At 63.0% G+C, this 57671-nt stretch carries 49 protein-coding genes and 2 pseudogenes (2 of these 51 only partly in view); 26 read left to right on the top strand and 25 right to left on the bottom strand.

Features of this window, described 5'->3' with window-relative positions:
- Both V1283_RS43760 and V1283_RS43755 read right to left on the bottom strand, forming a co-directional pair.
- On the bottom strand, window positions 1-771 hold the 5' portion of the coding sequence (locus V1283_RS43760) for a GNAT family N-acetyltransferase (RefSeq protein WP_334392770.1). 417 nt of this gene lie to the left of the window's left edge; the window shows 771 of its 1188 coding nt (coding positions 1-771); its start codon is at window positions 769-771; its stop codon lies beyond the left edge, outside the window.
- Between the two features lie 12 nt (window positions 772-783).
- The gene (locus V1283_RS43755; protein WP_334392769.1) at window positions 784-1716 is read right to left on the bottom strand and encodes a cupin-like domain-containing protein; all 933 of its coding nucleotides are present in this window, start codon (window positions 1714-1716) and stop codon (window positions 784-786) included.
- Window positions 1717-2001: 285 nt separating this feature from the next.
- Between V1283_RS43755 and V1283_RS43750 the strand changes: the two genes are divergently transcribed.
- Window positions 2002-3174 (top strand): hypothetical protein, encoded by a 1173-nt coding sequence (locus V1283_RS43750; protein ID WP_334392768.1) that lies wholly within the window; start codon window positions 2002-2004, stop codon window positions 3172-3174.
- Here V1283_RS43750 and V1283_RS43745 read toward each other — a convergent pair.
- The 3 genes from V1283_RS43745 to V1283_RS43735 all read right to left on the bottom strand — a co-directional run bounded on the left by V1283_RS43745 (window position 3171) and on the right by V1283_RS43735 (window position 6727).
- On the bottom strand, window positions 3171-4484 hold the full coding sequence (locus tag V1283_RS43745) for an O-antigen ligase family protein (RefSeq protein ID WP_334392767.1): 1314 nt from the start codon (window positions 4482-4484) through the stop codon (window positions 3171-3173). The two genes, V1283_RS43750 and V1283_RS43745, sit on opposite strands and share 4 nt — an antisense overlap.
- Entirely contained in the window at window positions 4481-5482 is a 1002-nt protein-coding gene (locus V1283_RS43740; protein ID WP_442895923.1) for a glycosyltransferase family 2 protein, read from the bottom strand. The genes V1283_RS43745 and V1283_RS43740 overlap by 4 nt, the downstream gene beginning before the upstream one ends.
- A 258-nt stretch (window positions 5483-5740) precedes the next feature.
- Window positions 5741-6727 carry a glycoside hydrolase family 26 protein gene (locus V1283_RS43735; protein WP_334392765.1) on the bottom strand — a complete coding sequence of 329 codons (987 nt, stop codon included), beginning with the start codon at window positions 6725-6727 and terminating at the stop codon, window positions 5741-5743.
- A 485-nt stretch (window positions 6728-7212) separates the two neighbouring features.
- Here V1283_RS43735 and V1283_RS43730 point away from each other — a divergent pair, with 485 nt between their 5' ends.
- The 7 genes from V1283_RS43730 (at window position 7213) to galE (ending at window position 15760) form a co-directional block, all read left to right on the top strand.
- The gene (locus V1283_RS43730) at window positions 7213-8688 is read left to right on the top strand and encodes a lipopolysaccharide biosynthesis protein (protein ID WP_334392764.1); all 1476 of its coding nucleotides are present in this window, start codon (window positions 7213-7215) and stop codon (window positions 8686-8688) included.
- Window positions 8688-9899, top strand: coding sequence for a hypothetical protein (locus V1283_RS43725; protein ID WP_334392763.1), 1212 nt, complete (start codon window positions 8688-8690; stop codon window positions 9897-9899). Before V1283_RS43730 ends, V1283_RS43725 begins: the two co-directional genes overlap by 1 nt.
- A gap of 1 nt (window position 9900) precedes the next feature.
- Window positions 9901-10725 (top strand): class I SAM-dependent methyltransferase, encoded by an 825-nt coding sequence (locus V1283_RS43720; protein WP_334392762.1) that lies wholly within the window; start codon window positions 9901-9903, stop codon window positions 10723-10725.
- A 13-nt stretch (window positions 10726-10738) separates the two neighbouring features.
- On the top strand, window positions 10739-11482 hold the full coding sequence (locus tag V1283_RS43715) for a polysaccharide deacetylase family protein (protein WP_334392760.1): 744 nt from the start codon (window positions 10739-10741) through the stop codon (window positions 11480-11482).
- Between the two features lie 156 nt (window positions 11483-11638).
- Complete coding sequence (locus V1283_RS43710) at window positions 11639-13930, top strand: exopolysaccharide transport family protein (protein WP_334392759.1); 2292 nt, start codon at window positions 11639-11641, stop codon at window positions 13928-13930.
- A complete protein-coding gene (locus tag V1283_RS43705) occupies window positions 13923-14747 on the top strand; it encodes a WecB/TagA/CpsF family glycosyltransferase (protein WP_334392758.1) in 825 nt (274 codons plus the stop codon). The genes V1283_RS43710 and V1283_RS43705 overlap by 8 nt, the downstream gene beginning before the upstream one ends.
- Window positions 14744-15760 (top strand): UDP-glucose 4-epimerase GalE, encoded by a 1017-nt coding sequence (gene galE, locus V1283_RS43700; RefSeq protein WP_334392757.1) that lies wholly within the window; start codon window positions 14744-14746, stop codon window positions 15758-15760. Before V1283_RS43705 ends, galE begins: the two co-directional genes overlap by 4 nt.
- Before the next feature lie 124 nt (window positions 15761-15884).
- Here galE and V1283_RS43695 read toward each other — a convergent pair whose 3' ends face one another.
- Complete coding sequence (locus tag V1283_RS43695) at window positions 15885-16490, bottom strand: 3-keto-disaccharide hydrolase (protein ID WP_334392756.1); 606 nt, start codon at window positions 16488-16490, stop codon at window positions 15885-15887.
- A 227-nt stretch (window positions 16491-16717) separates the two neighbouring features.
- On the opposite strand from V1283_RS43695, the gene V1283_RS43690 reads away from it, so the two are divergent.
- From V1283_RS43690 to V1283_RS43675, 4 genes and pseudogenes are all read left to right on the top strand, one after another.
- Window positions 16718-17185 (top strand): cupin domain-containing protein, encoded by a 468-nt coding sequence (locus tag V1283_RS43690; RefSeq protein ID WP_334392755.1) that lies wholly within the window; start codon window positions 16718-16720, stop codon window positions 17183-17185.
- A gap of 47 nt (window positions 17186-17232) precedes the next feature.
- Window positions 17233-18297: pseudogene (locus V1283_RS43685) on the top strand (amidohydrolase family protein); the annotation flags it as partial.
- Between the two features lie 97 nt (window positions 18298-18394).
- Complete coding sequence (locus V1283_RS43680; RefSeq protein ID WP_334392754.1) at window positions 18395-18634, top strand: DUF2171 domain-containing protein; 240 nt, start codon at window positions 18395-18397, stop codon at window positions 18632-18634.
- Between the two features lie 60 nt (window positions 18635-18694).
- Window positions 18695-19036, top strand: a complete 342-nt coding sequence (locus V1283_RS43675; RefSeq protein ID WP_334393393.1) for a hypothetical protein — start codon at window positions 18695-18697, stop codon at window positions 19034-19036.
- On the opposite strand, the gene V1283_RS43670 is transcribed toward V1283_RS43675, so the two are convergent.
- Window positions 19010-23098 (bottom strand): sensor domain-containing phosphodiesterase, encoded by a 4089-nt coding sequence (locus tag V1283_RS43670; RefSeq protein ID WP_334392753.1) that lies wholly within the window; start codon window positions 23096-23098, stop codon window positions 19010-19012. The genes V1283_RS43675 and V1283_RS43670 overlap by 27 nt on opposite strands.
- Before the next feature lie 372 nt (window positions 23099-23470).
- Here V1283_RS43670 and V1283_RS43665 point away from each other — a divergent pair, with 372 nt between their 5' ends.
- The 4 genes from V1283_RS43665 (at window position 23471) to iaaH (ending at window position 28324) form a co-directional block, all read left to right on the top strand.
- Window positions 23471-24523 (top strand): Ldh family oxidoreductase, encoded by a 1053-nt coding sequence (locus V1283_RS43665; RefSeq protein WP_334392752.1) that lies wholly within the window; start codon window positions 23471-23473, stop codon window positions 24521-24523.
- A 31-nt stretch (window positions 24524-24554) separates the two neighbouring features.
- Window positions 24555-25922, top strand: coding sequence for an LLM class flavin-dependent oxidoreductase (locus V1283_RS43660; RefSeq protein WP_334392751.1), 1368 nt, complete (start codon window positions 24555-24557; stop codon window positions 25920-25922).
- A gap of 20 nt (window positions 25923-25942) precedes the next feature.
- A complete protein-coding gene (locus V1283_RS43655; protein ID WP_334392750.1) occupies window positions 25943-26728 on the top strand; it encodes a fumarylacetoacetate hydrolase family protein in 786 nt (261 codons plus the stop codon).
- Between the two features lie 168 nt (window positions 26729-26896).
- The gene (gene iaaH / locus V1283_RS43650; RefSeq protein WP_334393392.1) at window positions 26897-28324 is read left to right on the top strand and encodes an indoleacetamide hydrolase; all 1428 of its coding nucleotides are present in this window, start codon (window positions 26897-26899) and stop codon (window positions 28322-28324) included.
- A 64-nt stretch (window positions 28325-28388) separates the two neighbouring features.
- On the opposite strand, the gene V1283_RS43645 is transcribed toward iaaH, so the two are convergent.
- The 5 genes from V1283_RS43645 to V1283_RS43625 all read right to left on the bottom strand — a co-directional run bounded on the left by V1283_RS43645 (window position 28389) and on the right by V1283_RS43625 (window position 33718).
- Entirely contained in the window at window positions 28389-29123 is a 735-nt protein-coding gene (locus V1283_RS43645) for a helix-turn-helix transcriptional regulator (RefSeq protein ID WP_334392749.1), read from the bottom strand.
- Window positions 29124-29173: 50 nt separating this feature from the next.
- The gene (locus V1283_RS43640) at window positions 29174-30142 is read right to left on the bottom strand and encodes a tripartite tricarboxylate transporter substrate binding protein (RefSeq protein WP_334392748.1); all 969 of its coding nucleotides are present in this window, start codon (window positions 30140-30142) and stop codon (window positions 29174-29176) included.
- Window positions 30143-30234: 92 nt separating this feature from the next.
- Entirely contained in the window at window positions 30235-31422 is a 1188-nt protein-coding gene (locus tag V1283_RS43635) for an acyltransferase (RefSeq protein WP_334392747.1), read from the bottom strand.
- Window positions 31423-31447: 25 nt separating this feature from the next.
- On the bottom strand, window positions 31448-32725 hold the full coding sequence (locus tag V1283_RS43630; RefSeq protein ID WP_334392746.1) for a serine hydrolase domain-containing protein: 1278 nt from the start codon (window positions 32723-32725) through the stop codon (window positions 31448-31450).
- A gap of 81 nt (window positions 32726-32806) precedes the next feature.
- Entirely contained in the window at window positions 32807-33718 is a 912-nt protein-coding gene (locus V1283_RS43625) for a LysR family transcriptional regulator (protein WP_334392745.1), read from the bottom strand.
- A 141-nt stretch (window positions 33719-33859) separates the two neighbouring features.
- Between V1283_RS43625 and V1283_RS43620 the strand changes: the two genes are divergently transcribed.
- The 4 genes from V1283_RS43620 to V1283_RS43605 all read left to right on the top strand — a co-directional run bounded on the left by V1283_RS43620 (window position 33860) and on the right by V1283_RS43605 (window position 37778).
- Window positions 33860-35095 carry an HlyD family secretion protein gene (locus V1283_RS43620; protein WP_334392744.1) on the top strand — a complete coding sequence of 412 codons (1236 nt, stop codon included), beginning with the start codon at window positions 33860-33862 and terminating at the stop codon, window positions 35093-35095.
- Window positions 35096-35132: 37 nt separating this feature from the next.
- Window positions 35133-36749 carry an MDR family MFS transporter gene (locus tag V1283_RS43615; protein ID WP_334392743.1) on the top strand — a complete coding sequence of 539 codons (1617 nt, stop codon included), beginning with the start codon at window positions 35133-35135 and terminating at the stop codon, window positions 36747-36749.
- 135 nt (window positions 36750-36884) lie between these two features.
- Window positions 36885-37346: a carboxymuconolactone decarboxylase family protein gene (locus tag V1283_RS43610; RefSeq protein WP_334392742.1), complete on the top strand. Its 462-nt coding sequence runs from the start codon at window positions 36885-36887 to the stop codon at window positions 37344-37346.
- 18 nt (window positions 37347-37364) lie between these two features.
- The gene (locus V1283_RS43605; protein WP_334392741.1) at window positions 37365-37778 is read left to right on the top strand and encodes a cupin domain-containing protein; all 414 of its coding nucleotides are present in this window, start codon (window positions 37365-37367) and stop codon (window positions 37776-37778) included.
- A 257-nt stretch (window positions 37779-38035) separates the two neighbouring features.
- Here V1283_RS43605 and V1283_RS43600 read toward each other — a convergent pair whose 3' ends face one another.
- The 7 genes from V1283_RS43600 to V1283_RS43570 all read right to left on the bottom strand — a co-directional run bounded on the left by V1283_RS43600 (window position 38036) and on the right by V1283_RS43570 (window position 43714).
- Window positions 38036-38893 carry a D-amino-acid transaminase gene (locus V1283_RS43600; protein WP_334392740.1) on the bottom strand — a complete coding sequence of 286 codons (858 nt, stop codon included), beginning with the start codon at window positions 38891-38893 and terminating at the stop codon, window positions 38036-38038.
- 165 nt (window positions 38894-39058) lie between these two features.
- Window positions 39059-39790 (bottom strand): amino acid ABC transporter ATP-binding protein, encoded by a 732-nt coding sequence (locus V1283_RS43595; RefSeq protein WP_334392739.1) that lies wholly within the window; start codon window positions 39788-39790, stop codon window positions 39059-39061.
- Between the two features lie 9 nt (window positions 39791-39799).
- Window positions 39800-40492, bottom strand: coding sequence for an amino acid ABC transporter permease (locus V1283_RS43590; RefSeq protein ID WP_334392738.1), 693 nt, complete (start codon window positions 40490-40492; stop codon window positions 39800-39802).
- A gap of 2 nt (window positions 40493-40494) precedes the next feature.
- Window positions 40495-41226: an amino acid ABC transporter permease gene (locus tag V1283_RS43585; RefSeq protein ID WP_334392737.1), complete on the bottom strand. Its 732-nt coding sequence runs from the start codon at window positions 41224-41226 to the stop codon at window positions 40495-40497.
- A gap of 78 nt (window positions 41227-41304) precedes the next feature.
- Window positions 41305-42216: an amino acid ABC transporter substrate-binding protein gene (locus tag V1283_RS43580; protein ID WP_334392736.1), complete on the bottom strand. Its 912-nt coding sequence runs from the start codon at window positions 42214-42216 to the stop codon at window positions 41305-41307.
- A gap of 206 nt (window positions 42217-42422) precedes the next feature.
- On the bottom strand, window positions 42423-43301 hold the full coding sequence (locus V1283_RS43575) for an alpha/beta fold hydrolase (protein WP_334392735.1): 879 nt from the start codon (window positions 43299-43301) through the stop codon (window positions 42423-42425).
- Window positions 43298-43714 (bottom strand): hypothetical protein, encoded by a 417-nt coding sequence (locus V1283_RS43570; protein WP_334392734.1) that lies wholly within the window; start codon window positions 43712-43714, stop codon window positions 43298-43300. The genes V1283_RS43575 and V1283_RS43570 overlap by 4 nt, the downstream gene beginning before the upstream one ends.
- Window positions 43715-44058: 344 nt before the next feature.
- Here V1283_RS43570 and V1283_RS43565 point away from each other — a divergent pair, with 344 nt between their 5' ends.
- The 3 genes from V1283_RS43565 (at window position 44059) to V1283_RS43555 (ending at window position 47220) form a co-directional block, all read left to right on the top strand.
- Entirely contained in the window at window positions 44059-45030 is a 972-nt protein-coding gene (locus V1283_RS43565; protein ID WP_334392733.1) for a Bug family tripartite tricarboxylate transporter substrate binding protein, read from the top strand.
- Between the two features lie 188 nt (window positions 45031-45218).
- Entirely contained in the window at window positions 45219-45704 is a 486-nt protein-coding gene (locus V1283_RS43560; protein ID WP_334392732.1) for a tripartite tricarboxylate transporter TctB family protein, read from the top strand.
- Between the two features lie 7 nt (window positions 45705-45711).
- Window positions 45712-47220, top strand: coding sequence for a tripartite tricarboxylate transporter permease (locus tag V1283_RS43555; protein ID WP_334392731.1), 1509 nt, complete (start codon window positions 45712-45714; stop codon window positions 47218-47220).
- A 96-nt stretch (window positions 47221-47316) separates the two neighbouring features.
- On the opposite strand, the gene V1283_RS43550 is transcribed toward V1283_RS43555, so the two are convergent.
- A complete protein-coding gene (locus V1283_RS43550; RefSeq protein ID WP_334392730.1) occupies window positions 47317-48702 on the bottom strand; it encodes a M20 family metallopeptidase in 1386 nt (461 codons plus the stop codon).
- 186 nt (window positions 48703-48888) lie between these two features.
- On the opposite strand from V1283_RS43550, the gene V1283_RS43545 reads away from it, so the two are divergent.
- Window positions 48889-50277 (top strand): LLM class flavin-dependent oxidoreductase, encoded by a 1389-nt coding sequence (locus V1283_RS43545; RefSeq protein WP_334392729.1) that lies wholly within the window; start codon window positions 48889-48891, stop codon window positions 50275-50277.
- Window positions 50278-50409: 132 nt separating this feature from the next.
- Here V1283_RS43545 and V1283_RS43540 read toward each other — a convergent pair whose 3' ends face one another.
- The 4 genes and pseudogenes from V1283_RS43540 to V1283_RS43525 form a co-directional block, all read right to left on the bottom strand.
- The gene (locus V1283_RS43540) at window positions 50410-51543 is read right to left on the bottom strand and encodes a mandelate racemase/muconate lactonizing enzyme family protein (RefSeq protein ID WP_334392728.1); all 1134 of its coding nucleotides are present in this window, start codon (window positions 51541-51543) and stop codon (window positions 50410-50412) included.
- Between the two features lie 185 nt (window positions 51544-51728).
- A pseudogene (locus V1283_RS43535) lies at window positions 51729-53394 on the bottom strand (thiamine pyrophosphate-binding protein).
- An 82-nt stretch (window positions 53395-53476) separates the two neighbouring features.
- Window positions 53477-54010, bottom strand: coding sequence for a GFA family protein (locus tag V1283_RS43530; RefSeq protein ID WP_334393391.1), 534 nt, complete (start codon window positions 54008-54010; stop codon window positions 53477-53479).
- 96 nt (window positions 54011-54106) lie between these two features.
- A complete protein-coding gene (locus V1283_RS43525; RefSeq protein ID WP_334392727.1) occupies window positions 54107-55231 on the bottom strand; it encodes an alkene reductase in 1125 nt (374 codons plus the stop codon).
- 106 nt (window positions 55232-55337) lie between these two features.
- Here V1283_RS43525 and V1283_RS43520 point away from each other — a divergent pair, with 106 nt between their 5' ends.
- Window positions 55338-55721: a winged helix-turn-helix domain-containing protein gene (locus tag V1283_RS43520; protein ID WP_334392726.1), complete on the top strand. Its 384-nt coding sequence runs from the start codon at window positions 55338-55340 to the stop codon at window positions 55719-55721.
- Between the two features lie 68 nt (window positions 55722-55789).
- On the opposite strand, the gene V1283_RS43515 is transcribed toward V1283_RS43520, so the two are convergent.
- Window positions 55790-57286 (bottom strand): aldehyde dehydrogenase family protein, encoded by a 1497-nt coding sequence (locus V1283_RS43515; RefSeq protein ID WP_334392725.1) that lies wholly within the window; start codon window positions 57284-57286, stop codon window positions 55790-55792.
- Window positions 57287-57480: 194 nt separating this feature from the next.
- On the opposite strand from V1283_RS43515, the gene V1283_RS43510 reads away from it, so the two are divergent.
- Window positions 57481-57671, top strand: the 5' portion of a protein-coding gene (locus V1283_RS43510; RefSeq protein WP_334392724.1) for an SDR family NAD(P)-dependent oxidoreductase. 661 nt of this gene lie beyond the right edge of the window; only the first 191 of its 852 coding nucleotides appear in the window; its start codon is at window positions 57481-57483; its stop codon lies beyond the right edge, outside the window.

The following is a 57671-nucleotide window of genomic DNA, read 5'->3' as shown; positions in this document are numbered from 1 at the left end:
CAGGTTGCGGTAGAACGCGGCGCAGGTCTCGTCATTGAGGATGTAGTTCATCCCGAGGCTTTGCATCCGCGTGCCCTGCTGAGCCTCGGTGGTCGAGAGAATCCGCAACGCTTCACTGGTGTCGGTGATGATCGCGAACGACGCGGCCGGATCGCGCGTGAACACGCGCCAGCTCCGCTCCAGCTCCTTCCGCACGGTCTTTTCCAACGTGTAGCGCCAGCCGTCGTAATCCTCGCCTGTCGTGACGAGATTGCCGTTCAGCGAGCATGGGCCGCCGGCGCCGAGCAGGGCAATGGGATTTGGCTTGCCATCGAGATCGACGGGAATTTTGCGCAGACGAATGAGATCGGCCTTCTCGGGCATCCGGCGCAACGCCGACAGCAGGCTGCGCCACAGCGCGCGCGCCGCCTTGGCATCGCGTGGCGCCGCGCATCCAACAATTGGCGCGTTGTAGTCAGTCAGATCGAGATCGGCGAATTCGACGGTTGCGATATTGTTCTGCCGTCGGCGGATCAACGGCAGCAGCACCACCGGCTCGCCGGTCGATGCATCCGTGACGACGGCGATCAGCGGCGCGATGCCCTCGGCATCGGCGAAGGCGCGGTACCAGGCGTCGTACCATTGCGGATGCTGGAACGGCGTCGACGGGCTGATGTCATGCCAGCGCGTGACGGCCTGCTGCCAATCGCGCAACAGCTCGACGCGGAATCCAGCCGTACGGCTTGTCGGCCGCGCCGCCAATTGCTCCGCACTGGTCGTCAGCACCGTCATCGGCGTTGCGACTTATGCCGCCTTCGGCAGATCGACGATCTTGCCGGGCTCGGCGGCGTCGAGGCGGAAATCGATCGCACGGCGGGCGCTGCGCTCGCGCTTGACCCACTTGCCGTCGCGCACGAGCTTCTGCAGCGCCTTCTTGGCGAAGAAGGACGGCCCGCGCAGATTGCTGGTCTTCGGCGTGTAACCGAAGCGATGGCGCAGCAGGCCGTTGGCGAGGTGGACGATCTGGGCGCGCCGGATCTCGTCGTTGCCATAGGATACCGTCATCGAGATGTTGACGGTGCCGAGATTCTCGACGCGGTGCGGTGCGTTCAGCGGCCAGTTCAACATCTGGCCGGGTTCGAGGTCGAACACCTGCGCGTGCCCGTCGTACCAGGGCGCGTAAGGCAGATCGACCTCGACGTCGAACAGCGCGATGTCCTCGAGGTGTTGCGGCTTGATGAACGGCGCGGTGTTTGGATAGACATAGACCCGCTTGCGGCCGGCGATCTGGATCAGGCCCTGCCCCGGCAGATCGGCATGATAATAGACCTGCGCGTCCGGCGACGAGATCAGGATGCCGGCCTGGTGGTTCGGCACCACGAAATCAGGAACCTTGGCCGCGATCTCGGCGAACATCCGGTTGATCAGCTTGCGGTAGCGGCTATCGACCGAGCCGACGTCGCGCAAGTTGAGCCAGAGGCCGCCCCGGGAAATCGCTTCGATGACCTGCCGGCCGGAGAGGTTGCCGATATCGCCCTCGCGCCACACGCGGCTGGATCCCCTGGCGCCCGTCTTGACCAGGTTGTAGTGCTCGCGTGGATAGCTCTCGATCAGTTGCGCGAGCTCGTCGATCGAGAACACCGGCGATTTGTGCATCGCATGTTCGAGACGGATCGGCTGGTGACTCCAAAGCTCGGAATGCGTCTCATCCCATGTGCTGAAGATCTTGCCCGTCATCGCCCGCGCTCCTGCTTCCCGTTGGCTGGGTCGACGCCTATTCCGGCTGTCCCGAAATCGCGGCCTTCCGCCATTGCCGTGACCGCCCGATGTCCCGTTATGAGACGGCCGGACGATCTTCATGGTCGGATTGGCAAGAACGGTGCCGGGCAGACACTGCCGCTTACCGGAAGCTAATGTCTGGGATGTATGGCTAACGCCGGTATCCATTTCAGCGCGTTTTCTAAACGCGAAGTGGAATCCACTTCGCTTGAAAACGCTTTTAGAAAAGCTCGTCGCCGCACGATGACTGGAGAAACCCGATATCGGGCGCTGTTTCTCGGCGCGGGGCCGCAGATGCATTGCGGCGTCGGCCAGTTCACCCGCCTGTTGCAGGAGACGATCGAAAAGCTCGAGCCTGGAACCAGCGCGACATTAACGCTAACGCGTGGAGAAGGATCGCTCGCCGAGATCTGGCGCGCGGTCGGCACGGCGCAAAGCGTAGTCTGCAACTTCCCGATCGTCGCCTGGAAACGCGTGATGTTCGCACCACTCGTGGCAATGGCGATCGCCCGGCTGCGGCGGCGCAAGGTCGTTTTGATTCAGCACGAATGGAACGGGCTGCATTGGCTGCGCCGCATCACCTACATGCCGGCGTTGCTGCTGGCCGATACCATCATCATGTTCTCGCCGCTGGTGCGGCGCGAGCTGGAAGATGATCCGCTGCTCGGCTGGACCGCGAAAAAATGCGTGCTTGCACCGCTGCCGCCGAACATCGAAGCGCCGGCAGGCATCGAGGATTCGAAGTTGCGGCCTCGCCTCGCCGCGGCGAAAGGCGACGGGCGGCTGGTGATCGGTCATTTCGGATCGATCTATCCAGGCAAGCAACCCAATGCGCTGCTCGAAATCGGCGCCATGCTGAAGCAGCGTGGACTCAAGCCGCTGATCGTCTATATCGGCTCCTTCATCCGCGGCGTGGACAGGGTCGAGGAAGAATTCCGCGCCCGCGCCAACGAACTCGGCATCGCCGACGATTTGATTGTCTCCGGCTTCGTCGCCTCCGACTACGAAGTCTTCGGCCTGTTCAGCGAGATCGACGCATTCTGCTATCCGCTCGATGAAGGGCTTACCGCGCGGCGCTCCAGTATTCTCGCCTGCGTGCAGTCCGGCCGTCCGCTGATCGTTGCCGGGCCCGAGCTGCCGGAGGAGTTCGACCATCATCCGCGCTTTAAGGAATTGATCGCCCGCGGCGCCATCGTGCTGGTCGCGCGCGGCTCGGACAACGAAGCCTATGCCGACCGGATCGCCGCGGTGGTCAAACGGCCGCCGGTACACTTGCCGTTCGATTTCGACGGCTGGTGGAAGGATGTTGCTGAGGCGGTCTTAGCCGTCATTCCGGGATGGCCCGAAGGGCCAGACCCGGAATCTCGAGATTCCGGGTTCGATGCTTCGCATCGCCCCGGAATGACGGGCCGCTAGTCTGCCGCCCGGAACCGCGCGAGATAGTGCAGGCCGAATACCGCCATCAGGAACGTGAACCACAGTGGATCGGAGCGGTCGAGGAAGAAGCTTTCCATCGCCGACAGATAGAGCCCGAACAACCAGATCCGCAGCAGCATCATGGCAAGCGGACCGTTGTTGCCGCCCTCGTCCGCCTTTTGAAAATTCCTCAACGGCACGATCACCAGCACCAGAATGAGCAAGGCAAGTCCGGGAAGGCCCATGCCCAGCGCGGTGTCGAGATAGCCATTGTGGCTGTGCGCGGCGAAGCCGGCCCACTCCTTGCCCTCGGGAAGATTTTGAATGGCGCTAGAGCCCCAGAAGGATGCAAAGCCGTAGCCGGTCAGCAATCGCGCGTGGAGCGACTGCAGCGCAAACGCCCAGATGTCGGTACGGCCGGTGAACGTTGAGTCGAACGGCAACAGTCTGGAAATTCCCGCGAGGCCCTCAAACATCACCGTGCCGACGCTGAGCAGGTTCAGCAACACCAGCGGCGTCAGCAATATGATCGCGCGAAGCCAGAACGGGCGGATGACTGACGTTACCGACGTCAGCAACAGCACCGCAAAGCACAGGGTCAGCGAGCTCTTTCCGGCCGAGTACAGCAGGAACAGCGAGGCGAGCACGATGATCGCGGCGCCGCATATCCACAGGCCGGAGCGGATGATGTAGACGCCGAGAAACAGCACCATCACCATGATGGCCGCGGCCTGGTTCTTGTGGCCGAACGCGCCGCGCCAGTTGCCGGCCAATCCAGGCTCCTGCGGATCGGTCGCCAGATGAATCGAAAGATCGGGCGCCAGCAATATTCCGAGATAGCAGATTGCCAGCAATGTGAGCGCGGCGATCGTGAACCAATGCATCAGTTCCTGCTGCGATCTCGGCAACAGCATCAGGGCGGCGGTGACCGCGACAACGCAGATCGTGAGCGAAAGACGCTTGATCGACGTGCCCGGATCGAACGACAACACCACCGTCGCCAGCAGCCACGCGCCGAACAGGACCAATGCCGGCGACAGCAACGTCGCCAGTCCCCGCGCGTCATTTCGCATGGCGAGCGCAACCGTCAGCACGCTCAGGCCACCGAACACCGCATAAGTCGCCAGCTCGTTTCCTGTGCCGACGTCGCCGATCTGCAGATCGCCGAGGCTTTCAAACGGGTGCAGCGATATCCATCCGAGCAGCAGCGTTCCGACAAAGGTCGCGCCGCGAACGACATCCATCACCTGCTGGCGCTCGATCCCGGCGGCCAGGCTGCGGATCTCGGATGTGTCGAGGAGCTCGCTCATGAGACGATCTTCGAGGCCTTGTAGGGTTGCGGTTCGAGGCCGAACGCGGCCAGCGCGCTGCCGATCGCAACCGTTACCGGATGCATGGCAATGGTCCACTTACGTTCGGTCAGGATAGCGCGCACGGCATAGACAAGCGAAAGCGGCAAGGCAGCCAGCAATTTGATCGTCAATTTCGTCCGCAACCAGGCCGTCGGCGTCGCCTTGCGCTGGACGTGATAATTGATCGCGCCGATCCGCAAGCCCCGCATCACCAGCCATTTCAGGCTCGTGCGGCCTTGCGGCACGGTCTCGCTGATCGCGGCTTCGTTTACCCAATGAAACCGCATGCCGAGCCTTCGGCAACGGTAGAAGAAATCGGTATCACCGCCACCCAGAAAATTGAAACGCAGGTCAAACGCCGGCATGCCCAACCGGGAAAACACCGAGCGCCGGATCAGGCAATTGCCGCAGCCATAGATCACCGGCACCGGTCCCGAGGCGTCGTAGGCCGGCGCAAACGCCGGGTGGCGCCGCAACCCGCGTTTCCGTTCGTCATCGAATTCGGGGAACACAGGCCCGCCAACAATGTCGGCGCCGGTCGCACTGGCAGTCCTGACCATCTGCTCCAGCCAGTCCGGCGACGCGATTTCATCATCGTCGATCATCAGCAAGCTGCTCGCCGCCGGGAACATCTGCAACGCCGTCTCGAAGGCGGCATTGATCGCGTGGCAATTGCCCTGCCGCGGCTCGATCACGCACAACCCCGCGAGTTTCCGCGACGCGAGGTACTCGGCGGCAACCAGGACGCTCTCGCACTTCGACACATCATTCTCCACCATGACGACGGCGAAGCGGCGGCTGGTGCGCTGAGCGGCTAGCGACTCCAGCGTCCGGCGCAGGTGCTGAGGCCGGCGAAAACACGGAATGCAAACGACGATTTCTGTCGCGGGATCGAACGCCGGCGAAATCGCCGCCAGCGCGCGCAGAGCCCTGACCGACGGATCAGGCCCGCCCATCCGGAGATCGCTGGTCGAAATCTGTGCCATGACGCTCAGGTCGTTCACGAATATGTCTCGTCGTCCCGAAACGGGATGGCCGGCGTTAATCCCGGGACATTTCCGTCTCGATACGGTCGTCCGCTCCGGATCGATCCGGCCGCGACGAACGTTACGCGCGCAGTGGTGCAATATTCGATCCGACGGGGAAACGTGAAGCGCCGAACTCCGGCGACGGTTAATGGATGGGGTTAATCCGCGCTGAACATTGGCCGCGGATCAGCGGCTGAACAGTTTGCGGAACAGACGCTGCGCGTTTGGAAACTGGCCGTTGTCGATCTGGGTGGGCCAGGCTCCGTCGACGTCGAAATAGGCGGCGTAGGCAATGCTGCCTTCGTTCTTCATGAACCAGTCGTGCATCTGCTGGATGAAGAACGGATTATCCCCGAAATTGCCGACGCCCCATTCGGGGTAGCTCATCCGCTTGCCGTGCAGACGCGCAAACTCGCGCTGCCATTCCAGGCCGAACGGAGCCTTGACGTAGAAGGTGTTCCAGCGCTCCTCAACCGTACCTTCGTGCTTGAAGTCGTAGATGTCGAGACCGATGTAGTCGACGACGTCGTCGCCGGGATAGCTGAGATCTGCCGGCATGTCCTGCGGCCCCCACCCCGGACACCAGTCGAACTTGAAGCCTGTGGAGTGACGCCTGAATATTTCCACGACGCGCCGGAACGCCTTGATGTAATCGGCTTCGTGCCCCTTGGCGAACCACGCCATCTCAGCCAGATTCATCTCCCAGCCGAGCCGAATGATCGCCTGCGGATGCGCCTCCGAAATCGCACGCGCCGCCGCTTCGAATTCGGCATCGCGAAGCCCATCGGCAATTTCGGCGAGCGGCGTTCCTTTCATCGTCAATGGAATCGACCAGACCACGTTGCGCGCAGGGTTGAGCTTCTTCCAGACGCCCGGCACCCAGTTCAGCCTGGAGAAATCCTCCCAGGTCGTTTGACCATAGAAGTCGACGCCCAATACCGAGGACGGCTCCTGCTTCAGCCATTTCTCCCACGCCTGCAGCGTATGCTCGCGACCTATCGGCCCCCAATTGACGAAGGCGCCCGCGAACTTCGCTTGAGTCGAAACGGCGCGCGAGGCGGCGTTGCTGTCGACATGCGCCAGCAGCAGCACGGTCAGCACAAAGGCCACCAGAAACAGCACCAGCCGCCGCAGGCCGTGCTTTTTGCGCCGCTTCGGATCAGTGCGAAACATCGCCTGTCCTCGCATGCTTCGCCGTCACAAAAGGATACAGGCCGGACAGGTCAGCTGTATCAAAAAGAACAGGAGGCCCGCAGCGCGTTTCTTCCGAAAAGAGCTTTTGTCGAAAATGTACAGTCATCGGCAATCCATTCGCCGACGAGGTCGACGATTACGGCGATCGGCTTTGCAATATCGAGTCCATCATGGGCGCGGGCTCGAACAGCGCCTTCCACAATGGTTACCGCAGCGGCTGGAGCGGCATCGGCGTGTCGCAAATGCGGACAGAGAGACGACAGCGACCCAGCGATTAACCACGCCGACGCGCCGCAAGATGTGTTGCGCCGGTTCGGCACTGATCTTGCTCAATGGGTACCGCGGGAGAATTGCGCCTGATAACGGCCGGCCTCCGGCAGATCATTGAGATGAATTGCAACGTGTCGTTAACCCTGAACCCAATGCCGAAGCGAAGTTCCGCGCTTCAAAGGCCGAAAGTCTAAATGCTCAGCCAGACGTTCCATTATTCGATCGCGAGCGTCGCATCGGCCGCGATCGGCTTGCTGAGCGCGGTCGTGTTCACGCGGCTGCTCTCGCCCGAGGAATATGGCGTCTACGTCGTCGGTCTGAGCACGGCGGGCATCGTTTCGGCGCTGCTGTTCACCTGGGTTCGCGTATCTGCCCTTCGTTTTCAGTCGGAAGGCGGCGCAGTCGATGTCAGGACGACCATCTTCGTCGCCTATCTCATCTCCGCCCTCGCCGCGCCCGTCGCGCTCCTTGTTGCCACGCTGACGACGTCGGTATCGCTGGAGCGAAATCTCGCCGCCATCTTTTTCGCGCTGGGGCTCGGCCTGTTTGAGCTCGGACAGGAACTGCTCAAAGCGCGCCTGCAATCGTTCGCGTTCATGTCGGCGTCGATCATTCGCGCCTGCCTGGCGTTCACGCTATGCCTGGCTGCAGCGCTGCTGGGCGGCGGCGGGCTGTGCCAGCTCGCGATGGTGACCGTTACCTACTTCGTCACGACGACGCTGTTTGCCAGCACGATCCTGCGATCCCCCGTCGCCGGACCGAAGGTTTCCGATTTGCGGACCTTTGCGGGCTTCGGCATTCCGATCACGCTGTCGGGCATCGTCTTTGCGCTCCACGCCGCGCTCGACCGGATGCTGGTGTTTCATTTCATGGGTGACCACGCGGCCGGCCAGTACGGCGCGTCCGCCGACCTCGTCCGGCAGATCATCCTGATCCCGGCGGTCAGCATCGCCTCGGCGACGATCCCGCTGGCGGTGCGCGCCTATGCCACCGGCGGCGCCACCGAAGCGCGGCCGCATCTGGAATTCAGCCTCGAAATCCTGCTGGCCGCCGTCCTTCCGGCGGTCGCCGGCGTAGCGCTGACGAGCAGCTATATTGCCGGCGTGATCCTTGGCAGCGAGTTCAGGGAGACCGCGGCGCAGATCATGCCGATCCTGGCGTTCGCCTGGCTGTTTCAGTCGATTTCGCAATCCTACATCCACGCGAGCTTTCATCTCGCCAAAACGCCGTTCATGATGACGACGCAAAGCGTCGCGATGCTGACCGCGAACCTGCTGGTCATGCCGGTCCTGTTGGCCAGATTCGGCCTCGTCGGCGCGGCGTCGAGCCTCGTCATCGTCGAAGCCTTCGGCGCGGCCTTCGGCTGGTATCTCACGCGCAATGCATTCCCGCTTCCCTTCAACCCATTCCAGCTCCTGCGCATCGTCCTGGCGACGGCGATCATGGCGCTGGTGCTGACATTCCTGAAACCGCTGCTTCCTGTCGGCGTGGTCTCATTCGGCGTGCTGGCCGCAAGCGGCTGCATTGTCTACGTCGCCGCCGCCTTCGTGTTCGACATCGCCGGCTTACGCAAGGCCGTGATCGCCTACGGCGCGCGGCGCAGTCTCCCGGCCCCGTCCATCACTGCCCCGTCCACGAGACTACCCAGCATGTCGACAAGAGAATCATGATGCGGTTAGCGAGCAAAAATTCCATCGTTGCAGCCGACAATCGACATGTCATCTGTCGAACCAATTCAGTTTCGCTGTCGAACTTCACCGACAAGCGGCGCGAGGCGACGCGCCCGCCCGCGTTCCGGGGCGAGAATTTCGAGCGCGACTTCGACAGCAATACGCTGTTCTACGACGCGGTGCAGGTGAGCAAATCGGCGGTCGCCCTGTTTGCACCGCCATTCTTCAACCTTGCGCGCGACGTCGCGACGACGAACTTCATCAGCGGCGCCGGAACCTGCAAGGCGCGGACGCGGCACCTCGACCGCCACGCGCAGTTGTGGCTGGACATTCCCGAGCATGGCGGCCCGATCCAGGCATTGGGCGAACTGGGGAGCTTCACGTTCTCGGTATCGCCGAACGAGTCGGAGATATTCAGGGATCGCCGCGTCATCTTCACGATGTCGAAGGACAATCCGATCGAATGGATCCTCGATTGGGTGAGATTCAACCGGGACATTCATGGCGCCGATGCCGTTCTCATCTATGACAACGGCTCCAGCGCCTATGACAGCGCCACGCTGAGCGCGGCGCTCCGGTCGGTCCGGGGCATCCGATGCTCGGTCGTGATGGAGTGGCCTTTCAAATACGGTCCACAAGGCGCCAATAGCTGGGATCACTGGGATTCCGATTTCTGCCAGCTGGGGGCGTGGGAGCACGCAAGATGGCGCTTCCTGCAGAATACCCGGAGCGCCATGAACTCCGACATCGACGAGCTGGTGCTGTCGAAGTCCGGCAAATCGGTGTTCGAGGCCGCCGAACAATCGTGGACGGGGCTGGTTCGATATCGCGGGCGATGGATCATCGGCATCGATGACGGCATCCGCGACAACATGCACAAGGCTCCGCATCGGCACGCCGACTTCTCGATTCTGATGCCGCCGAACTACCGGTTCTCAAGGCTCGTGATGCGGCGCGACGCAAACGAGTGCCTGCCGAAATGGACGGTGGTTCCCGGCCGATGTCCCACGCGGGCGCAATGGCATGTCCATTCGATCTTCTCCTGGTGGGCGTCGTATTTCTGCACCAGGGACTTTTCGTTTCGGCACTTCCGCGAGATCGGCAGCAACTGGAAATACCAGCGCACCAACCGTGTGCCGTTAGATGCGTCAATTCACAAGACGGATCGGGCATTGATGGAAGCTTTCCAGCGCGTCGATTGGGAAAACTAAAATGAACAAGGCAACTCCCACGTCAGAATGGATGAAGTCGATGACCGAAGCAGCCACGATCGACCACAGACGGGCGGCCGACGCCGTGCAACATCCGCAGGCGCTGCTCGAGCTGGCCCACGGCCAGGCGCGACACAGCCTGCTGACCGTTCACGGCATTCTCCAGGCGACACTCCCTGCGGGCGAACTCTCGGTCTACGAAGCCGGCGGCGGCTCGACCAGCTTCCTGCCGCTCAAGGTGCTGCACCGCGCCCACGTCACCGTGGTCGACATCGACGAGGACCAGATCCGCAACAACGATTACGCGCACGAGGCTATCCTCGGCGACATCCAGACCTATCGCTTCAAGCCCAGCAGCTTCGATCTGGTGATCTGCTACAACGTGATCGAGCACGTGCCCGATGTCGAAGCGGCCCTGCTGCGCTTCTGCGAGTCGCTGAAGCCGAACGGCATGATCCTGATCGGCGCGCCCAATCCGCGATCGCTGTCCGGCGTCGTCACCAAATATTCGCCGCACTGGTTCCACGTCTGGTTCTATCGCCACGTCCGCGGCGACAAGAAAGCCGGTCTGCCCGGCCACGCGCCGTTCCCGACGCTGTTTCATCCGCTCGTCACGCTTTCCAACCTGGCGGCGTTCGCCGAGCAGAACGGCCTGCAAATGATCTACCGCAAACAGTATGAGAGCCCGCGCTATCCGGAGATGCGATTGCGCAAGCCTCTGTTCGCTGCCATGGTCGATGCTGCGGCCAAGGTGATGAACTTCTTGCTGCCCGGCAAGACCGACGTGCGGCACGGCGACTACCACGTGATCCTGCGAAAGCGTTGAGACGATGAACGCGATGTTGTCAGAGGCAAGGGCAAAGGTCGGCCACCGGCTGGCGATGCATCTGCGCGTCGATCTGTTCCGGCTGCGCAACAGCGCGCCGATGGTCAGCTTTACCTTCGACGACCTGCCAAAGAGCGCGGCGACGACCGGCGCCGAGATGCTCGAAGCGCATGGCGCGCGCGGGACGTTCTATGTCTCGGGCAGCCTGGTCGGCGCCGACGCGCCGGACTGGGTGGCGGGCGATGCCGGCGACGTGGTCTCGCTTCACCGCAGGGGTCACGAGATCGGCTGCCACACGTTCTCGCATCAACGCGCCTGCGACCTCGATGAAGCCGCGTTGCGGCAGGAAACCATGCGCAACCGTGCCTACCTTCGCACGCTCGATCCTTCGATCCGGGTCGGCAGTTTCGCCTATCCGTTCGGATACGGCTCCTACGCCCGCAAGCATCAGCTCAGGAAGGAATTTCAGACCTGCCGCAGCATCGTGCAGGGCGTTAACGCCGGCAGCGTCGACTTGCAGTTCCTGCGCGCGATGCCGCTGATCGATCGCGAGATGGATTGCGACGGGATCGATCGTGCGTTCGACGAAGCGCAGATCAATAACGGATGGTTAATTTTCTACGGCCACGACGTCACCGACCGGCCGAGCCCGTATGGCTGTACGCCTGCTTTGCTCGCGCATGCGCTTCGCGCGGCATCGCGGCGGAACATTCCAGCCCTGACCATGGCGGAGGCGATGCAATGCGCCCGCGCTTAAACGCTTTGTTTGCCATTTCGGGGAATAATCCATTGGTGAGTATGGTTAATTTTCCCTGTTGCGTTTGTTCCGCGCTTTTTTTCAGCGCCCGTGGCGTGACCCCAAGAGTAACCCCTCAGCCGATGCGTGCGGCAGTTCGAATGAAAGCTGGGGTCGATGCTTATCTATGACCAGCCGATAGACCGGGCAAAGCCTGAGGCCGGCCGTGCGGCGACAGCCGCGCCGGCGGGCTTCAGCGTGCTCGATCTGACCCGGCTCCTGTGGCAACGGAGGGTCGCGATCGCCTCGGCGGCGCTGATTTCCGCCTGCGTCGCAGTTGCGATCGGCAAGAGCCTGACACCGAAATACACCGCCTCCACCCAGCTCTACGTCGATCCCCGCGAACTGCAGCTGGTCGATCGCGAACTGACGCCGCGCGCCCAGGATACTTCCGGCCTCGCGATGGTGGTGGAGAGCCAGGCGCGCGTCATCACTTCGAACAATGTGCTGCTGCAGGTGATCCGCGACACCCATCTGGAAAAGGATCCGGAGTTTGGCGGCGGCGATTCCAGCGGCATCCTGGGATCGCTGCTCGGCCTGGTCGGGGTCGAGCTGCGGCCGACCGCCGAACAGCAGAAGCAGATCCAGATGGGCGCGCTGGAAGCGCTCAATCGCCACATCAACGTCAAGAAAACCGACCGCACCTTCATCGTCGATATCGACGTCTGGTCGTATGAGCCCGCCAAGGCGGCGATGCTCGCCAACGCGATCTCGAAGGCCTATCTCGCCGAATCCAAGCAGTCGCAGGCCGCTGCGGCGCGGCGCGCGACCACCGACCTTTCCGGCCGCTTGAAGGAACTGCAGGAACGGCTTCGCAACGCCGAGAACACGCTTGCGGTCTACAAGGCGCAGAACAATTTCGTCGGCACCCAGGACACGCTGATCAGCGACCAGCAACTCTCCGCCAGCAATCAGCGGCTTGCCGCCGCCCGCGCGCTGACGCTCGACGCGCAGGCCAAACTCGACCAGATCGAAGCCAGCCGGAAGGTATCGGCCGACGCCGGCGCTATCCCTGAGGCGCTGCAATCGCAAACCATCGCCAATCTGCGCGCGCAATATGCGGAAGCGCGGAAGCGCCAGGCGGAATTGCACGGCGAACTGGGACCGCGTCATCCGGCGTTGCGCCAGATGGAGCAGCAGGTGCAGGACCTGCGCCGCGCCATCAACGAAGAGGTCGAGCGCTTCGCTCAGTCCGCGAAGAACGACCTGATCCGCGCCCGCGACTATGAAGCCTCGCTCGGCAAGGCGCTGGAAACCCAGAAGCGCCAGAGCGTGCAGATGAGCCAGGCCTCGGTGCGCCTGCGCGAACTCGAGCGCGACGTAGAGGCAAGCCGCGACGTCTATCAATCGTTCCTCAAGCGATCGCGCGAAACCGAGGAGCAGGAGAGCCTGAACACCTCGAACGCACGTATCATCGGCGAGGCCACCGTGCCACAGCGGCGTACCTTCCCGCCGGCCATGGGCCTGCTCGCGATGATCGGTTTTGTCTTTGGCTGGCTCGCCGCCTCTGGCTGGTTCATTGCGCTCAACCAGTTAATGCCAGGCACAAACCCGGTTCGGCCGCGGGAAAAAGTGCCGGCAGAAACTCCGAAGGAACCACCCGGTCCCGCCGCCGAGAAGCAGCCGCCTGCCGCGCAACCCGCGGTCAGCCTGATCGAAAAGCCGCTGATCGCGCGGCTGCAGGAAACCGACGTGATGCGCACGATCGGCGGCATCCTTGCAACTGACAGCACCACCGACGTCACGCGGCTCGGCTGGCCGACGTTGCGCGCGGGCTTTCCGCTGATGACCGTCCTCAATGCCATGCGCGAGATGCGCGCGGCGCTGGCCAGGCGCGCGGGCAGGGAAACCCCGCCTGTGATGGCTGTGATCGGCGCCGGAGTGGATCAGGACCGCAGCATCGCTGCGCTGAACATCGCGCTCGCCGCGGCGCGTGATGGCGCCAAGGTGCTGTTGATCGATGCCGATCCCAAAGAACGCGCGTTGTCGGCCAAGGTGAGCCACTTGGCCAGAAGCGAGCCCAGCCGCTTCGGCTGGCTCAGCATCGGCGCCAAAGCCGCCCGCGCGATTCCGACCGCCAACGGAATTTCGATCCTGCCGGCTGTTAACGCCACCGACGCGAAAGCCTGTGACGCCATCCGAAAGGCGATTGCGCAGGCGCGTTCCACCGGCGGCTATGACCTCGTGATTCTCGACGGGCCGGCGATGCCGTGGAGCCCGGCCGACCGCAAACTGCTCGACATCGCCGAAGGGCTCGTCGCAATCCTCCCGGTGTATCTCGATATCAACGACAGCATGGATGACATCATCGCGGCCCTCGGCGGCGCCGAGCGCAAGCTGGTCGGTGTCGTCCTCAGCGAAGTCAACCCAACGGCGGTCAGTCTGCAGCGGGACAAGGAATATGCGTGAGCGTCGCGTAAATCCCGTCGGGAGAGCGGCCACGGCCAGCGTGCCTCGCATCACGTTGGGCGGGCTGCGGCTCGCCGTGCTGGATCTCGAGCAGACCGCGAACTTCATGATCGAAATGGTGTTCCCGCAACGCCGCCTCAATCGTCCGCTCTATCTGACCTCGGCCAATGGCGAGGTGCTGGCGCGCTGCTCGACCAAACCGATGACCAACCGGCTGTTCCGGGCCGCCGATCTGATCAATGCCGATGGCCAGCCGCTGGTGACCGCGTCGCGGTTCAGGTCAAAGACACCGCTGCCCGAGCGCGTCGCGACCACCGACCTGTTTCACGCCGTTGCCCGCAAGGCGGAGGCGGCAGGCCTGACCTTCTACATGCTGGGCGCGGACGAGGCCGAGAACGCCGCCGCGGTCGCCCGCGTTCGCGAGCAATATCCTGGTCTCAAGATCGTCGGCCGTTGCCACGGCTTTCTGCGGGGCGAGGCGCTGCGTGCCAAGGTCTCCGAAATCAACGCGCTGGCGCCGGACTATCTCTGGGTTGCGCTCGGCGTTCCCTATGAGCAGGCCTTCGTCGAGGAATTCACGCCCGACCTGTCCAACGTCGGCGTCATCAAGACGTCGGGTGGGCTGTTTAATTTCCTGTCGGGCAGCCGCGCCCGCGCGCCGCTATGGATGCAGCATGCGGGCCTCGAATGGGCCTGGCGCACCTGGCTGGAGCCGCGCCGCCTGTTCTGGCGCTATTTGACCACCAATCCGCGCGCGCTCTATTTGTTGCTGAACAAGGGCCGATCGGCCGATATAGGCGGGGAACATAATCGATGAGCAGTCGTCCAGTCATTCTCGTCACCGGCGGTGCCGGCTATATCGGCTCGCACTGCTGCAGGACGCTGGACGCGGCGGGTTACCAGCCCGTCACCTACGACAACCTTTCAACCGGCCACCGCAGTTTTGCCGCGGGCGCGCTGGTGGTCGGCGACATCGCCGACAAGGCTACCCTGGCGCGGACCTTTGCCGAGCATGACATCGTGGCCGTCATGCACTTCGCCGCCTCCAGCCTGGTCGGTGAGTCCGTTGCCGATCCGCAGAAATACTACGTCAACAACCTCGCCGGCACGCTGTCGCTGCTGGCGGCCATGCGCGAGGCCGGCTGCAAGCGCCTGGTGTTTTCGTCGACCGGCGCGGTCTATGGCAATGCCGACAGCAAGGCGCTGCCGGAGGACTACCCGTGCGCGCCGATCAACCCCTACGGCGCCTCGAAATGGATGATCGAGCGCGTCCTGGCGGATTATCGCGCAGCCTACGGCTTCGGCTCGTTCGCGTTGCGTTATTTCAACGCCGCTGGCGCCGATCCCGGCGGCGGCATCGGCGAGCTGCGCGAGGTGGAGACACACCTCATCCCGCGCGCCATGATGGCGCTGCAAGGGCATGTGCCTGACTTCGCCGTGTTCGGCGACGATTACGATACGCCGGACGGGACGGCGATCCGCGACTACATCCACGTGACGGACCTCGCGGCGGCCCACGTGCTGGCGCTCAAGCTGCTGCTCGAGGGACATCCCGGCGGCGCGTTCAATCTCGGCACCGGCAACGGTTTTTCCGTGCGCGAAATCCTCTCCGCGATCGCGGCGGAGACCGGCCGCGAAGTCCCGCATGTCGTCAAGCCGCGGCGGTCAGGCGATCCGACCTATCTGGTCGCCGATCCCTCCGCCGCACGCGCGACCTTGAACTTCCGTCCCGCGCATTCCGATCTGGCCACGATCATCCGCACCGCCTGGGCGTGGCACAAGAAGGCGCACCCGCTGAAGACCGGCGCGCCGGTTCGCGACCAATCCTGACCATCACGATGCGGCAGCGCCCGTAGCTGATGCTCCGCATCAGCGTCATCTTGAAGAACGGCGGCCGGAGGCCGCCTCCCCCGCAAGCTGGGGAGGCAGCTCAGCGCGGCACAAGCGCTCGGCGCTATAGCGGCTTGATCTGCACCTTGCGGAACTTGACCACGCCGGACCCATACTGAAGCGCGAACGGTCCCCCGGCATTGTGCTTGCTGTCCTGGACATCAGCAGTCTTCTGGCCGTTGAGCACCACGACGAGATGCGAGCCTTGCGCGGTGATCTCGTAGGTGTTCCATTTGCCCGCCGCTTTCGGCATCGGATCAACCTTGGCGACGTCGACGATCGCACCGGTGCCATAGCTCGGGTCCGGACGCTTGTCGAAGATGTTGACCTCGTAGCAGACCTTGGAGTCGATCTTGTCCCTCACGTCGCAGCGGATGAAGATGCCGCTATTGGCCTCCTCGTCGGTCCAGAATTCCGCCTTGATCTGAAAATCCTTGTAGGAATCCTTGCTGACGAGATAGGAGAGAACCTTGGCGTCGTCGAGCTTGTCGGCTACCAGCGCGCCGTCCTTCATCGCCCAATTGGCTTTGCCGACCTCAGTCCAGTCGCCCATCTTGGTGCTGTCGAGCAGCGTTATCCAGCCATCGCCCTGGCCGGACGCGACGCTGGAAAATTGAAGTGCGGCGGCACCCATCAACAGACCGGCCGCAAGTATCGACAAACGCTTCATGAACATAGCCCTCCCATGGCTGCTTTTAGTTGGGCGCAACGTAGCATCACAACGTACGGCGTAAATCCGCTTTTTCATGCTGCAGTTGCGTTGTGCGGCATTCCGCTTGCCGCTACTGCCGATCACGCATGCACCCGCGCGCCTTGCTCCGCAGGAACGAGACCGGCTAGCATCGCGACAACAGAGATGAGCGCGTTCGAGCTCACGAACCGGCAACGGAGGAAACCATGAAGGCTATAATCGGGTCCTGGCGATACCTCATGACGCCGCTGGCTTTCGCCGGCATGCTGAGCATCTCTTCCGCTGCGGAACTCAATCCGGCCGCCGTCATCTACAAATTGCCGGACCAGATTCCCTGGGGCCCGGTCAACGCCGCCGGCGCGCAAAGCGCTGTCGTCGTAGGAGATCCCACAAAACCCGGCTTCTACATGGTCTACAACAAGTGGACCAAGGGCAATCATTTCAGCCGCCCGCATTTCCATCCCAACGACCGCTACATCGTCGTGCTGCAGGGTACATGGTGGGTCGGCTCCGGGCCGAAATTCGATCCGGCCAACACGACGCCGATGCCGGCCGGCAGCTTTGTCACCCATTTCGGCAAGCAGGTGCATTGGGACGGCGCCAAGGATGAGGACGCCGTTCTCCTGATCATGGGAGAAGGCCCGGCGACGTCGACGGCGGCGGAAGAGAAATAACCCCGGCGCAGCCAATCTATTCCCGCAATTATTTTCCGGCCCGTCACATGCTCTTTCAATGCAAGGCCTGCGCGCCCGCGACCGATCATGGCAGTGCGCAAATGCGCTCCGGCAAAGCCAAGCGGTGGCGCACCATCGACATTCACTGCCACTGCATGGTGCCCGAAGCGAACGCGCTGGTGCTGAAAGCCACGGGCATTCCCGGCGGCGGCGTAACGCCGAATGCCAACACGCATGTCAACGACCTCACCAAAAGTATCCAGCCGCAGCGCGGCAAGATCGACTTTCCGAAACTGACCGATCTCGACACCCGTCTTTCCGACATGGACCGCGACGGCATCGACGTGCAGGTGATCTCGCCCTATCCCGGCCATTTCGTCTGTGCCGCGCCGCCGGAAGTGGCGCGCGATAGCTGCCACATGGTCAACGATCACATCGCCGGTATGGTTGCAAAGCATCCCGGTCGCCTGATGGGCATGGGCACCGTGCCGCTGCAGGACCCCGGCATGGCTCTCACTGAGCTGAACCGCACCGTCAAGGAACTTGGCTTCCGCGGCGTTGAACTCTGCACCAACGTCAGGGGCGTCGATCTCACCCGCGCCGGGCTTGAAAAATTCTTCGCCCGCGTCGAGGAGCTCGGCGTGATGATCTTCCTGCATCCGTTCGGCACCAGCCTCGTTGGACGCATGGAGGATCACTATTTTCCGAACACGATCGGACACCCGCTGGATTCCGCGCTGTGCGTTGGGCATCTGGTTTTCGACGGCTATCTCGAGCGCTTTCCCGAACTTAAAATCTGCATTGCCCATGGTGGCGGTTACATCCCGGGCTATTGGGGACGGTTCGATCACGCCTTCGCGCATCGCGAGGATTGCCGCGTCACCATCACGAAGAAGCCGTCGGAATATTTGAAGAAGCTCTATTTCGATACGGTCGTGTTCGACGAGCGCGAACTGAAACACCTGATCGAGATCTGGGGCGCCGATCACATCATGCTCGGCACCGATTATCCGTTCGACATGGCGGAGCCCGATCCGGTCGCATTGCTCGACAGGATCAAGGGCGTCAGCAAGGCGGACATGGCGCTGGTAGCGGGTGGCAATGCCGCGCGGCTACTGGGCTTGCCGGCCGACCCGAGATCGGCAGCCCAGCAACTATTCCGGCGGCGGCGCGTTTCATCTCCCCAACCCATTTTGAGGAATATGAAACATGGCTGTTACCGAACAGATCAAGGAACATATGGACGTCATCTCGTCGGACAGGAAGACGGTCGGAAAAGTCGACCACATGGAAGGAACCGACAAGATCAAGCTGACCAGGCAGAGCTCGCCCGACGGGCAGCACCACCACTTCATTCCGGTGTCGTGGGTCGACCACGTCGATCAGCACGTTCACCTCAATAAATCGGGCGCGGATGTGACGTCGCACTGGCAGCATGGCCGCCAGTAACCGGCTGATGCGCATTGCGCCGCGCGCGGATGCAGATATCATCTGATGTCAGGAGATAGGATGCATCCGGCGGCGCGACTGCAATTCGAACGCATGATCGGCGAATATGTTCGCTGGCGTGCGGTTCCCGAAAAGGAGCGATCGCCCGCCCCGGCGTGGTGGTGGGGACCGGGGATGGAGCTGCGCGACGCGCTGCTCCCTCTGCCGCACGAATGGTGCGCCGAGCTCGGACTGCCCGATCATGCGACCTATGCCGCAGGTGCGGAAGTCTTCCTCAGGGCTTTCGCGGGACAGACATCGCCGCCCTGGCCTTACGATTTCCCCAGCAAAACCGAAATTCCGGATCCGGCGGTCCGCGAGCTGCACCCGCAGCCGTCAGACGACAGCGCTTTTCAGCCCTGAACCGGCTTCCGGCTGCAATGGCGGCGAGTCGAGCCGCGATTCGGCTCGGAGCAGATCAGCCATTTGCTTTGCCGGCAGCGGCTTGGAGAACAGAAAACCCTGCATTTCATCGCAGGCGTGACTGCGCAGGAAGGCCTCCTGCTCCACGGTCTCGACGCCCTCCGCAATCACGGTCATGCCAAGCGCCTTGCCCATGCTGATGATCGCCTGCGCGATGGCCTGGTCTTCGGAATCGACGGGCAGGTCGCGAACGAAGGAGCGGTCGATCTTGATGGTATCGATCGGGAACTGCTTCATCAGCGACATCGACGAATAACCGGTTCCGAAATCGTCGATCGCAAGGCGAATGCCACGGCTCTGGATCGCGTCCAGCACCTTGATCGCGCGCGACACGTTCCGCATCACCATGCTTTCGGTGACTTCGAGCTGCAGCAGCACCGGCGACATGCCGCTTGCCAGCAGCGCCTCGTCGACATCGTACAACAGGTTCGGATCGGCGAATTGCCGCGGCGACAGGTTGACCGCCATCGTCACCGGCCGCAGGCCGCGACGCTGCCAGGCCATGTTCTGCGCGCAGGCTTCCTTGAGCACCCAGCGGCCGATCGGAACGATCAACCCGGTCTCCTCGGCGAGCGGGATGAACTGTCCCGGCGATACGGTGCCGAGTTCGGGATGGATCCAGCGCAGCAGCGCCTCGACACCGGTGATCTGGCCGCTCGCCATGTCGACCTTGGGCTGATAGTGCAGACAGAACTGGTCGCGCTCCAGCGCGCGACGCAACGCGCTCTCCAGCGTCAGGCGCTCGATCGACTGCGTCTTGATTTCCTTGGTGAAGAAGCGGAAGGCGTTCTTGCCGTCCTCCTTGGCGAGATACATCGCCATGTCGGCGTTCTTGGTCAGCGTCAGCATGTCGGCGCCATCAGACGGGTACATCGCAATGCCGATCGAGGCGGTGGTCTGGCATTCGTGACCGCTGAGCTGCAACGGCTGGCTCAGCACGGACAGAAGCTCGCCGGCGATGCGCTCGACCTCGTGGCGCTCGGCGGTCTCCTCCAGGATGACCACAAACTCGTCGCCACCGAGCCGCGCCACCACATCGCTCGAACGCAGTGCGCGACGCAGCCTGCCGCCGATTTCCACCAGCAGCATATCGCCGGCGTCATGGCCGAGCGAATCGTTGATCACCTTGAAGCGGTCGAGGTCGATGAACAGCACCGCGAATTGCCGCCGATAGCGCTCGGCGGAATCGATCGCGCGACGCAGCATGCCGTTGAACATTTCACGATTCGGCAGATGGGTCAGGCTGTCGTGCGACGCCAGATATTCGATCCGTTCGTCGGCCCGGGTCTTTTCGTCGGCGCGATCAAAGTTCTCCAGCGCGAACGACACGTTGCCGACGAGCCGCTGCAACAACTCGGCAAATTCGGGCGTGAAGGTATCCTTCTCGAGCGACATGAAAGACATCACGCCGACGACCTGCCCTTGCACCAGCAGAGGAAATGAGGCGCCGGAATTCGTACCGTCGGTGCGCGCCGTGCCGTGAAATGCGGCGGCACGCGGATCGCCAAGGTAATCGTTGATAATGCAGGCCTGCCGCGAACGTATCGCCGAACCACAGAGCCCACGCCCCTCCGGATGCGCCTCGTTGGTCGATATCTTTGCCTGGCGCGCGCTGGAGGCGGTGGGACCGTCGGCCGCCACGACGTCGAGATATTCACTGTCGCGCTTTATCAGCGCGATGGAGGTCAAGGTGAACTTGCCGCCATTGGCCGCCGCTTCGCACACCAGATCGAACAGTTCCGCCCGGGATGACGCACGGATGATCGCCTCGTTGGTTGCGCTCAGCGCCGCCAACATGCGTGTCAGGCGCTCTTTCTGGACCTCGGTCCTCGCCTTGTCGTCAGCGCGTTCGAAATTCTCCAGCGCGAACGACACGTTGTCGGCCAATCGTTGCAGCAGTTCCGAGAATTCAGCAGTGAAAGTGTCCTTGTCCAGCGACATGTAGATCATGACGCCGACTGGCTCGCCGCGAACCAGCAGCGGAAAAGCGGCGCCTGACTGCGCGCCGTAGCTGCCAACAACGGCCTGGAAAGCGGCGACGCGCTGGTCGGTCACATAATCATTGGTGATGCACGGCCGCCTGGTTCGGAATGCCGTTCCACTGAGCCCGCGGCCCTCGGGACGGGCCTCATCCACCGACAACCTGACGTGCCGCGTCGTCTCGGCCGCCGGGCCCGCGGCGGCCACGATCCTGAGCAGGTCGCTGCCGGGAGTGGCCAGCGCGATGGTGGCCGAGGTGAACCTGCCGCCATTCGCCGCCGCCTCGCACACCATATCGAACAACTCGTTGCGGGATTTGGCCCGCATGATGGCTTCGTTGGTTGCGCTCAGCGCCTCGAACATCCGGGTCAGACGCTCCTTCTGACTTTCGGTTCGCGCCTTCTCGTCGGCCCGATCGAAGGTCCCGATCGCGAACGACACGTTGTCGGTGAGCCTCTGCAACAGTTCGGCGAATTCGGGCGTGAACGTATTCTTCTCGGAGGAAATGAAAAACATCACGCCGACGGCCTGGCCGGAAACCATCAGCGGGAATGCCGCGCCCGACATGGCGCCATCGCTGTGAATGAACTGGTGAAAGGCCGACCCGCGAGGGTCAGCACGCAAATCATTGGCGATGCAGGCCTGGCGGGAGCGGAAAGCGTTGCCGCACAGCCCGCGTCCTTCCGGACGATCGGCGTCGATCGAAACCTTCACACGGCGCATGTTGTCAGCCGTTGGTCCGGCCACGGCCACCATATCCATAACATCACTGTCGGACCTGGCCAGCATGATGCTGGTCGAGTTGAACCGGCCGCCCGTCGCGGCAGCTTCGCATACCAGTTCGAACAGCTCGGACCGCGACGTTGCACGAACGATCGCTTCGTTGGTTGCGCTGAGCGCCGCCAGCATGCGCCCCAGACGTTCCTTCTGGGCGTCGGCTCTCGCCTTTTCGCCGGCGCGCTCGAAATTATCCAGTGCGAACGAGACGTTCTCCGCGATCCGCGCCATCAGGGCGAGGATCTCTTCGTCCTCCGCCCACAGTTTTCCGACAAAGAACAGCAACACGCCGATGCTCTCGTCGGCCTTGATCAGGGGAACGGCGACGCAGGCGGTGACGCCGGTCTCGCGTGCGGCCTGATGCCAGGGCTGTCCCAATGTCGAGTTGAGAATGTCGTTGTTGACGGCCGGCTGCTGCGTTCGGAATGCTCTGCCGCAGACGCCCGTTCCATACGGGTTGCCGGCGTCGATCGAGAATGGCGCCCGCATGATCTGTTCGACGATCGCGCCGGTGCCTGCGACCGGCTTCAACCAGATCGAGTCCGGCTCCGCCAGCAGGACCACGGTGGCCGCGGATTTGCCGCTGTGTACCGCGGCATCGCAAACGCGCTGATAGAGTTCCTGTTCGGTCTTGGCGCGCAGAATGGCTTCGTTGGTCGCGCTGATGGCGCCGAACATCCGGTTCAACCGCCGCATCACGCGCTCGCCGTTCTTGCGCGCGGCCTCATGTTCGAAATTGTCCAGCGCAAACGAAATATTTGCCGACACGCGCTCCAGCATCGAGACGATCTGCCCGTCGATCGAGTGCGGCTCATGCCGCGAAACAAGCAACACGCCGACGCCCTCGCCATTGCAGGTCAGCGGCAGCGCTGCCGCCGTGCCCACCTGGCCGGCTGTGGCTCCCTCGCGCCACGGCAGCGAGCGCGGATCATTCAGGAAATCATTGCTGACGCATATTTTCCGGTCGCGGAAGGCCTGCCCGGAGACCCCGGAACCCTCGGGCGTACCGGCCACAATCGAGATGTCGATGCTGCGCAGGCGAGGAACATCATCGCCAAAGCCGGCGGCGAAGCGCAGGAAATTGGTTTCCGGCTCCAGCAGGAAGATCGCCACGGCCAGGAAGTCGCCGACCGAGAACGCGGCTTCGCAGACCTTCGCATACAGTTCTTCGGGTGATTTGGCGTACAGAATCGCTTCGTTGGTCGCATTCAACGCCGCAAGCGTGCGCGCGATATCGGTCTTCACCGTCCCCAAGCTCCCTGCCGGCAGCACCGGGCTGCCCCCGCGAATTTTATGCGTGCAGGGGGCCTAAATGCTCGTTATTGGCGACCCGTAGTTGCGATTCAGAGTAAATGTCAGACCAACGAACCGCGATGTCGCTCAGGAGAACTACGGGCTGATTCACGATTTGTCAGCCATACCGCCGGCGCGCGCCGGCCCCGCCGAAAGCATTCGAATTTTGCGGGGTGAAATTCCAAACCCCCGAGGACCGTGCCGGCAGCATGGCTAGCAGGATATTTCCACGCTTGCCCTGCCGCCGCCGCTTTGAGACCATGCCCACCGCGACGACAAGCAAGACCCGCCATTGGCGCGGGCGTTCAAGGTGAGGAAATTCCCATGCCGAAGGTCCAGGCCGACCGTCTCAAGCGCATCGGCGCGGCGCTGCTCCAGGCCGCCGGCGCGTCGCAGGAAGAGGCCGATGCGGTGGCGGTCGGGTGCGTCAACGCCAATCTCGCAGGCCATGACTCGCACGGCGTGATCGCGATCCCGACCTATATCGACCGCATCAAGGCCGGCCATATCGTGCCCGGCGCCAAATGGACCATCGTCCAGGAATCGCCGACCACGACCGTGATCGACGGCCATTGGGGTTTTGGCTTCCACGTCAACGCCAAGGCGATGGCGCTGACGATCGAAAAGGCGAAGACCGCCAATGTGGCGGCCTGCACCGTGTTCCGCCAGAGCCATGTCGGGCGGCTCGCCGCCTATCCGATGATGGCGATGCGGGCGGGCATGATCGGTATTGCCACCGCCGATTCCGGCCGCTCGCCGAAGCATGTCGCGCCGTTTGGCGGCCGCGAGGCAAGGCTCGGCACCAATCCGATCTCGATTGCGGTGCCATCCGACCTCGAAGCGCCGTTCTATCTGGACATGGCGACCTCGGCGGTCGCGGCCGGCAAGATCGCGCTGTCGGTTGCGCGCGGCGAACCCATTCCACAAGGCTGGATCATCGACGCCGAGGGAAGGCACACCACCGACCCCACCCAATATCGCAAAGGCGGCGCGCTGCTGCCGCTCGGTGGTAGCGAAGGCTACAAGGGAAGCGGCCTCGCCGCGATGGTCGAGGTGCTGTGCGGCCTGCTCACGGGCCTGGGCTTTGGCGTGGAGCCGACCGGCCGCCACAATGACGGATGCTTCATGGCGGTGTTCAATGTCGCAGCCTTCCGCCCCCTGAAGGATTTCGAGAAGGAGGTCGGCGAGTTCGCGCGATACCTCAAATCGACACCGCCGTCCGAAGGCTCCCCCGGCGTGTTCTATCCCGGCGAGGTCGAACATATTCGCGAGCAACAGCGCAGGCGCGACGGCATCGAGGTCGAGGACGCGACCTGGAATAAACTGAAGGCGCTGGCCACAGACTACCGACTGGCCGCCGTGCTCGACCTCAAATGAAATCCAATCCCACGCGCACGAGGAGAACGGCATGACACGGCAAATGGCGCTGGTGGGATTCCTGCAAGCGCAGAACTGCACCAACCTGCCGAGTTCATGGCGGCATCCGGAATCGCGCGACGATTCGATGTCGGCCGACTACTACCAGGAGATCGCCCGGATTCTCGAAGCCGGTAAATTCCACATGGCGTTCTTCGACGACCGCCTGGCGATGCCGGACCGCTACGGCAACGACCACGCCCACACCGTCGAATACGGCATCCGCTGCGTGAAGATGGATCCGCTGATCGTGCTGACCACGATGGGCATGGCCACGACCAAGCTCGGGCTGGGGTCGACCGCCTCGACCACCTATTTCGAGCCGTTCGACGTCGCCCGCCGTTTCGCCACCCTCGACCTGATGTCGGGCGGACGTGCGGGATGGAACGTCGTCACCTCGCTCAATGACGGTGAGGCCCATAACATGGGCAAGGACGCCCATCTCGAACACGACTACCGCTACGACCGCGCCGACGAATTCATGGAAGTCGTGCTCGGCCATTGGGATACCTGGGAAGACGGCTCGCTGCTCATGGACAAGAAGACCGGCCGCTTCGCCGATCCGGCCAAGGTGAAGCGGCTCGACCACAAGGGCGAGTTCTACAAGTCGCGCGGGCCGTTCACCGTGCCGCGCTCGGCGCAGGGTCATCCCGTCATCATCCAGGCCGGCGCCTCCGGCCGCGGCCAGCGCTTTGCAGGACGGTGGGGCGAAGTGATCTTCACCGCCGCACGCAACGTTGCTGCCGCCAAGGAAGGCTACGCGGCCGTCCGCAACGAGGCGGCGAAAGCCGGCCGCGATCCGGACCAGATGCGCCTTTGCAACCTCACCACGCCGGTCTGCGCCGCGACCAAGGCGGAGGCCGAGGACAAGATGGCCGTGATCAACAAGCTGCCGCTGGAGATCGACGCGCTGTCGCTGCTCGCCGAGGCCTTGAACTTCGACTTCGCCTCCAAGCCGCTCGACGAGCCACTGACATCAGACGACCTCAAGAGCATGCAGGGCATTTTGGGTATTCGCGACGGCGTGCTCAAGACTTCAGGCAAATCCAATCCCAGCGCGCGCGATTTCGTCACCTTCTCGGGCCGTGGCCAGGTGCATGACGCGATCGTCGGCGGGCCGAAAGAGGTCGCGGACAAGCTGGAAGAAATGTTCGTCGAGCGCGGCTGCGACGGCTTTGTCATCGCAGCCACCATCGTGCCGGGCTCCTATGCCGACTTCGTCAAGCACGTCGTGCCGGAATTGCAGCGCCGCGGCCTGTTCCACAAGGATTACGCCGGCAAGACGCTGCGCGAGAATCTCGGCCTGGCGCGCCCCAAAGCCGGAGCCTGGAAAACCACGCCGCGGGCCGCGGCCGAATAACAACAACAAGAGGGCACTTCATGCGTTGGCTCAAATTCACGGCCGCCGGCAAGACATCCTGGGGCATTGTCGAGGGCGACAACGTGATCGCCGTCAACGGCGATCCGTTCGGCGAATGGCAGCGCGGAACGCAGTCGCATGCGCTGAAAGACGTCAAGATCGAGCTGCCGCTGATCCCGCGCACCTTCTATTGCGTCGGGCTGAACTACCTCAAGCATCTTAAGGAAGCCGCCGACAAGGCCGGCACGGTGCCGAACGTGCCCGACCGGCCAGAGATCGGCTATCGCGCGCAGAACGCGCTGATCGCCCACGACGAGGACGTGGTGATCCCGGCGAGCGCGACCGAGAAGATTCACTATGAAGGCGAACTCGTCGTGGTCATCGGCAGGAAGGCAAAACACCTGACCGAGACCAACGCGATGGATTGCGTATTCGGCTACACCATCGGCAACGACGTCAGCGAGCGCACCTGGCAAAAGACCGATCGCAGCCTGTGGCGCTCCAAGAACGCCGATACGTTCAAGCCGATGGGCCCGTGGATCGAGACCGATGTCGACCTCGACAAGATGGAAACCGCGATCCGGGTCAACGGCAAGGAGACTGGCCGCTTCCACACCAACGACATGATTTTTGGAGTCGTGCCGTTCCTGGTCGAACTGACAAAGTATTTCACGCTGTCGCCGGGCGACGTGATCTGGATGGGCACCGATGGCGCCTCGCCTAACCTGAAGGCCGGCGACGTCGTCGAGATCGACATCACCGGGATCGGGACGTTGCGGAACAGGTTCGTGGCGGAGAAGGTGTGACGTCCTCAGAAATGAGGACAGGCGCAGGAACCGGCATTCGATAAGGTTGGTCCGAACGGGTGTCTATCCCAACGGAGGATCATCATGGCTCGCAGCTCACTCCTGCTCGGCTCGGCCGTTACGAGCCTTGTCCTCGCCGCGGCGTCTCCTACGGCAGCCCAGCCGGCAATCGACCTGGATCAGCTCACCGCGACGCAGGCCGCTGCCGATCTCTGCGCCGGCAAGATCACCAGCAAGGCGCTGACCTCGGCGGCGCTGGCGCGTGCCAAGGCAAAGCCCGAGCTCAACGCCTTCATCACGCTCGACGAGGCCGGCGCGATAAAGGCCGCCGAAGCCTTCGACGCCGGCCGCAAGAAGGGTTCGTGCAAGCCGCTCGGCGGCGTCCCCGTCGTCATCAAGGACAATATCGAGGTGGCCGGGCTTCCCGCCAGCGCGGGAACGCCGGCTCTGAAGGGCTTCGTCCCGAAGAAGGACGCGCCGGTGGCGGCAAAACTGCGCGCGGCAGGCGCCATCATCATCGGCAAGACCAACATGCATGAGCTCGCTTTCGGCATCTCCGGCTACAACGCCGCGTTCAAGACGGGTGCGGAGTCCGGGGTGCGCAACGCCTATGATGCGACGAAAATCGCCGGCGGCTCATCGTCAGGAACGGGGGCTGCGGTCGGCGCACGCATCGTCACCGCGGGTCTCGGCACCGACACCGGCGGCTCGGTCAGGGTCCCCTGCGCGCTGAACGGCTGCGCCGCGCTCCGTCCGACCGTCGGCCGCTATCCCCAGGCGGGGATCGCGCCGATCTCCCACACCCGCGACACCGCCGGCCCGATGGCCTCCACCATCGCCGATCTGGCGATCCTCGACCGCGTCATCGCCGGAGGCGGCGCGATTACGGCTGCCGATCTTAAGAAGGTGCGCATCGGCGTCGACAAATCCATGCCGGCCAATCTCGACGGCGATACCGACGCCGCATTCAAAGCCGCGCTGGAGAAGCTCAAGGCGAGCGGCGTGACGGTGGTCGATGTCGAAATGCCAAAGCTCGCCGAGCTGAACGACCAGGTCGGATTTCCGCTCGCGCTCTACGAGGCCTATGACGACATGGTCGCCTATCTCAAGAAGAGCGGCACCGGCGTCAGCATCGAGGACCTCGCCAAGGAGATCGCAAGCCCCGACGTGAAGGGCACCTATGACGGGCTGGTCATTCCGCGCAAGCTACCGGGACCGAACAACACGGTCACTGAGGCCAAGCCGGCCTATGAGGCCGCCATGAAGACCGCCCGGCCCGCGCTGCAGGCGCTCTATCGCGATACGTTTGCCAAGAACAAGCTCGACGCCATCGCCTTCCCGACCGTGCCGAAGGTCGCGATCGCCTCAAATCCCGACTCGTCGAGCCTCGCCAACTTCCTGCTGTTCATCCAGAACACCGATCCCGGCAGCAATGCCGGCGTCCCCGGTATCCAGCTTCCGATCGCGCTAGGTGCATCGAGCAAACTGCCGGTCGGGCTCGAACTCGATGGGCCCGCGGGGAGCGATCGCAAGTTGCTTGCACTCGGCATGGCGATGGAAAAGCTGTTCGGCCGGCTTCCACCGCCGTCGCGCTAGCCGGCGCTCGCCGCGTCGCCAAAATATCGAAAACAACCCCATGCAAAGTAGAATGGGGCCTGCCCTAATGCCGTGCAAACAGCCTGGCGACGCCGCTGCGGCGGCGGACGCCGAGCTTGGTGAAAATCCGCTCGATATGGGTGCGGATGGTGGAGACCTCGACCTGCAGCTGGTGCGCGATCTCCTTGTCGCTGAGATCGTCCGATATCATTCGCGCGATCTCGAATTCGCGCACCGAGAGTTTCAGGATCGGTGAACCGTCGGCCACGATGGCCGCCGCACCGCCGGCCGCGCGGACCAGCGCACCGGTGAAAGCCGGCTCGATCAGCCGCAGCAATTCCAGCGTATGGCCGTCGAAATTCTCGCGGCGCCGGCCACGCCAGATCCTGACGTCGCCGATGTTGCAGTCGCCGACGTAACTATAGGCATTGACGCCCCAATGCAGGCCGTCGCGGGCAAGAAAGTCGTTGAAGAATTCGGTCCGCATCAGGTCGCGCTGCGGCATCACCTGCGTGACCAAGGTCGCCTCGCGGCGGGCCTGAAGCTTTGAGGTGATCGGATCGCGCTGCTGAAAATAGCGGTCGTAGGCCGCGATGTTGGCCGGGTCCATGTTCAGATACACGGCCTTCTCAAACCGGCCTGTGGAATCCTGCCACACGAACGAGGCGTAATGATCGGCTTCCAGCAATTCCAGCAAATGATGACCGACCGCCTCGCGAACGTCGCGTTCGCTGAGGTCCTCGGACAACAGCCCGAAGATGCGCGCCAGCACCCGGCTCTCGGAAGCGCTCACATACATGGCCCCATCCTAGCGAGGAACCGCGATCGGGGGAACCGTTGGCAAGCGGCCTACTCGGCCTTGATGCCGGCGTCCTCGATCACCTTGCGCCAGCGCGTTTCCTCGCCGGCGAAATAGCGGTCCAGCGCTTCCGGCGGCTCCGCCACCATGACCAGGCCTTCATTCGTCCCAAGCTTCTTGAACGCCTCGGCCTGAACCGCTTTCGCGGCAGACCTGTTGAGACGCTCGATGATCTCGGGCGGCGTTTTGGCCGGCGCGTAGAGGCCATACCAGGCTTCGGCGGCGTAGCCGGGAACGCCGGCTTCCGACACGGTGGGGAGTTGCGGGAAAGCCGGCGAGCGTTCGGCCGAGGTCACGGCGATGGCGCGCAACTGACCGGCCTCGACCAGCGAAGCGGCGCTGGCGACCGTCGTGAAGATCACGTCGATCTGTCCGCCCATCAGATCGGTGATCGCAGGCGCGGCGCCCCTGTAGGGCACCGTCGTGAGATTGACGCCGGCCATGTGCTTGAACAATTCGCCGGCGAGATGTGCCGACGTGCCGGTACCGTAGGTGCCATAGCTGAGCTTGCCGGGTGCGGCCTTCGCCGCAGCAATCAGGTCCGCGATCGATTTGATCGGCGACGCCGGATTGACCACCACGATGTTGAAGGAGCGCGCCAGCAGCGCCACCGCGGCAAAATTCTTGTGTGCGTCGTAAGGCAGTTTTGCATTCAGGCTGGGATTGACGGCATTGGCAAACGTTCCCATCAACAGCGTGTAACCGTCCGGCGCGCTGGCCGCGACCATCTGGGTGCCGAGAATGGTTCCCGCCCCCGGCTTGTTCTCGATGATGACGGACGCGCCGAGCTCTCTTGCCATCTCCTGCGCCAGCGTCCGCGCCACCACGTCGGTGCCGCCGCCCGGCGCAAACGGCACCACGATCTTGATGACACGGTCGGGATAGGCAGCCGATACCGGCGCAAGCGAACACGAAAACGCTGCAAGCGCGAACAACATCGATGCGAGAAATCGAGACATGGAGAGCCCCAGCGCGAGAGGAGGACCACTTAATACACGCGTTCGCCATGCAATGGCGCATGGTCCGCCATGACGCGGCCGGCGCGTGGGAATCAAATCGTCCGCGCCACCAGCGGAATCTTTCGCAATAACACCGTAAGCAGCCAGCTGCCGCCAAGCGTGACGGCGAACACGATGGCCGCCTTGACGCCGGCGGGCCATGCGGGGTCGTAGACGAAATATTGCATCCAGATGATGAACATGTAGTGGAAGAGGAAGATGCCGTAGGCCGATGGCTGCATCGCGTCGAGCAGCCACAGGCTGGAGCGCGACAGCCGCAATGATGTCGCCGGCACCGTAAAGGACATGGCGGCGCTGAATATCGCGAAGACGGTGCCATACGCTGCTCTCCACCACAACGCCGGCGAAGCAAAGTTTTCGATCCAGTGGTGATGGGCAAAGACCAGCAGCAGGATCAGGCCAAAGAAAAGGACCGCAAACGAGAGCCATGCCGTCCAGCGTTTTGCCACTTCCCCATCCTCAGCGAGGATGCCCACCCTCAGGCTGACAACGCCAATGCCGATGCCGGTGAAGAAATAGGCGGGATAGAGCAGGATGCGGCTGGTCTGAATTGGAAACGGGTAATGGCCCGGCTCGAACCAGGCGCCGTCGCCGAACCAGAGATGCATCGGCAGGTAGGACACGACCGAGACGACAACAAAGGCCGCAAAGGCCATTGTCGGCCGGCTGCGAAGGGCGCCAATCAGACGACCGAAGGCGCCCAGGATTTTCGGTGCTGTCATCCAGATCGCGGCGGCAATGACGTCGAGCACGAGCAGCACCCACAGGAACCATGACTGTCCCGACGGCCACGGCCCGGTGGTGATCATGCGCCCCCAGTAATGGAAGTAGTTGAAGTCTGTCGTGCCGGGCAGATGATAGCGCAGGAACGAGGCATAATAGGCGATCGGGATCAGCACGAAGATCGACACCAGGAGCGGTATCCCCAATCGCCAGGCGCGGCGGCGCAAGTATCCGCCCGCGCCGTGGCGGGTCAGGCTGTCATGGACGAACAGTCCCGAAATCAGGAACATGAAGGCCATGAAGAAACTGTCATTGAACAGCACGACCAGGTCGAAGCCAAGCCAACGCATCCGGTCGCCATTGCCGAAATGGGTGAAGTTGACGGCGGAATGGTGGATCACCACCAACAGCGTGATGAACGTGCGCGCCCGGTCGAACGCCACGATGCGTCCCGTCATCGTGGTGGCCTGATCGCTCTCGCCGGCTTTTCGCAGCATGGTTTCCGCTCCAAGTATGCCTGCGTCACTTTTCGAACGCATCGTAAACCAGCTTCTTGACGTTCACCTGAACATGCAGGCGGCCGGACGGCGCGTTTTGCAGCACCACGAAGAACATATCCTGCGCGCGGTCGACCACGAGGTAAGCGCCGGTGGCGCCGTCCCATTTGATCTCGCCCGGAGAACCCGGTGGCGGCGGCACCGCATTGCCGGGATCGGTGCGGACGCCAAAACCATAGCCGAACCCAAAACCGTCGCCGGGGTAATAGAAGTAGTTGCGCGCGACGCCCGAGCCCGGGCCGATGTGATCTGTCGTCATTGCCGCAAATGTTGCGGTGTTGAGATAGCTCTTGCCGTCGAGCGCCCCGCCGTTCAGCAGCATTTGCCCAAAACGCGCGAGATCGTCGACAGTCGTGACCAGCCCACCGCCGCCGGATTCCCAGCGTGTGACATCAAGCGAATTTCGCTCGACGTGGCGATCCTTGGCGAGCGGCTGCGCATAGCGTGCACGCTCGGCCGGATCGGTGAGAAAGAATTTCGTCGTCGGCATCCCCAGGGGATCGAGCAGTTGCATCTTTTCGAACTGGTACAGCGACTGGCCGGAGGCGACCTCGATGACGCGGCCGAGCACGTCGATCGAATGCCCGTAGTCCCACAGCGTGCGCGGCTGCTCGGCCAGCGGCAACTTTGCGATCCGCTCGGCAAATCCGGCATTGTCGAAGTCGCCGAGATAGATCCCGTCATAGGCGGCCTTGACCAGTCCCCTGTCGCCATAGAAGCCGTAGGTGATGCCGGAGGTGTGCAGCAGCAGATCCTCAATCGTCACGGGGCGACGCAACGGCACGAGATTAAGTACCGCCTTGCCCAACTCGTCCTTGCGCTCGACGCCGACCTTCATGCCGGCGAAGGAAGGAACGTATTTGCTGACGGGATCGTCGAGCTTGATGGTTCCGCGATCGACCAGCATCAGCGCGGCAAAGCTGGTAACGGTCTTGGTCAGCGAGTGCATCGGAAAAATCGCATCCGGCGTCATGTCGATGCCGGTATCGACATCGCGCTGGCCAAACCACTTGAAATAGACCGGCTTGCCGTGGCGCTGGATCAGGACGATGGCGCCCGGAATTTTTCCTTGCGCGACCTGATCGTTGAGGAATTCGTCGATCCGCGAAAGCTTCTCCAGCGACAACGGCGCATTCGGCGGCGGGCCAAAGGTGGACGCGGAGAGCTGGCGCGGCGGAAAAACAAGGATCGTGACAAGCAGAGCAACGTACCAGCTCAATGAAGTGATCCTGCTTGCCAACATTACGCTTCCCTGCCTGAACTCGCAAAAACCATAGCATCCTGCCCACGGCCGTATCATGTCATCCACCTGCGGATAGTAGCATCACGAATATGGATTGATCCGCTTCTGCTGTTCGCCGCTGTGGTGCACCAGCATGTCGATGAAGGTCCGCACCTTCGCCGAGAGATGATGGCGATGCGGATAGACCGCATTCATGGAAAGTTCGACCGGCCGGTATTCCGGCAACAGCCGCACCAGCCGCCCGGCCGCGAGATCGTCGTGGACCATGAATCCGGCGGCCAGGCTGATGCCCATGCCTTGCAGCGCCGCCATACGCAATGCCTCTCCGCTGTTGGTGACCAGCCGCCCGGAAACCTTTACCGAAGCAGGCTGGCCCTTGCGGTCAACAAACCGCCACTCGTCCTGATACGGATAATTCGCGTGGCGGATGCAATCGTGCTCCGAAAGCTCGGCGAGCTGCTGCACGCGGCCGTGCTGTTCGAGATAGTCGTGCGAGCAGCACAGCACGTGCCGCCAGGTGGCCAGGCTGCGCACGATCAGGCTTGAGTCCGGTGGCGGCACCAGCCGCACCGCGACGTCAAAGCCTTCGTCGATCATGTCGACATTCCGCTCACCCATCGAGAGGTCGACCCTGGTGTCCGGATAGGATTTCAGGAAGTCGGCGACGACGGGCGCGACGAACGGCACGGTGTGGGTATGGGTGTAGACGCGCAGCGTGCCGCGCGGCGTCGACTGCAGCGCGCCGGCGATGTCGTCGGCCTGCTCGATGTCGGCGAGGATCTGGACACAGCGGTCGTAATAGGCGCGGCCCACCTCGGTGAGGCTGACCTTCCGTGTGGTCCGGTTGAGCAACCGGGCGCCGAGCCGGTCTTCGAGCGCCTGCACATGGTTGCTCACCATGGTCGTGGACATGTTGAGGCGGCGCCCGGCGGCGGAAAACCCGCCGCTATCCACCACCCGGACAAAAGCCGTCAGGCTGGTCAGCCGGTCCATCGGGAAGCCTCCGATTGTTTGCTCTCACTTGATAATGCTTCCATTTTTTCCGGGATTATCACACCGGAGCCGACATTGCATCTTGGTGGCGTACCCGGGGCGCTCCGCAAAGGACGCACCCGAGCCGTAACCGAGGATGCCATGTCGATCACGTCCTATGTCTCTGACACCAAAGAAAAAATCAGCCTTCGCCCGTCCCGCAAGGCGGTCAAGCGCGCCGCGCTGGGGCTCGCGGTTGCGCTGGGCGTCGCCGGTATCGGCCATTTCGGCTACGACTATCTCGCCACCGGCCGCTACCTGGAATCGACCGATGACGCCTATGTGAAGGCGGATTCCACGATCATCTCGCCAAAGGTGTCCGGCTACATCGCGCAGGTCCTGGTCGGCGACAACCAGCCGGTCAAGGCCGGGCAGTTATTGGCCGAGATCGACAGCCGCGACTTCAAGGCCGCGCTGGCGCAGGCCAATGCCGACGTCGCCGCATCCGAGGCCGCGGTCCGCAATCTCGATGCGCAACTCGCCTTGCAGCAGCCGATCATCGAGCAGGCCGCGGCTGATGTCGCCGCCGCTGAAGCCAATCTCAAATTCGCGCAGGAAGAACAGGCCCGCTACGACGGGCTGATGAAGACCGGCTCCGGCACGGTGCAGCGCGCTCAGCAAACGGACGCGGCACAGCGCACCGGCACCGCGCAATTGCAGCATGCGAAGTCTGGCCTCTCCGCCGCCCGGAGCAAGGTCGACGTGCTCACCACCGAGCGCGCCAAGGCGGTGGCGCAGGTCGATCGCGCCCGCGCAGTCGAGAGCCAGGCGGCGCTCAATCTCTCCTATACGCAGATCAAGGCGCCGGTGGAGGGTACGGTTGGCGCGCGTTCGCTCCGGGTCGGACAGTATGTGCAGGCCGGCACGCAATTGATGGCGATTGTGCCGCTGGATGCGGTTTACGTGGTTGCGAACTTCAAGGAGACGCAGCTCACGCACGTCCGCAACGGCCAGCCGGTCGAGATCGAGATCGACAGTTTCCACGGCACCAAACTACGCGGCCATGTCGACAGCCTGTCGCCGGCCAGCGGTCTCGAATTCGCGCTGCTGCCGCCGGACAACGCCACCGGCAATTTCACCAAGATCGTGCAGCGCGTGCCGGTGAAGATCGTGCTGGACGACCAGCGCCTGAAGGGCCTGCTGCGGCCGGGCATGTCGGCGGTGCCGACCGTCAATACCAAGGCAACCGTTTTGGCCAAGCGCGAGACCCCGGCCCGGGTGACCTCGGACACCGCCCTCACCCGCCGCCCGAACGGCGGCTCATGTCCGCTGAAGACTATCAATCCCCGCTGGACAATCCTTTCACACCTTCCGGGATTATCGAGACCGACCGCCTAATGCATCCTCCATTTTGCCTGAGCAAGAGGAGTCCGTGATGACCGCGCTGCAGCCTACCCTCAACGCCGCTTCCTCCGCCGACATCCCGCAAGCCAAGGGCGCCGCAGCGCAGGCCATCCCTGCCAAAACCTGGATCGCGGTGATCGGCGCGACGCTCGGCGCTTTCATGGCGGTGCTCAACATCCAGATCGTCAACGCCTCGCTTGCCGACATCCAGGGCGCGATCGGCGCCGGCATCGATGATGGCGGCTGGATCTCGACCTCCTATTTGATCGCCGAGATCGTGGTGATCCCGCTAAGCGCCTGGCTCGCCCAGGTGTTCTCGATCCGCAAATATCTCCTGACCAACGCCGTGCTGTTCCTGCTGCTTTCGGTGGCCTGTGCCTTTGCGCAGAATCTGCCGCAGATGATCGTATTGCGCGCGGTGCAGGGGTTTACCGGCGGCGTGCTGATCCCGATGGCGTTCACGCTGATCATCACGCTGCTGCCGAAGGCGAAGCAGCCGATCGGCCTTGCGCTATTTGCGCTCTCGGCGACCTTCGCGCCCGCGATCGGCCCGACCATCGGCGGCTATCTGACCGAGAACTGGGGCTGGGAGTACATCTTCTATGTTAATCTGGTGCCCGGCGCAGTCATGGTCGGCATGCTCTACTACGCGCTGGAAGCCAAGCCGATGAACCTGTCGCAGCTCGCGGAGGGCGACTGGGCGGGTATCGCCACCATGGCGATCGGGCTGTCGGCGCTGCAGACTGTGCTGGAAGAAGGCAACAAGGACGACTGGTTCGGCTCGCCCTTCATCGTCAAGCTGTCTGTCATCGCTGCGATTGCACTGACGGCCTTCGTCGTGATCGAGTTCACCGCGAAGAAGCCTCTGATCAATCTAAGCCTGCTGGCGCGCCGAAATTTCGGCTTCGGCCTGCTTGCCAATTTCCTGCTCGGCATCGCGCTCTATGGTTCGGTGTTCATCCTGCCGGTCTATCTGTCACGCATCCAGGGTTACAATGCCGAGCAGATCGGCATGGTGCTGGCCTGGACCGGGCTGCCGCAGCTCCTGCTGATCCCGCTGGTGCCGCGCCTGATGCAGCGCTTCGACGCACGCATCATCATCGGCATCGGCTTCGCCTTGTTCGCCGCCTCCAACTTCATGAACATCTGCATGACCAACGATTACGCCACCGACCAGCTGTTCTGGCCGAACATCGTCCGCGCGCTCGGCCAGGCGCTGGTGATGGCGCCGCTGTCGGCGGTCGCGACATCAGGCATCGAGCCGGAGAACGCCGGTTCGGCTTCCGGCCTGTTCAACATGACGCGCAATCTCGGCGGCGCCGTCGGCATCGCCCTGCTGCAGACCCTGTTGACCAAGCGCGAGCAATATCACTCCAACGTGCTGATGCAGTCGGTCTCCCTGCTGGAGCAGGCCACCCGCGTGCGGATCGAGCAGCTGACACAATATTTCGTGAACCACGGCGTCGTCGATCACGCCGAAGCCACTCACCGCGCCATCATCGCCATCGGAAAGATCGTGCAAAAACAGGCTTTCATCCTGGCTTTCAGCGACACCTTCTATCTGCTCGGCGCCGCGTTGATCGTCGCGCTGATCGCCGTGCTGTTGCTGAAGAAGCCGAATACGCTTGCCAGCGGCGGCGCTCACTAGAGCCTTTTCGGTTCTGATTGAATCAGAACCGGGCTCTAGATTCATTTTTTGACGCGTTTTCTTGACGCGAACCGGTGTCCACTTCGCTTGAAAACGCTCTAGGATTATCCACGTCAAACCAAGAGGAGAACGACCATGAAACCCCGCATGAACTACTATCAGGCTGCCCCCGACACCATCAAGGCACTCGTCGCGCTCGAGGAACAGATCCAGGCCTCCGGCCTCGAAAAATCGCTGATCGAGCTGGTCAAGACGCGCGCTTCGCAGATCAACGGCTGCGCCTTCTGCATCAACATGCACACCCAGGATGCCCGCAAGCAGGGCGAGACCGAACAGCGGCTTTACTTGCTGAACGCCTGGCACGAGTCACCGCTCTATACCGACCGCGAACGCGCCGCTTTGGCGTGGACCGAGGCATTGACGCTGATCGCCGAAACCCACGCGCCTGACAATCTCTACGAAGACGTGCGCGCCCACTTCTCGGAAGCCGAGACCGTCAACCTGACCATGCTGATCGGGGCGATCAATGCCTGGAACAGGCTCGCCATCGCCTTCCGCGCGGTGCATCCCGTGAAGGCCAAGGCTGCGGTGGCGTAAACAACAGGGGAGGACGCCATGACGCGATCGATTCACGGCATTGCGGCAACGGCCCTGCTCGCGCTGGTCGCGGGCGGCACGCCGGCCGCGCATGCCGAAGGCGACAAGGTGACGCCCGTGCGTTCGGAAAAGCTGCCGAACGTCCCCGGCAAGAGCGTGACCACCGTGCTGGTGAACTATGCCCCCGGCGGCAAGTCGGTCAGCCATCATCACGCCGGCAGCGTGATGGCCTATGTGCTGACGGGCCAGATCCGCTCGGAGAACTCCGCGACCGGACCGGCCAAGGTCTACAAGGCTGGCGAGGCGTTCTTCGAGCCGCCCGGCAGCGAGCATCTCGTCAGCGAGAATGCCAGCACGACGGAGCCGGCAAGCCTGCTCGCGATCTTCGTCGCCGATGATGGCGCGCAACTGACGACGTTCGAGAAGAAATGAGGAGTCGCGCGGTCGCTAAGAGCGCGCGCCACACTCTACCGAGTCATGCCCCGCCACCGGGTCTCGCCTTCGGCGAGCCCGATGACAGGCTCCGGCGGGGCATCCAGTACGCCGCGGCTTCTCGGTTCAAGCACGGACGTCTCTGGAATACTGAGTCGCCCGGTCCCGTCTACGCCAAGGCTTCGCCGGGGCTTTTCCGTTCTTGGCTCGCCGCAGCTTTAGCGGAGGCGGCGAGCCGGGCGACGACATCTTGGGGCTTACACCGCCGTCGCCTTGGCGAACTCGACATAGATCTCGCGCAGCCGGTTGGTCATCGGACCGGGCTTGCCGTCGGCAACCTTCTTGCCGTCGATCGACACCACCGCCTGCACGAAGACCGTGGCGCTGGTGATGAAAGCTTCCTTGGCCGCCAGCGCTTCCTCGACCGAAAACGCCCGCTCCTCGACACGGAGCTGGCGCTCTTCCGCCAAGGCGACCACCGCCTTGCGGGTGCAGCCCGGCAGGATCGCGCTGCCATTCTGCCGGGTCACGATGACGTCGTCCTGGGTCAGGATGAAGCATGACGACGAGCCGCCCTCGGTCACCTTGCCGTCCTCGATCATCCAGGCCTCGCCGGCGCCCGCCTCGGCCGCGGCCTGCTTTGCAAGTACCTGCGCCAACAGCGCCACGCTCTTGATGTCGCGCCGGGTCCAGCGAAGATCAGGCACCGTGATCACATTGATGCCGGTCTTGGCCGACGGTGCATTGACGATGTCCTTGGTCGAGGTGAACATGATCAGCGTCGGCTTGACGCCCTTGGGAAACGCAAAGTCGCGCCCGGTATCGGCGCCACGCGTCACTTCTAGATAGACCATGCCATTGACGAGATTGTTGCGCTTGACCAGCTCCTTCTGGATCTCCTCAATGCGCGCGATCGTTTCCGGCAGCGCCAGCTGGATCTCACCGACCGAACGCTCCAGCCGCGCCAGATGCGAGGCGTTGTCGATCAATTTGCCGTCCAGCACGGCGGCAACCTCATAGATGCCGTCGGCAAACAGGAATCCACGGTCGAGAACCGAGACCTTGGCGTCAGCCATGGGCACGAACGAACCATTGACGTAAGCGATTTGTTCCAAAGTAGAGTCTCCTGGAGGTAGCGAAGCCGGTGGCGGCATTCCTATACGCAAGTTGTTAACGTGGACAGCTTCAGACCGTCATTCCGGGGCGCCTCGAAGAGGCGAACCCGGAATCTCGAGATTCCGGGTTCGATGCTTCGCATCGCCCCGGAATGACGGCGGGCGTTAATGCGACAGAATCTTCGACAGGAATTTCTGCGCGCGCTCGCTGCGCGGACTGCCGAAGAAATCGGTTTTCAGCGCATCCTCGACGATCTCGCCCTTGTCCATGAAGATCACGCGATTGGCGACCTTGCTGGCAAAACCCATTTCGTGGGTGACGACCATCATCGTCATGCCCTCATGGGCAAGATCGACCATGACGTCGAGCACCTCGCTGATCATCTCGGGATCGAGCGCCGAGGTCGGCTCGTCGAACAGCATCGCGATCGGGTCCATCGCCAGTGCGCGCGCAATCGCCACGCGCTGCTGCTGCCCGCCGGACAGTTCGGCCGGGTATTTGTTCGCGTGCACCGTCAACCCGACGCGCTCGAGCAGTTTCTCGCCCTTGGCCATCGCTGCGTCGTGCGAGCGTCCCAGCACCTTCTCCTGCGCCAGGCACAGATTCTCGATGATCCGCAGATGCGGGAACAGCTCGAAATGCTGGAACACCATTCCGACGCGGGCGCGCAGCTTTGGCAAATCAGTCTTGGGATCGTTGACCTTGATGCCGTCGAGGATGACCTGGCCTTCCTGGAACGGCTCCAGCGCGTTGACGCATTTGATCAGCGTCGACTTGCCCGAGCCCGACGGGCCGCACACCACCACGACTTCGCCCTTGGCGACGCTGGTGGTGCAGTCCTTCAACACCTGGAATGTCGGTCCGTACCATTTATTGACGTGGCTGATTTCGATCATACGCCCTCGCTAGCGAACAATAGCAATGCGCGCCTGCAGGCGCCGGACGCCATAGGACGCGAAACAGGAAATCACGAAATAGACCGCGGCGGCGAACAGATACATCTCGACCAGCCGCCCGTCGCGCTGCGCCACCTTGCTGGCGGCGCCGAGGAAATCCGGGATCGACAGCACGTAGACCAGCGAAGTGTCCTGGAACAGCACGATGGTCTGCGTCAGCAGCACCGGCAGCATGTTGCGGAATGCCTGCGGCAGCACGATGTAGCGCATGGACTGAGCATAGGTCAGGCCAAGCGCGCTTGCCGCCGCGGGCTGTCCCCTTGAGATCGACTGGATGCCCGCGCGCATGATTTCGGAGAAATACGCCGCCTCGAACATGATGAAGGTGACAAGCGTAGAGGTGAACGCGCCGACGCGGATCGGCCGCGACGCGCCGGTCAACCATTGCCCGATATAGGGGACCAGGAAGTAGAACCAGAAGATCACCAGCACCAGCGGCAGCGAACGCATGAAGTCGACATAGAGCCCGGCGATGCGGCCGAGTAGCCTGTAGCTCGACAACCGCATCAGCGCGATCAGCGTGCCGAAAACCAGGCCACCCAGCGCAGCCAGCCCGGTCAGCATCAGCGTAAAGCTCATGCCGTCGAGGAACAGATAAGGCAGCGAGCGGCGGATGACGTCGAAATCGAGATTGCCGAACATCGTCATTTCCCCGTGATGTAGCCGGGGATCGCCAGGCTGCGTTCGAGGAAGCGCATGCCGGTGACGACGATGATGTTGATCGCGAGATACATCACGGTCGCGGCGGTGAAGGCCTCGAACACCTGGAACGAGAATTCCTGCATCGCGCGCGCCTGGCCGGTCAGCTCGATCAGGCCGATGGTGATCGCGACGGAAGTATTCTTCACGGTATTGAGGAATTCGGAAGTGAGCGGCGGCATGATGATGCGGAACGCCATCGGCAGCAGTATATAGCGATAGCCCTGCGCCGTGGTCAGGCCGAGCGCGGTCGCGGCATTCTTCTGCCCGCGCGGCAGCGAAGCGATACCTGCCGCCAGTTGCACGGCGACACGCGCCGACATGAACAACCCCACTCCGATCGCCGCCGTCCAGAATGGCGCATTGGGAAGCTGCTTCAGCCACAGCCCTGCGCCACGCGGCAGCAGTTCCGGCAACACGAAGAACCAGAGAAAGAGCTGCACCAATAGCGGCATGTTGCGGAAGAATTCGACGTAGCAAAAGCCGATCCAGGACGCCGTCTTCGACGGCAGGCTCCGCAGGATACCGACGATCGTCCCGAATATCAGTGCGATGACCCAGGCCAGCAGCGCCGTCTTGATGGTCAGCAGCAATCCCGACACCAGCATGTCGAGATAGGTGCCGGTCCCGGCCGGGTTCGGCTCGAAGAAGATGTGCCAATTCCAGTTATAGTTCACGGGCCCCTACCATCCACCGTGTCGCCACATACAGCACGCCCATGCAATGACCGGGCCATTGCATGGGCGTGGAAACGATTACTTGTACGAATCCGGATCCGGCGAGTCCGACGGCTTGGCGAACTCGTTCTTGAGTTCGGAGCTGATCGGAACGTTGAGATTCAGGTTCTTCGGCGGGATCTTCTGCGTGAACCACTTGTCGTAGATCTTCTGGCCTTCGCCGCCGGTGTAGAGCGCCGCGGTCGCGGCATCGACCACCTTCTTGAAGGCCGGATCGTCCTTGCGCAGCATGATGCCGTAGGGCTCGGGTTTGGAGAACGCGTCCTTGGAGAGCACATAATCATCCGGCGCTTTCGAGCCGGCGACCAGGCTCGCCAGCAGGATGTCGTCCATCACGAAGGCCACCGCGCGGTCGGTCTCGACCATCAGGAACGCTTCCGCATGATCCTTGGCCGGGATGATGTTGATGTTGAGGCTGCGCGCCGCGTTGGCTTCGGTGAGCTGCTTGATGTTGGTGGTGCCGGCGGTGGAGACCACCGACTTGCCCTTGAGGTCGTCGATCGAATTGATCTTGCCCGCCTTCTTGGTGACGTAGCGGCTCGCGGTCAGGAAGTGGGTGTTGGTGTAGGCGATCTGCTTCTGGCGCTCGGTGTTGTTCGTGGTCGAGCCGCATTCGAGATCGATGGTGCCGTTGGCGAGCAACGGAATGCGGGTCGACGACGTCACCGGATTGAGCTTGACCTCGAGCTTGTCGAGCTTGAGCTCCTTCTTCACGGCATCGACGATCTTGTAGCAGATGTCCATGGCGTAGCCGACCGGCTTCTGGTTGTCGTCGAGATAGGAGAACGGAATGGACGAATCGCGGAAGCCGAGCGTGATCGCGCCGGTCTCCTTGATGTTCTTCAGCGTCCCGGTGAGCTCCTGCGCCGTCGCCGGTCCGGCACAGAGCGTGACGGCGAGCAGATAGCCGATAGTCTGACGATGTTTCACGTAACTTCTCCTTTAAACGCTACAGATGATTGCTCATCGACCCAAACCTAGCGACTTGCCAGGTAGCTTACGAAGTAGTTTGCCGGATAGTTTCGCCGGCAAAATTCGAACCTGTCTTTTCATGACCGCTCTGGCGCGGCACTATACCTGCATAATTCGGACCAAAACATATCTGGTGGCCGCTGGCTATTCATACGATCGCTTGCCTACCGACGGCCGCTTCGGTCTGCACCCGTTTCGGCAGCCAGGACCTGGTCGAGGACCGGCGAAATGTAGCGACGAAACTGTTCGGGATTTTCACTCATCGGAAAATGGCCGAGCTGCTCCATGATGGTGACACTGGCGCCCCCGATAGCGGCAGCGGTCCGTTTAGTATCTTCCGGCGTGCAGGAGAAATCATACTCGCCGGTGAGCAAAAAGAGCGGGCATACTTTAGTATCGATCTTCTCCACTCGTCCCCGTAGATCGCCGTCGACCCGATAGAAATACAGGTCGCCCTTGAACACGCCCGGTCCGCCCTGCTTGTAAGCCCACAATGTCTCAATTCGGGAATTATCCGGGCTTTGCGGCGCAATCAGGCCGGATACCAGCGCGGCGCAGACTTCCCCGCCGTGGACGTCGGGCCGGTTCAACCATGACGTGTCGTACCACGGCGCCTGGAAGTCCGCGGCCTCCAATCCGATGAGGGCGCGGAATTCGGCGGCATGATCGATCGCGAGATTGAGAACGATGCGGCCGCCGATCGAGCAGCCCATCACCACCGGCCTGTCCAGCTTCAGCGCCTTGCAGAAGGCGCGGATCGTCTGCGTGTAGCGCGCGGTCGTGAGTTGATACTCTGTGCCATCCCAGCTTGCCGGCGGATTCGATTTGCCGTGCCAGGGCATGTCGAAGGCAATCATGCGGAAGTTCTTCGCAAACTCCTCGTCGGCAAGCAGATGCCGCCATTGCCTTCCATCGGAGCCGGCGGTGTGCAGGCAGACCAGCGGAATGCCCGTGCCGCTTTCCTCGAAATAGATGCGGTACATCTCGCCGTCGATGTCAACATGCACATAGCGACCGACGATCGGTTCTATCACGCCGTTCATGACACGGCCGTTGCGAAATGGCGGCGGGGCAGCGCCAGCACATCCTTGAAGTACTGCAGATGCGTCATGAATGGATGCAGGTCACCCTCCAGCACCGCCTCCCCGCGCTTGGTTAAGGCCAGCAGGTCATGGAAGCCCGGGCGCGGTGCGGGCTGCCAATACTCCGCCCACGCCGCAACCGAGGCGCGATAGGAAAATCGCCAGGACAGCATCAGGACCGGCGACGGTGTCAGGTCGACGATCCGCCCCTGCCGGATCGAGGCATGAAAGGCGCGGCTCGCGGGGCCGAGCAGGCAATCGCAATCGAGGAACCGGCCGCGCTGGATCAGCGCCGGCGTCTGGTCGAGTAGCGCAGCAATTCCGGCGAACGCCTCAATGACAGCGGCGTCGGTTGCGTTCGAAGCTGAAATCATGGGCTCCAGGCGGGGCTTCCTGCAATGCCGCCATCGGCAGGGAAAAGGAACCGGTTCTTCCGGCAGGAATATGATGGCAAGAACAACCTGATGTCGCAAGACACCGTGACCTTCAGCTTACCTTGATTATTGCTTCGGCTTGAGCCCCACCCGTCAAATTCCGTGCCTCGGGATGCCACAGTAGACCAATTGTCGCACTCGGCGTTTCCAGCCGATTGCAGCGGCCGCGGCGCTGGCCTCGGCGGGCTATAGGCTTTTCTTCTCAGGCGATTTCAGAGAAGATTGATCCCAGGAAAAAAATAAGCGCGCCTCCTCATCAATGAGGCCGCAGGGGAGTGTTTGAAATGTTTCGACGTAGCCGCTTGACGATCGCCGTCGCAGCCGTCGGCATGCTGATTTCAGCAGCCGCCGGCGCCCAGGAATATCCCACCAAGCCGATCACGCTGATCGTTCCGTGGCCGGCGGGCGGCTCCACCGACATCTCGATGCGGGCGATCGCCGAAAGCGCCTCAAAACTGCTCGGTCAGCCGATCGCCATCGATAACAAGGCCGGTGGCGGCGGCACGGTCGGCCCGGCCACCATGGCGGCTGCGGCCAAGCCGGATGGCTACACCATCGCGCAAATTCCGATCACCGTGTTCCGCCTGCCGCTGATGCAGGAGGTGTCGTGGAATCCGGACAAGGACTTCACCTACATCGTTCATCTCACCGGCTACACGTTCGGCGTCACCACCAGCGCCGAGTCGCGATTCAAGACCTGGCAGGACGTGATCGATTACGCCAAACAGAATCCCGGCAAGGTGACCTATGCGACACCGGGCGCCGGCACGTCGCTGCATATCGGCATGGAGCAGATCGCAGGCATGGCCGGCATCAAGCTGACGCAGGTGCCGTTCAAGGGTGGTGCGGAAACCAATGCCGCGGTGCTCGGCCAGCACACCATGCTGCAGGCGGACTCGACCGGCTGGCGGCCGTTGGTTGACGCCGGCAAGTTGCGTCTCCTGATGGTGTGGACCTCGGCCCGCTCGCCAAACTTCCCCGACGTGCCGACGCTGAAGGAGCTCGGCTATCCCATGGTCTATGACTCGCCATTCGGCCTCGCCGGCCCGAAGGGCATGGACCCGAAAATCGTCGCCAGGTTGCACGACGCCTTCAAGAAGGCGCTGGACGATCCCGCCGTGATTGCCACGCTCGCCAAATTCGACATGGTGCCGAACTACAAGAACACGGAAGACTACAAGAAGTTCGTCGTCGAAGTAACCGAATCCGAGCGCAAGGTGATCGACAGGCTCGGGCTGGCGAAGAAGACCAACTAAAGCCCCCGGAGCGCTGGCTACATCCTGCAGCCATCCCCCCGTCATTGCGAGGAGCGACAGCGACGAAGCAATCCACACTCTCCGCACGCTCGGCGACGATGGATTGCTTCGCTTCGCTCGCAATGACGGAATACAGACGCAAGCCCTAATCGTCACGATAAGACGGGCGACATCCGAAAGCATCACACATGAACAATGACACCAACGTCAAATTCCGCCCCAACAATTCCGAACTGTGGGGCGGTTTGATCGGGTTGGGGCTCGGCGGCTTCGTGATCTGGTCCGGGCTCAAGCTCAAGCTCGGCACCATCAACGATCCCGGCTCCGGGTTCGTGCTGTTCTACACCGGCATCCTGATGTGCCTGTTCGCCGCCTCGATCACCCTCGGGGCATTGACCGAGGGCGGACCGACCTTTGGCTCGCGCTGGGTGGACACGCGCTGGACCAAGCCGCTGCTGGTGATCGTCTGCCTCATCGCTTTTTCCTTCGCCCTCAACCCGCTCGGCTTTCTGCTGTCATCGATTCCGCTGATGCTGCTGCTGTTGCGCGTGGTCGACCCGGTGCGCTGGCCGCTGGCCGTTCCGATTGCAGTACTCGTTCCGCTCGGCATGTGGTGGGTTCTCAAACGCCTGCTCCTGATCCAGTTGCCCTCCGGCATCTTCGAAATCGGCTGATCGCACCATGGACACACTCATCAATGTCGCCCATGGCTTCGGCGTCGCCCTTCAACCCGTCAATCTGGTCTACTGCTTCATCGGCGTGTTCATCGGCACACTGGTCGGCGTGCTGCCGGGCATCGGCCCGATCTCGGCGATGTCGCTCTTGCTGCCGATCACGCTGTCGGGAACGCCGGAATCCGGCATCATCATGATGGCCGGCATCTATTACGGCTCGATGTATGGCGGCTCGACCACCTCTATCCTGGTCAACATTCCCGGCGAAGCCGCTTCCGTCGTCACCTGTATCGACGGTCACCAGATGGCCAAGCAGGGCCGTGCCGGACCTGCGCTCGGCATCTCCGCATTCGGCTCGTTCTTCGCCGGCACCTTCGCGCTGGTCGCGCTGATGCTGGTGGCGCCCAAGCTCGCCAGCGTCGCGATCGCGTTCGGACCGGCCGAATATTTCAGCCTGATGGTGCTCGGCCTTGTCGTCCTGACCTTCCTGACACAGGGCTCGATGGCAAAGGCGCTGTTGATGGCCTGCATCGGCGTCGTACTCGGCGTGGTCGGGCTCGACAGCATCACCGCGCAGCCGCGCCTGACTTTCGGCCGGGTGGAGCTGATCGACGGGATCGGCCTCGTCCCCGTGGTCATGGGCCTGTTCGGCATAGCCGAAGTGCTGCTCAACACGGAGCAGGTCATCAAACGCGACATCATCAACACGAAGATCACGCACCTGCTTCCAAGCAAAGAGGACTGGAAAGCCAGTGCCGGCCCGATGACGCGCGGAACGATCCTTGGGTTTTTCCTCGGCATCCTGCCCGGCGGCGGTGCGGTGATCTCGTCGTTCGCGTCCTATGCGCTGGAGAAGCGGCTGTCCAAGACACCGGAGCGCTTCGGCAACGGCGCGATCGAAGGCGTGGCGGGGCCCGAAGCCGCCAACAATGCCGCGGCCGGCGGCGCCTTCATTCCGCTCATGACGCTCGGCATTCCGCCGAATGTGGTGATGGCGCTGTTGCTCGGCGCTTTCGTCATTCACGGGCTGCAGCCCGGTCCGCTGATGATCACGCAGAACCCGGGACTGTTCTGGGGCATCGTTGCCAGCATGTATATCGGCAATCTGATGCTGCTGGTGCTCAATCTGCCGATGATCGGGATGTGGGTGCAGCTGCTGAAATTGCCCTACAACATCCTGTTCCCCTTGATCATCCTGTTCACCATCATCGGCGTCTATTGCTCCAGCAACAACGTGTTCGACGTCTACGTGATGATCGCATTCGGCATTATCGGCTATTTCATGCGCAAGCTCGGCTACGAGCCGGCGCCGCTGGTGCTGGCCTTCGTGCTGGGGCCGATGCTGGAGAACAATCTGCGCAAGTCGCTGATCCTGTCGCAAGGCGATCTGATGACCTTTGTCGAGCGGCCGATTTCGGCCGCCTGTCTCGCATTGGCGTTCATGCTTCTGATCGGCCCGCTGCTGCCGGCACTGCGCAAGAAGCGCGAGATGGTCGCACTGGATGAAGGGGCGTGAGCTCCCTCCTGTAGCCCGCATGAGCGTAGCGACATGCGGGGAAACTGTTCCCGGGTATCGCTGCGCTCACCCGGGCTACGACTTATCACCCAGTAGCTACAACGCCCGCTTCTTCTCGCCGAGATCCCAGAACAGCCCCGCCATGATCGCGAGCGCCTCTTCCGTCACCGGCAGAAGAATGTGTTCGTCCGGCGCGTGCTGCGAGCAGCCGGGATAGGAATGCGGCACCCAGATCGTCGGCAGCCCGAGTCCTTCGGCGAACACGTCATTGGGCAGCGAGCCGCCGAAATTCGGCAGGATCGCCGGCGCCTTGCCGGTGGTCTTCAGGATCGATTCCGCAGTCCAGTTCACCCACGGACTGTCGACATCGGTGCGCGAGGCCGCAAAACGCTGCGTGCCGCTGACCTCCACCATCGAAAAGCCGTTGCCATGCAAATGCGCGCGCACGGCGTCGATAACCTCTTCATATTTGGTCCCGACGACGAAGCGGAGCTGCAGCACGGCGTTGGCGCGTCCGGGAATGGCGTTGGCCGGCTTCTCGACATTGCCTGACGACATGGCCAGCACTTCCAGCGTATTCCACGCGAACAGCCGCTCTGCCGGCGTTAGTCCCTCCTCGCCCCAGTCCGCCGCCAGCGCCGGCTCGTCCGCGGTCGGCTCGATCTTCACGTCGGCGAGCGCCGCGCGGACGGCGTTCGATATCCGCGGCGGCTTGAGCGCATCGAGCTTCATCCGCCCCTTGCCGTCGACGAGGCTCGCGATGGCGTTGCAAAGAATCGTCGCGGGGTTGGCGAGCACGCCGCCCCAATTGCCCGAATGGTTTCCGCCCTCGCGCAGATTGACATCGAGATGGATGCGGTTGCCGCCGCGGCAGCCGAGGAAGATGGTAGGCCGGTCGGCAGAAAGCCGCGGTCCGTCGGATGCCAGGAACAGATCCGCCTTCAATTCCTCGCGATGGGATTCGCACACCTGCCGCAGGTCAGGCGAACCGATCTCCTCGCCGGTCTCGATGATGAATTTGGCGTTGAAGCCGAGCTTGCCGCCGCGGGTCTCGCGCACCGCGCGCAAGGCCGCGAGATTGATGCTGTGCTGGCCCTTGTTGTCGGCGGTGCCGCGGCCATAGACGCGTTCGCCTTTGGTCGTGGTTTTCCAGGGGTCGAGATTGTCGCGCCATTCGCCCTCCATGCCGTCGACGACATCGCCATGGCCATAGGTGAGCACGGTCGGCAGCGAGGCATCCTCGCGATAATCCGCCAGCAGGTACGGACCCCTGCCGCTCGGCGATTCGATCAGGCGGGTGGAGAAGTCGAGCGCGGCAAAGGCGGGCTGGAGATCGTCGACGAGATAGGCGCGCAACGCCTCGCCGCTGCCGGGATTCTGGCTTTCGGTCCGATAACCGACCCTGCGGCCGAGCTCGGCGAGAAACGCGCCGGAATTCAGATGCTCACGTACCCGCGCAATCGCGTCGGCTCTATCAGCCATATTTCTTTTCCTTGTTCGCCAATTTTGTGGAGCGCAACCTATCGGGATAATCCGCCCGCTGGAAGTGGCATGGCCTGCCGAATGAGGCCTTGCTAAAAGCGGCGAGGATGCAACAATTTCAGGCAACAGCCCGGCGTCTAACCGGGCGAACGCGCAGGGAACCCTGCACGCACCGAGGTTCGCGTCATGACAAAACAAATCCGGCTCAACGCCTTCGCCATGAACTGCGTGGCGCATCAATCGCCGGGGCTCTGGACCCATCCGCGCGACCGCACGCTGGGCTACAACCGCCTGCCTTATTGGCTCGATCTGGCAAGGGTGCTGGAGCGCGGCCGGTTCGACGGGCTGTTTCTCGCCGATGTGCTCGGCGTCTACGACGTGTTCGGCGATAGCCCGGACGCCGCGCTGCGCAACGCCGCGCAGACGCCGGCAAACGAGCCGCTGATGCTGATCCCGGCGATGGCGGCGGTGACGCAAAATCTCGGTTTTGGCGTCACCAGCAATCTCTCCTTCGAGCCGCCCTACCCGTTTGCCCGACGGATGTCGACGCTCGATCATTTGACCGAAGGCCGGGTCGGCTGGAACGTGGTGACCGGCTATCTCGACTCTGCCGCGCGCGGCGCCGGCAAGGACAAGCAGACCGCGCATGACGACCGCTACGAGATCGCGGATGAATATATGGAGCTGGTCTACAAGCTCTGGGAAGGAAGCTGGGAGGACGGCGCCGTGCTCCGCGACCGTGCGCGCGGCATTTTCGCCGATCCATCGAAGGTGCACCGCATTGAGCACGAGGGAAGCAACTACCGGCTCAATGCGATCCATCTGAGCGAGCCGTCGCCGCAGCGGACGCCAGTGCTGTATCAGGCCGGCACCTCGCCGCGCGGACGGCAATTCGCCGCCCAGCACGCCGAATGCGTGTTCATGTCGGGCCCGTCGGCCAAGATCATCGGCCCGCGCGTGGCGGCGATCCGCGCTCAAGCAAAGGAAATCGGGCGCAATCCGGCCGAGATCCTGATGTTCTCCATGATGACGATCATTCTCGGCGGCACCGAGGCCGAGGCCAAAGCAAAATACGCCGACTATCGCGCGCACATCGCGCCCGAGGGCGCGCTGGCGCTGATGTCGGGCTGGACCGGCGTCGATTTCTCGACCTACGACCTCGACCAGCAGGTGCGCCACGTCCAGAACGACGCCGGCCGAACCGCGCTTGATAACGTCACACGTGCCGATCCGGACCGGGTCTGGACCGTGCGCGAGGTCGTCGAGCATGTCGGCATCGGCGGCGCCGGCCCCGTCGTTGTCGGCACGCCCGAGAAGGTCGCCGACGATATCGAGGCCTGGTTCGAGCAGACCGATGTCGACGGCCTCAACGTCGCGTTCGCCACCTCGCCCGGCGATTTCGAGGACATCGCCGACATGCTGGTGCCTGAGCTGACGAAGCGGGGGCGGTACAAGAGCGAATATGTACCAGGGACGTTGCGCGAAAAACTGTTCGGTGCCGGGCGCGCGCGGTTAGCGGAAGGGCATCCGGGAGCAAGTTATCGGCCGCATGCAGCAGCAAGAGCCGCCGAATAACGATGCCAGACCTCATCCTGAGGAGCGCAAAGCGCGTCTCGAAGGATGAATGCCACCAGCGGGGCCGCATGGTTCGAGACGGCGCTCACGCGCCTCCTCACCATGAGGGTTTGGCAGTTGCGACGAACGCCCCTATCGAACCGAAAACCGCGCCAGCGCATCCCGGTCGACCTCGATGCCGAGGCCGGGACCATCCGGCACACGAACGATGCCGCCGGAGTGTTCGATCGGCTGAACCAGGAGCGATTGTCGAATGGGATGTTCGGTCCGATCGAACTCCAGCATCGGCTGGAGCGGTGCGAGCGAGACCGGCGTGTGGGCCGGCAGAACGGCCAGCAGTTGCAGGGACGCCGCGATCGCGATGCCGGTGCCCCAGACATGCGGATTGTAGCGGACGCCGAACGCCTCGGCCATGTCGGCGATCTTCTTGCATTCGGACAGCCCGCCCGCCGCGCACGTGTCGGGCTGGATGATGTCGATCGCCCGCGACACCAGCAGGTCCCGGAAACCGAACCGCGTGAACTCGCATTCTCCACCCGCGACCGGGATCGATAGCGCAGCCTTCACCGCGCGATAGCCTGCCACATCCTCCGGCGGCACCGGCTCCTCGAACCATCCGATGTCATATGGCTCGATCATCCGGCCGAGCCGGATCGCGGCGACGGCGTCATAGGCGTGATTGGCATCAACCATGAGTGCGACGTCCGGCCCGATCGCCTCGCGCACGGCGCGCGTCACCGCAGCATCCTCATCCACGCCGAAGCCGACCTTCAGCTTCACGGCCGCAAAACCTTCCGCGACATAGCCTGCCGCTTCCTCGGCGAGATAGCGGAGCGGATCGCCGGATTTACGCCGGTAAAGTCCCGTCGCGTAGGCCTGCACCTCGGTGCGAAGCGGACCGCCGAGCAGGCGGTGCGCCGGAACGCCAAAATGCTTTCCCTTGATGTCCCAAAGCGCGATGTCGATCCCGCTCAGGCCCTCGATGACGACGCCCTTCTGGCCGTGATCGCGCAAGCACGTATAGATCATCTGCCACAAATAGTCCGTTCGCAGCGGGTCCTCGCCAATCAGCCACGGCGCCACGCTCTGGACGACGGCAGCGGTCATCCGCGCGGGTCCATAGCATTCGCCCCAGCCGATCAGGCCTACATCGGTTTCGATCTCGACCACCATGGCGGTGCGGGTGTCGTACCAGGCACGGGAGTAGGCAAAGGGTTGCGAAAGCCTGGCTTCGAGAACGTGCGTGCGGACACCCGTGATGATCATGCGTTGGTTCTCGCTCTTGCTTCGCGGAACTTGTCGGCGGACGCGCTGCGACGCGTATCTTCGTTACTCCGTCACCCTGAGGAGGACGCAACGCGGCCGTCTCGAAGGGCGACGGCCCGGACGGTGGCCGTTCACCCTTCGAGGCTCGCTCCGCTCGCACCTCAGGATGACGGGGATAGATCGGCTCAGTTCACCGAATTGCTCACGACCACTTCGATCAGCTTGGCGCCCGGGCGGCTGAAGGCGGATGACAATACCGACTTCAACTGCGTGGGATCGGTGACCCGTGTCGCCTCAAGCCCAAACGATTTTGCCACGCCCGTAAAATCCACCGGCGGATCGATGAAATCCATGCCGACATAATTCTCGTCGCCGTGGAAGGCGAGCAGCCGCTGCTTGATGATGCGGTAGCCGCCATTGTTGACGATCACGAATGTCAGCGGCAGTTTGTGGTTGGCCGCCGTCCATAGCGACTGGATCGAATACATCGAACTGCCGTCGCCCGAGTAGCACACGACTGGCCGCTGTGGATTGGCGAGACTGACGCCGACGGACGCCGGCAGTCCCCAGCCGATGCCGCCCGAAGCCAGCGCGTGATAGCCATAGCGGTCGCGATGCGGCCGCAGCGCGATCATCTGCCGCGATGACGTCAGTCCCTCGTCGACCAGGATCGCATTTTCGGGCATCGCCTCGACCACCTGCAACGCCAGCCAATCCGGATCGATCGGCGAGGTGCTGGCGTGTTTTGATATCTGTTCGACCAGTGGCTTCCGCCTGGCCGCCCAGTTTTTCGACGCCACCGCCGCCAATCCCTGCTTGGCGCGCAGCTCGAGCGCGCCCGCCGCCCGACGCCTTCAGCGCCGGCACCAGCGCGCGTAGCGTCTCCCGCACATCGGCCTTGAGCGCGATGTCGACGCCGTAATTCCTGGCGAGATCGTGATCGACCAGCCCGATCTGCACGATCGAAAGCCCGTCGGGCAACGGGTCGGTCTCGCTGTAGACCGACATCCGCAGGGGATCGCCGCCGAGCGCGATGATGAGATCGTAGGGCGAAAGTGTGTCGCGGGCGATTTTCTGGATGCGCGCCAGCGCGCCCATGAAGCACGGGCTTTCGGACAGGAAGTGCGCGCCATAGGGCGTCGAAGACTGATACGCCGGACAGCCCAGCGTTTCCGCCAGTTGAGCGGCCTCCCGCAACGCGTCGCTCTTGACGATCTCATCGCCGACGATGATCACGGGACGCTCGGCTTTCAGGATGCGCGCGGCCAGCGCCTGCAGCGAGTCGTCCGATGGTTTGACGCGGGTATCGACCCGGGTCGAGCGGCCGAGTTCGATGCCGGCCTCGGCATTGAGGATATCGCCCGGCAGAGAGATGAATATCGGCCCGGTCGGCGGCGTGGTCGCGATCTTGGCGGCGCGGCGCACGATGCGCGGCAGGTCCTCCAGCCGCGTTACTTCCACAGCCCACTTCACCAGCGGCGCCGCCATCTGCACCAGCGGGCCGTAGAGCACCGGCTCCGTCAGGCCGTGGCCCTGCTCCTGCTGGCCGGCCGTCAGGATCAAGGGCGTGCCGGTGAAGCTGGCGTTATAGAGCGAACCCATCGCATTGCCGAGGCCGGGCGCGACATGGACGTTGCAGGCGACGAGCTTGCCAGAGGCGCGGCTGAAGCCGTCGGCCATGGCGACAACCAGGCTCTCCTGCATCGCCATCACATAGGTGAGATCGGGGTGGTCCTTCAGCGCGTGCATGATCGGCAGCTCGGTAGTGCCGGGATTGCCGAACAGATGCGTGATGCCCTCGTCTTTCAGCAGTGCAAGGAATGCGGAGCGCCCGGTGATCTTGTTTTTCATGTCCCCTCCTGCCCGCCGGTTCGTTCACCCGCGAGATAAAGGCACATGATCAAACTTGAACGACGCACGCAATGGAGGCAGGTCATGGCTGCCCTGCGCGGCCGAGGCTGAAAGGATCGTCGCTCGCACGCTTCTTCTTTTTCGAACGCTGCCAGACCACGCCGGGATAGCCCTTCAGCGGCACCAGCGGTTCGCCAGTGTAGGCCCATTCCTGCAATTCCTCGATCGCGATGTGATAGAGCGGTTGCCGCCCGGTGCGGCCCGAAAACAGCGCGCGGGGGATGTTGACCATATGCGGCGAGCGCGGACGTTCATAGGCGATCGGCGTGCCGCAGTTCGAACAGAAGCTGCGCACGGTTTTAGTCGCCTCGTCTTCGTACCGTGCAAGGCTGGTCTTGCCCTTGGTGATACGAAAACGCTTGCGCCAGCTTCCGACATAGGTCGCATAGGCCGCGCCGTGCGCGCGGCGGCTCGCCCGCGAATGATCGTGCCAGGCCCAGCGCGCCGGCACATCGATCTCGAAGGCGACCTTGCCGCACAGGCACTGGCCGGCGGCGGGCTTGCCGAGCGCGACGGCTTTGGTTTTCTTCTTTTCGGATTCCTCTTCCGGAAACATGGCGAGCCCTTGTAGTCCGGATGAGCGCAGCGACATCCGGGAACGCTGCTGATACCGGTCCCGGATGTCGCTGCGCTCATCCGGGCTACGATCTGTTTACGCCTGCTCCAGCTCGTTGTGCTCCGGATAATCCGTATAACCCGCCACATCGCCGCCATAGAACGTCGCGCGGTTGTAGGGCGTCAGCGGGAAGCCGCGTTGCAGGCGGCGCGGCAGGTCCGGATTGGAAATGAAGATGCGGCCAAACGCGACCGCGTCGGCATGGCCATCCCGGATCGCGGCATCCGCCGCCTCGCCGGTGAAGCCGCCGGCGGTGATCAGGACGCCCTTCCAGATCGGGCGAAACAGCACCATCGCCGAGGGCACGTTCTGATGGTTGACCTCGGCGCGGCCGGCACCGGAGGAGCGCGGCTCGATGAAGTGCAGATAGGCCAGGCCAAGCGGGTTGAGCTGATCAATCGCGTACGTGTAGAGCGGCATCGGGTCCGGCTCGCCGCTGCCATTGGCGACCCCATAGGGTGACAGCCGCACGCCGACGCGATCCGCGCCCCAGACCTCGACCACGGCCTGCGTCACTTCCATCAGGAAGCGCACGCGGTTCGAGATCGAGCCGCCATACTGGTCGGTGCGCAAATTGGTGTGCGACTGCAGGAACTGCTCGATCAAATAGCCGTTGGCGCCATGTATCTCGACACCGTCGAAGCCGGCCGCAAGCGCGTTCTTCGCCGCCTTCCGATAGGCGTCGACCACCAAAGGAATTTCCGACGTCTCAAGCGCGCGCGGTGTCTCGTAAGGCACCGCCTTGCCGTCGGCGGTCCCGGTTTTCAGCTCCGCAATCGGCACTGCCGACGGCGCGACCGGCAACACGCCACCGGGCTGGAACGAGGAATGCGAGACGCGTCCGACATGCCAGAGCTGCAGAAAAATGATTCCGCCTCTGGCGTGAGCGGCGTCGACCACCTCGCGCCAGCCCGCGATCTGCTGCTCGGTATAGATGCCGGGCACGCCGGGGCTGCCGAAGCCCGTCTCCGTCACCGGCGAGGCTTCGGCGATCAGCAATCCGCCCGGCGTCGCGCGCTGGGCGTAATATTCCGCGTTTAACGGCCGCGGCGCGAGAGAAGGCTTCGCCGCCCGCATGCGCGTCAACGGCGCCAATGCGAGACGGTGCTTGAGCTGGTAGGGCCCGACCTTGAGCGGCGAAAACAACGATGGATAATTCATGTCTATTCCAGAACCCCGTGTTGATACGGATATGTAACCGCTTCAGCTTGTTCGTAAAAGGCTCCGGTGGCAATCTCGCCACGTGATGCAAGAGAGCAAGTCGTCCATGCCGAAATCGAGCGCCAGATCACTGCCTTCCCTGAGCGTCCGGATCGATCTGACGGACGATGGCCGGATCGGACCGGGCAAGATCCAGTTGCTGGAGAATATCGAGGCCTGCGGCTCGATCTCGGCGGCCGGCCGCGCGATGGACATGTCCTACAAGCGCGCCTGGGATCTGGTCGACGAGATCAACCGAATCTGCCGCCAGGCCGCGGTGGCACGGCAGACTGGCGGCAAGAATGGCGGCGGCGCGGTCCTGACGCCGTTCGGCACCTCGTTGATCGCGCGCTACCGCAAGATCGAACGCAATGCTGCCAGCGCCGCGCGCAAGGAGCTCGAGGCGCTTCGCAAGGACATCGGGCGGCCAAAGAAGGCCGCCAGCCGATAAACGACCCCGTAAACGGACAGCGGCGGCCGAAGCCGCCGCTGCCATGTTTTCACTGATCGGGGAGCGTCTCAGGCCGTCTTGACCCAGACCGCCTTGACGTTGAGATACTCCTCGACATGCTGCTTGCCGGACTCGCGGCCATAGCCGCTCATCTTGTAGCCGCCGAACGGCACCGCCGGGTCCATCGCCTGATAGCAGTTCACCCAGACCGAACCGGCGCGCAGCGCCTTTGCGACCTGGTGTGCCTTGCTGACATTGGTGGTCCAGACGCCGCTGCCGAGGCCAAAGGTCGTGGCATTGGCACGCTTGATCAGTTCGTCGGAATCCTTGAATGAGATCGCCGAGATGACGGGGCCGAAGATTTCCTCTTGCGCGATCCGCATATTGTCCTGGACATTGGCGAACACCGTCGGCGGCACGAAATAGCCCTTCGACAGCGCGCCCTCGGTCAATCGCGCGCCGCCGGCCAGCGCCTTGGCGCCTTCCTTCTGGCCGATGTCGAGATAGCCGGAGACGCGCTCGAGCTGATCCTTCGACACCAGCGGCCCGATCTGAGTGTTCGGATCGAGGCCATTGCCGACCTGCAGCTTCTTGCTGAATTCCGCGACGCGGCCGACGAACTCGTCATAGATCTTGCTCTCGACAAAGAGCCGGGTGCCGGCGCTGCAGATCTGCCCGGAATTGGCGAACACGGCCATCGCGGCCCCCGGCACCGCCGCATCGAGATCGGCATCGGCGAACACGATGTCCGGCGATTTGCCGCCAAGCTCAAGCGAAACGCGCTTCAGGTTGCCGGCGGAGGCACGGATGATCGACTGTCCCGTGATGTGCGAGCCGGTGAACGCGACTTTATCGACATCGGGATGCGCGGCCAGCGCGGCGCCCGCGGTCTCGCCAAAGCCGGGCACGACGTTGATGACGCCGGGCGGGATACCCGCTTCCATGCATAGCTCGGCCAGCCGGAGCGAGGTCAGCGGCGCTTCCTCGGCCGGCTTCAGCACCACTGTGCAGCCGGTCGCGATCGCCGGACCGATTTTCCAGACGCTGGCGCCGAGCGGACCGTTCCAGGGAATGATCGCGCCAACAACGCCGATCGGCTCCTTCAGCGTGTAGGAGAATATCTCGCCCGGCAGCGAGTTCTCGATGGTTTCACCGTGCAGCGCCGTCGCCTGCCCGGCGTAATAGCGGAGCATGCCGAGCACGCGCAGTTTGTTGCCGCGGGTACGGCTGATCGGCGCACCCATGTCGACGGTGTCGAGCTGCGACAGCTCCTCAAAGTTCTTCTCGACGAGATCGGCAAGCTTCAACAAAAGGCCCTGCCGCTCATACGGCTTGACCTTGCTCCATGGCCCTTCGAAAGCGCGACGGGCCGCCGCCACGGCGCGGTTGATGTCCTCGGCGTCACCCTCGGCGACGGTTGCGAGCAACTCGCCGGTCGCCGGGTTATGCGTCTCGAACCGCTTGCCGGAAGCGGCGTCGACCCATTGGCCGTCGATCAGCATCTTCTTGTAGGAACCATCCGCATAAGGATGGCGCGTGATCGGTATTGCCTGTGTGACAGCCATGTCTGCTCTCCCTTGATATCGGTCAGTATCGTTGATCGCTATATTTCATCGTTTATAGCGATTGAGCGGAATCGTAAAGCTAATCGGCCCGTTGAGAACGCCCGGAAGCGAAGGGCTCCCATGCTGGTACGTGCATGGTCCGCATGCAAGTATGCAATACTGAATGCGCCAGATATTTGTTCGGAGGAACAGCCATGCCCCATCCAGCCATGTCGCCCGGCAACATCGCCGTGATCACCGGAGGCGCGTCCGGCATCGGACTTGCCGCCGCCACACATTTCGCCGCCATCGGGATGAAGGTCTGCATTGCAGACATCGGGGCTGACCGGCTCGCCGAGGCGGCCACCCAACTGGCATCCGTCGCGAAGGGCGGCGTTGCCGATAT

It is taken from the genome of Bradyrhizobium sp. AZCC 2262 (genome assembly GCF_036924535.1).
GTDB lineage: Bacteria > Pseudomonadota > Alphaproteobacteria > Rhizobiales > Xanthobacteraceae > Bradyrhizobium.
The sequence above is the reverse complement of the archived record's forward strand: the minus strand, read 5'-3'. Positions and strand labels throughout refer to the sequence as shown.

Coding starts and splice junctions, on each gene's coding strand:
- V1283_RS43755 (WP_334392769.1), bottom strand. CDS start 1,716: ATGACGGGCAAGATCTTCAGCACATGGGATGAGACGCATTCCGAGCTT.
- V1283_RS43750 (WP_334392768.1), top strand. CDS start 2,002: ATGACTGGAGAAACCCGATATCGGGCGCTGTTTCTCGGCGCGGGGCCG.
- V1283_RS43745 (WP_334392767.1), bottom strand. CDS start 4,484: ATGAGCGAGCTCCTCGACACATCCGAGATCCGCAGCCTGGCCGCCGGG.
- V1283_RS43740 (WP_442895923.1), bottom strand. CDS start 5,482: ATGGGCGGGCCTGATCCGTCGGTCAGGGCTCTGCGCGCGCTGGCGGCG.
- V1283_RS43735 (WP_334392765.1), bottom strand. CDS start 6,727: ATGTTTCGCACTGATCCGAAGCGGCGCAAAAAGCACGGCCTGCGGCGG.
- V1283_RS43730 (WP_334392764.1), top strand. CDS start 7,213: ATGCTCAGCCAGACGTTCCATTATTCGATCGCGAGCGTCGCATCGGCC.
- V1283_RS43725 (WP_334392763.1), top strand. CDS start 8,688: ATGCGGTTAGCGAGCAAAAATTCCATCGTTGCAGCCGACAATCGACAT.
- V1283_RS43720 (WP_334392762.1), top strand. CDS start 9,901: ATGAACAAGGCAACTCCCACGTCAGAATGGATGAAGTCGATGACCGAA.
- V1283_RS43715 (WP_334392760.1), top strand. CDS start 10,739: ATGTTGTCAGAGGCAAGGGCAAAGGTCGGCCACCGGCTGGCGATGCAT.
- V1283_RS43710 (WP_334392759.1), top strand. CDS start 11,639: ATGCTTATCTATGACCAGCCGATAGACCGGGCAAAGCCTGAGGCCGGC.
- V1283_RS43705 (WP_334392758.1), top strand. CDS start 13,923: ATGCGTGAGCGTCGCGTAAATCCCGTCGGGAGAGCGGCCACGGCCAGC.
- galE (WP_334392757.1), top strand. CDS start 14,744: ATGAGCAGTCGTCCAGTCATTCTCGTCACCGGCGGTGCCGGCTATATC.
- V1283_RS43695 (WP_334392756.1), bottom strand. CDS start 16,490: ATGAAGCGTTTGTCGATACTTGCGGCCGGTCTGTTGATGGGTGCCGCC.
- V1283_RS43690 (WP_334392755.1), top strand. CDS start 16,718: ATGAAGGCTATAATCGGGTCCTGGCGATACCTCATGACGCCGCTGGCT.
- V1283_RS43680 (WP_334392754.1), top strand. CDS start 18,395: ATGGCTGTTACCGAACAGATCAAGGAACATATGGACGTCATCTCGTCG.
- V1283_RS43675 (WP_334393393.1), top strand. CDS start 18,695: ATGCATCCGGCGGCGCGACTGCAATTCGAACGCATGATCGGCGAATAT.
- V1283_RS43665 (WP_334392752.1), top strand. CDS start 23,471: ATGCCGAAGGTCCAGGCCGACCGTCTCAAGCGCATCGGCGCGGCGCTG.
- V1283_RS43660 (WP_334392751.1), top strand. CDS start 24,555: ATGACACGGCAAATGGCGCTGGTGGGATTCCTGCAAGCGCAGAACTGC.
- V1283_RS43655 (WP_334392750.1), top strand. CDS start 25,943: ATGCGTTGGCTCAAATTCACGGCCGCCGGCAAGACATCCTGGGGCATT.
- V1283_RS43645 (WP_334392749.1), bottom strand. CDS start 29,123: ATGTATGTGAGCGCTTCCGAGAGCCGGGTGCTGGCGCGCATCTTCGGG.
- V1283_RS43640 (WP_334392748.1), bottom strand. CDS start 30,142: ATGTCTCGATTTCTCGCATCGATGTTGTTCGCGCTTGCAGCGTTTTCG.
- V1283_RS43635 (WP_334392747.1), bottom strand. CDS start 31,422: ATGCTGCGAAAAGCCGGCGAGAGCGATCAGGCCACCACGATGACGGGA.
- V1283_RS43630 (WP_334392746.1), bottom strand. CDS start 32,725: ATGTTGGCAAGCAGGATCACTTCATTGAGCTGGTACGTTGCTCTGCTT.
- V1283_RS43625 (WP_334392745.1), bottom strand. CDS start 33,718: ATGGACCGGCTGACCAGCCTGACGGCTTTTGTCCGGGTGGTGGATAGC.
- V1283_RS43620 (WP_334392744.1), top strand. CDS start 33,860: ATGTCGATCACGTCCTATGTCTCTGACACCAAAGAAAAAATCAGCCTT.
- V1283_RS43615 (WP_334392743.1), top strand. CDS start 35,133: ATGACCGCGCTGCAGCCTACCCTCAACGCCGCTTCCTCCGCCGACATC.
- V1283_RS43610 (WP_334392742.1), top strand. CDS start 36,885: ATGAAACCCCGCATGAACTACTATCAGGCTGCCCCCGACACCATCAAG.
- V1283_RS43605 (WP_334392741.1), top strand. CDS start 37,365: ATGACGCGATCGATTCACGGCATTGCGGCAACGGCCCTGCTCGCGCTG.
- V1283_RS43595 (WP_334392739.1), bottom strand. CDS start 39,790: ATGATCGAAATCAGCCACGTCAATAAATGGTACGGACCGACATTCCAG.
- V1283_RS43590 (WP_334392738.1), bottom strand. CDS start 40,492: ATGTTCGGCAATCTCGATTTCGACGTCATCCGCCGCTCGCTGCCTTAT.
- V1283_RS43575 (WP_334392735.1), bottom strand. CDS start 43,301: ATGAACGGCGTGATAGAACCGATCGTCGGTCGCTATGTGCATGTTGAC.
- V1283_RS43570 (WP_334392734.1), bottom strand. CDS start 43,714: ATGATTTCAGCTTCGAACGCAACCGACGCCGCTGTCATTGAGGCGTTC.
- V1283_RS43565 (WP_334392733.1), top strand. CDS start 44,059: ATGTTTCGACGTAGCCGCTTGACGATCGCCGTCGCAGCCGTCGGCATG.
- V1283_RS43560 (WP_334392732.1), top strand. CDS start 45,219: ATGAACAATGACACCAACGTCAAATTCCGCCCCAACAATTCCGAACTG.
- V1283_RS43555 (WP_334392731.1), top strand. CDS start 45,712: ATGGACACACTCATCAATGTCGCCCATGGCTTCGGCGTCGCCCTTCAA.
- V1283_RS43550 (WP_334392730.1), bottom strand. CDS start 48,702: ATGGCTGATAGAGCCGACGCGATTGCGCGGGTACGTGAGCATCTGAAT.
- V1283_RS43545 (WP_334392729.1), top strand. CDS start 48,889: ATGACAAAACAAATCCGGCTCAACGCCTTCGCCATGAACTGCGTGGCG.
- V1283_RS43540 (WP_334392728.1), bottom strand. CDS start 51,543: ATGATCATCACGGGTGTCCGCACGCACGTTCTCGAAGCCAGGCTTTCG.
- V1283_RS43530 (WP_334393391.1), bottom strand. CDS start 54,010: ATGTTTCCGGAAGAGGAATCCGAAAAGAAGAAAACCAAAGCCGTCGCG.
- V1283_RS43525 (WP_334392727.1), bottom strand. CDS start 55,231: ATGAATTATCCATCGTTGTTTTCGCCGCTCAAGGTCGGGCCCTACCAG.
- V1283_RS43520 (WP_334392726.1), top strand. CDS start 55,338: ATGCCGAAATCGAGCGCCAGATCACTGCCTTCCCTGAGCGTCCGGATC.
- V1283_RS43515 (WP_334392725.1), bottom strand. CDS start 57,286: ATGGCTGTCACACAGGCAATACCGATCACGCGCCATCCTTATGCGGAT.